Below are 49,467 nucleotides of genomic sequence, written 5' to 3' on the forward strand. Positions count from 1 at the left end.
TAGCTTATTTGCGTTTGGTGAAGTTGACCAGGAAGGGGCGTGTGTTAGCCTGCCAAGCATCGTTTAGATCAATGAGGATGGCGCCAATTAATCGCTCAGCAGAAGCGACATTAGGATAGACGCCAATGACCTTATCCCGCCGTCTGATTTCACGGTTTAAACGTTCGACAGAGTTAGTCGTCCGCAAATTGGGATGGTAAATCTCAGGCTCCATCATAAACAGGACGGCATCTTCAAAGCCCTCATCTAAAACCTTTAAGGCCTTCTGATAGCGAGGATTGTCCGCGACAGTGGCCTCAAAATCTTCCTTAAGCCGCCTTGCATGTTCGGCGGTGGGTGCCTGGAATATGGCCTTCAACTTAGCGCGTGCCTCGAAACTCCCTTTTCTAGGAATGGTCTCGACAATGTTGGACAAGAAATGAAAGACGCAACGTTGCCAAGGGACGCCGACAAAACAGTGCTGGATGGCTGCTCTGAGGCCAGAATGAGCGTCTGAAATAATCAGGGTAGGCTGGCTCAAACCACGGGCTCGCAGGGACTGAAGGAAGGTCAGCCAAGCCTCCTTGCTTTCTTCTTCTGACACCCAAAAGCCGATGATTTCGCGCTTGTTGGCCTCGTTGACGCCTTGAGCTAGGTAGACCGCCTTGGATACCACACGACCCTCTTCACGCACCTTAATGTAAAGGGCATCGAGGTAGAGATAGCGAAAGTGGCTGTGGGTCAGGGTCCGATTTTTGAAAGCTTCAATCTCAGGATCTAGCCGCTTCATAACGTCTGACACAAAGGACTTGGAAACCGTCTCGCCACACAGTTCTTGCACGATTTTAGTGACTTTGCGTGTTGAGACCCCATTGACCACCATTTCCATCATGGAAAGCAGGAAGGCCTGTTCGTTGCGCTGGTAACGTTCAAAGAGTTCGGTTTTGAACTCGCCAGAACGCGTGCGTGGGACTTGTAATTTAAGGGTGCCGATGGATAGCGTCCATTGGCGTTCATAGTAGCCGTTGCGATAATCTTGGCGCTGGTCGGAGCGTTCATGGGGTGCGGCTTGGATGAACTGGTGGCGTTCTTCTTCCATGTAGGCATTAAAGACGGTAATGGCCAGCGACTTCATGAGCGTGTTCATGTCACTGTTTAAAACTGCCTCTGTTAATTCTTCAAGTTTTAGGTTAATATTAAGGTAAGTCATGGTAATCTCCTCTTTCAATGTTTTCCGACAACTACATTGTACCAGAGATTACCTGGCTTTTTCTTTTTACACAATTATAGGGACTTAATCGATAAGTAGCCTGTTGGGTATAGACGGTCAACTCATTCTGATAGACTTCCATGGCAATCAAATCTTGACTAGCCACCATGATTGTCTTGTCATCGACTAGGAGTGGAAGCCGTGTAAGGCCAGAAGAGGCATTTTGATTTTCTTCTAAAAGCTGCAACACTTGCAGGGCCTCAGCGTTAAGCTTAGCCGCTTCCACGGTCACATTGACCGTATCTGGGGCTAGTTGGGGATTTGGCTCAAATCGTATATTCACAGGGACTTCCTCCTAAAACAGCGTCTTCCCCCCTATTATAGACTATGTAAGGCCAGTTTGCGACTGAATTTGCCTAAGATTGGCATCAGAATGAGGAAGAGGAGGCCGAAGCCTAAGAGAATGAGAACTTCCTGGCTAGCGCTAGTTAAGAAACCAACATCCAAGCCGACACCGGTGTGGCGCAAGATTTGTTGTAACATGAAGTCAGGCACTTGCCGGGTCATGGCTTCTTGCGTTGGTGCCAGGAGAATGTGACGGAAGAGGGAGGAGAAGTATGGGGCAGGTGTGACTTGAATGACCCAACGACTTACTTGTGGTAAGAGACCTAGCGGTAAGTAGACGCCAGCGAAGAAGCCAAGGGAAGTGGATAGTAATAACATGACATGGCCGAAGCTGGTCACGCTTCTGACAAAGCCAAAGAGTAAGACATTGAAGCTAGTCCAAACCAGGGCTGACAAGACCATAGAGCCCAAGAGTTGAAGTAATTGCAAACCTGATAGGGTCATGCCCGCTGTGAGGGCATAGTAGGCAAATAATAGGCCTAGGGCAAGGACTTGCATAATCAAACTGATTAGGGCACTGGCTAGGAAGTAGCCAAATTGCATTTGATTATAGCTTAAATCGCTTAAGAGGAAGTCGGCTAGGACGCCTTTTTCTTTATCTTCAACCATTGGGCTAAGACCTGCTGCGCTAGTAGTAGCCCCGACGATGGCTAAGATTCCTCCTAAGAGCCAGTAATCCAAGAAGGTATTAACGCCAGGTAATTGTGGCCATGAAGAAGCCATGTTGTCCTTGAGGAAGGCTAGGTAGAGAATGAAGGTGATGAGGGCACCCAAGAGTGAGAAGAAGACACGACTCTTTTGGATGAAGTAGAGGCGTAGGCAACGAAGTGTGAAGTGTAACATATTAGCGGATCTCCCTTCCGGTTAAATTAATAAAGAGGTCATCGACACTACCGTGATGGTATTCAAAGTGTTTAATGAGTGGGCGGTAACGATCTAAGAGGGGCCAGACGGATTGTTCAGGCTTGAGGTCAACCTTCAAGAGCGGACCATCTAGGCGGACTTGGTAGTCGGGGGCAAGTTCTTGGGCCAAGGCTTGTGGATCTTCAAGATCTAAGCTTAAGGTGTCATAGGCATATTGAGCCTTAAGCTGGCTAACCGTGTCGGCTGCAATCAAGTGACCGTGGTCAATAATGTAGACATAGTCGGCATTTTCTACTTCTTCTAAGTAGTGGGTGGTTAAGAGGATGGTCAGGCCTTGTTCTTGGCGCAGGCGCAAGAGGGCATCCCAGATGACATTCCGTGTCTGAATATCTAAGCCAGTTGAGGGCTCATCCAGAATTAGGAATTTAGGCTGGTGGACCAGGGCGCGAGCGATGTCGACACGACGGCGTTGACCACCGGATAAGGTGCCATAGCTTTGCTTCAAGATTGACTCGAGTTCAAAGACTTGGATCAGGAAGTCCAGCTGACTGGCTTCAAAGTTACGGTAGCATTTGGCCCGACTTAAGAGGTTTTGGCCAACGGTTAGATCTTGGTCTAAAATACTGTCTTGGAAGACCACGCCTAGTTGGCGTTGATAGTCTGAGCGGGAGAGTTGCTGGCCTTGGAAGATAATCGAACCCTCGCTTGGAGACAAGAGGCCTGTTAGCATCTTAATAGTGGTGGATTTACCGGCACCATTGGGACCTAAGAGGGCTACTAATTGACCTTGAGGGATGGATAGGTTGAGTTGCTGTACGACCGTTTTATCGCCGTAACGTTTGGTTAGGTTTTGGGTTTGAATTAACATGGGGGTGTCCTCCTTTACTACAGGCTTATCTTACCATGATGTTTGGTCCTTGCCTTGATAAAAAAGCTAAGTGGTCAAAATTGGGGCTTAAGTGGTAAGAGAGGGGGGCCAAAATGCAAGAAGTGGAAAATGAAGGAGTTTAGGAGGGGGCTATCTGGCAAAAAATACTTAATCAGTCGGCCATTTTTTTTGATTATCTTTTGGATGGCTTGTTTACTTAAAATGATAGCGAACAATCTAATAAAGAGAGCGCTTTTACGGGATATGTGGCTTTCTTTTAACGAGCCAAGTCCAGCCTAATATGTTATAATAGGGTCAAGAAATTTAAAAGGAAGTGCCCTAATGTCTCAATATGATGTGAAGCAAGTGGCTTGCCACCAATGTCAGGCACCAATCGACGTCAAGGTCTATGAAACAATCGATGTCACTGACCAGTCACCGGAACGTGAAGCCATTCTGTCTGGGGAATTTTTCAAAGTAAAATGCCCTGAGTGTGGCTATGAGGGCATGGCGGATTACGGCTTCCTCTATCAAGATTTACAAAAGGGCCTTGTCCTCTTCTACGAACCAGATCCTAGTTTTTTTGAAGAAGATGTGCAAGTATTGAAGGACACCTTCACCCCTGAACAGATGGCTGTCACCACTATCCGGATTGTACACGGCTTGCCTAATCTCTGGGAGAAGATTCAAATTCATGAGGCGGGACTAGATGACCGCATTGTAGAGTTACAAAAATACTTGGTCTTTGCTGGTTTCCACCAACAAATGCCGGACCAGCCTATTAAGCATATTCTTTATCAAGTGGCCAAGGAAGGTAAAGCCCAATTTCTGCTAGGGGATGACCATGAATTGGTCGCGACGGTGGCCTTTGACCAGGGCCAGTATGACCTAACCAAGGACAGTTTTGCCCAGGAGCTAGCCCGCTATGGGGGTGGCTTCTTCATCAATCAGCAATGGGCGGAATGGCTCATGGCTCAACTAGAGCAAGACCAAGACTAGGTGATGGGCATGAATCAACAAAGTTCAGAAACCATGGCGGCCATCAATCGTTTCCGCGATGAACGTCATTGGCGACCTTATCATAATGAGAAGGACTTGGCTATATCGATTGCGATCGAAGCGGCCGAATTGATGGAAATTTATCAATGGCGGACACCTGAGGAAGCTAATAGTCAAGATTTAGAACATATTAAAGAAGAAGTAGCAGATGTTTTAATCTATACTTATATGCTGGCAGATAATTTAGGCCTGGATATTAACGACATTATTGCGGACAAACTGCGTAAGAATGCCATCAAGTACCCAGCTCCGCCAACAGAATTAGATGGAGCTGCTAGTGAGTAGCTTCTTTTATATTTAAAATCACATCTTCGCAGAATGTGGTGGAGTTTTTCATATCTTTTTCATATACGTGGTGTAAACTATGAATTGTAGAAAAGTAATCACTTGTTCTAGTAGAGAACAAGGAAATGTTTGGAGTGAGTGAGTATGTTGAAATTTATGCAAGCAATCCAAGCCCATCGTAACTCACAGGTCCTGGCTTGCCAATTGAATCGTTTGAATCAGGATGCCCAAACACTCACCTATCAGGACATGTGGCTAGCTGTTGACCAATTAGCAGGCTGGTTGCATGAGACCTTGGGCCAGGACCGTTCACCCCTAGTCGTATACGGACATAAGCATCCCTACATGTTGGTTTATTTCTTGGCTTGTCTCAAGTCAGGTCATGCCTACTGTCCCATTGATTTATCCATGCCGCTGGATCGAGTGGCCGCGATTATTGAGAAGTTGGCGTCACCTTTGGTGCTTACGACCGAAGACTTGCCACTCGATTGCCGGCAAGTCACTTTAGCCCAAGCTCAAGCCCTCGTGCAGGCGGGGAGCTATGATGCGCCAGCTGATGACCTGGCGGTTAAGGGTTTTGAGACAGCCTACATTATCTATACCTCTGGCTCTACTGGCCAACCTAAAGGAGTCTGTGTCTCAGCCGAGAACCTGGACAATTTCTTGACTTGGTATCTGCCACTGATTCCAGCCCAGCCAGGAGAGCGCCCTGTATTCATCGGCCAACCACCTTACTCCTTCGACCTGTCGGTCATGAGTGTCTATCCTGCCCTCTGCATGGGTGCTACCTTATACCAATTAGACAAGGGCTTGTTAAGCAATTATGGGGCCTTATTCAATTGCCTCAAGCAGTCGGGCATTTCCACTTGGGTGTCCACACCGTCCTTTGTGGATACTTGTTTGGCCGATCCGCAATTCAATCAAGAACTGCTGCCCCAAGTCAGACGTTTCGCCTTCTGTGGTGAGAAACTTCAGGCTCGTACGGCTCAGGCCCTCTTGGATCGTTTCCCGCTGGCCAAGGTCTATAATTCCTATGGCCCAACTGAATCAACAGTTATGATGACCTGGGTGGATATCGACCAAGCCTTGATAGATGCCTATCCTGACAATTTACCGGTTGGACGTGTCCGTCCTGGTAGTCAGGTCAAATTGCTACCCCTAGAAGAGGCAGAAGAAGGCCAAGGCGAAATCCAAATCATTGGGGATACAGTCGCTCAAGGTTACTATGGTCAACCTGAATTGACCGCTCAGAAATTTGGCCAGGTCGGTGGTCAACCTGCCTATAAGACAGGGGACGTGGGTTACTTTGAAGATGACTTGCTCTTCTGTAATGGACGGATTGACTTCCAGATTAAGTGGCATGGCTACCGGATTGAACTGGAGGACATTGATGCTAACCTAATCAAGCATCCTCAGGTCAGCCAAGCCATCACCCTACCTAAGTACGAAGGCGATACGGTCAGAAGTTTAGTTAGCTTTGTGGTCTATGACCAGGTCATCCAGCAACGTTTCCAAACGGTGCGTGAACTCAAGGCGCATTTGAAGCAAACCCTGCCAGACTACATGATTCCTAAGAAAATCGTCTTTTTGGATAGCCTACCCCTTAATCAAAATGGCAAGGTCGACCGGAAGGCCTTAGGAGGGCTCTTATGACCTACTTTGGTGATGAAAAGTTTGCTCTGATAGCAGCGATTTTCTGCCTAGGCGGATTGCTAATTCGTTGGCGCCAATGGCCAATCAAATATTGGCTGGCCCTAGGCTCCTTGATTATCTATGCGGGTGTCTTCGGCGCAGATCTCCAACATTTGGCAGTCTCGCTTGGCTTTTTGGTCTTTCAGTATGGCTTGATTCAATATCAATTTCGCCACCCTAAGATCAAGTGGCCAGTCTACCTGTCCTTTTTACCTCTGGTTCTGGCCAAGTTACATGAAATTTGGCCACTCTACAGCTTTGGTTTTATCGGCATCTCCTACCTATCATTTAAGGTGGTGCAGATTCTGCTAGAGACTCAGGACGGCCTCATTAAGGAAATGTCCTTGGTCGATTACCTGAGCTTCCTGCTCTTCTTCCCAGTTGTCAGTGCCGGCCCTATTGACCGTTCTAAGCGCTTTGTGGCAGATACGGAGAAAATTCTGGACTGGAAAGACTATTGGGAACTGCTGGGGCTAGGCAGTTATCGCCTGCTACTCGGGGCTGTCTACAAATTTGTCATTGCTGCCGTCATTTTCAAGTGGCTGTCGGCTTTGCAGGTTGGCAATTATTTTTACTATTTGATTAAATACGCCTACGGCTATACCTTCTATTTATTCTTTGACTTTGCTGGATATAGCCTCATGGCAGTAGGACTCAGTAACCTGCTAGGGATTGAGACCCCAATGAACTTTAAGCAACCTTTTTTGGCCATCGATATCAAGGATTTCTGGAATCGTTGGCACATTAGCTTATCCCAATGGCTGCGGGACTTCGTCTTCTCTCGCGTCATGATGAACTTTATTCGTCATAAGCGTTTCAAGACCCGGCTTAATCGGGCCATGGCAGCCTATATGGCCAATATGCTCTTCATGGGCTTTTGGCACGGTTTCTCCTTCCATTATATCCTCTACGGTTGTTACCACGGGGTTTTAATGGCTGGCTTTGAAGCCTATCAGAAGAAATCAAAATTTTATAAGAAATACAAAAACCACTCCCTCTACAAGCTAGTAAGCTGGGCAGTGACTTTGCAATTGGTTGTCTTGGGGATGTTCATCTTCTCCAATAAATTTCCGGAAGTCGTAGGGAAGTGGCTAGGATTTGGACAAGGTTAGGAGTGAGAGTATGGAAGAACAAGTATTAAGCCTCTTAGAAGAATTGTGTGAAGATGAAGTGGTGCGTGAGGATTTGGATATCAATCTCCGTGACGAAGGACTCTTGGATTCCTTAGGTTTCGTTGAAATGCTAGTGCGGATGGAAGAAGTCTTCGGCTTCGCAACGGCACCAACGGAGGTCACCTATGAAGAGATTGATACGCCACGCCGGGTCATGGCTTACGTTAAGAAACGAGTGGCTGCTTTATGATTAAAATGAAGGCCTTAGTCTATGCCATTTGCTTAGCCATTGTCAGCATGATTGGCCTCAATGCTTCCTTGTCCGGGGCCTACCAGGTGCCAGATAACAGTATACGTTACGGCCGGCAAGTGGAGAAAAACCAGAGTAAGGATATTTTGACTCAAAATATGGACGCCCAGACCTTAACAGTCTTCGGTTCCTCGGAGTTGGTCCAAACCTTTAAGGAAAACTTCGACCCTAGCGTGGTCTTCAACTACAAGGACTTTCACCTGATGGAAATTGGCCGTGGGAATTATCGCAATCTTACCTTGGCCTCCATCTTGGGTTCTGTGGGGGATAACCTGCCCCAACAAAAAGCCGTCTTATTGGAATCCCTGCAATGGTTTACCAAAGAAGGAGTACCACCTAACGCCTTACTCTATCGTCTGTCTTTTGAGCATGTTTATAATACCTTAAGTAACCCTAAGGTAACGGAAGAACACAAACGTGCCTTTATTGATCGTTTGCTAGAAGCCTCGACTCAGCATCCCCAAGTGCACGATGCCTTGGCTCGCTATAAGAAGGCCCTGCTAGACGAGCCAGATAATTGGCTAGAGAACCAATGGGCGCGGGCTCATTACCAGCTAGATGTCTTCAAGAACAAGATTCGCTATGCCCTAGCTGACAAGGATCCTCTGCCATTGGCAGGTGATCAGACACCGGACTATGATTGGGATCAACGTTATAAGACCATTGCCCAGCAAGAAGGGGCAGCAGATAAGACCAACAATAATGAATTTCAGGTTGAAAATCATTATTACACCAATGAAATTGGTCAAGATTTAGAGAAGTTTAAGAACAGTGATGTAGGAAAATACGTCACCGATTCACCAGAAATGAAAGACTTGAACATATTCCTCGACATCGCTCAAGACCTGGGCGTGGATGTCCGTGTCGTCCTCCTACCCGTTAATGGTAAGTGGTATGACTACACCGGCTTCCCTAAGGAAGACCGCCGGGCTATCTATGAGGCAGTCAAGCAAGTGCTGGATCAACGTGGGATCAAGTATTATGATTACCAGGATGATGATTACGAGCCTTATGTCATGCAGGATATGTTGCACTTAGGATGGAAAGGATGGACTCGCCTTGAAAAAGATCTTTATGAATATGGTAAGCAAGATTAAATCCTCCAAAATTCTCCAACTCATCTTGTGGATTGCGATTTTCTATGTATTGATTATGATCCTCGTCATCTACGGATTGGCTAAGGATACTGGAGGCGTGCAGCCTTACATTTATAGTAGTTTCTAAGAATGAAGGACTAGGTCGGCTGACCTAGTCCATTTTTTTATGCCTTAATCGTTTGAGTGGTCCTGCCAAGACAAAAAGACTATAATAGAGCTAAGAAAATAAGAAAAGGGGAAGTGCTATGACACATAAAGTAGAACGTGATCTAATTAAGACAGACCTCTTCCAGGCAGTCAATGGGGCCTGGTTAGAGACGGCTGTCATCCCGGATGATAAGCCAACAACGGGCGGTTTTTCGGATTTGGCCGACAAGGTAGAAGCCGACCTGATGAAGGATTTGGCCGACTTGATTGATCAGCCTCAGTCACTGACCAAGATGCAAAAGGAAATGGTGGCTTACTATCAGTTAGCCTTGGATAAGGAAGGGCGTGCTGCTCTAGGTATGAGTCCCTTGCGTCCTTATATCGAGCGCATCCAAGCACTGACCTCAGTAGCTGACCTGACTGAGTGGGCTAAGACCGGTATTTTAGAAGGCCTACCAGGGCCCTTCGGCCTAGGCGTGGTCCAAGATATGGCTGATTCCAATCGCTATGTGGTGCATTTGGGTCGCCCAGGATTGATTTTGCCTGACCGTACCTACTATGAGCCCGACCATGCGCAAGGCCAGCAATTATTGGCAGTCTACCGCCAAGTGGCCTTAGACTTACTGACTTTATTAGGCTTGGATGCTAAGGAAGCAGTAGAACTGGTGACAGCCGGCATGGCCTTTGATGCCCGTCTAGCTCCTTATACCTTATCTAAGGAAGAAGCGGCAGAATATGTGGTCTTCCACAACCCTCGCAAGTTGGATCAAGTGGCGGCTTACTCCGACCAAATCGACTTCAAGGCAGTGCTAGAGTCCGTCTTAGGTGGCTTGCCTGAGACCCTAAACGTGGGCGAACCTAAATTCTTCGAGGCCTTCAAGGAACTAGTAGATCAAGCTGATTTGACTGAGCTTAAGGCCTGGTTGACCTTGCGTCTGGTTACGGGTGCGACCAGCTATCTGTCTGAAGAGGCGCGGGCTATCAGCCATCGTATGACCCAGGCCTTGACCGGTAACCCAGCCATGAGACCTTTTGAAAAATTGGCCTACAGCCATGTCAATCAAGCCTTCGACCAAGTCTTAGGGGACTTCTATGCCCAACGCTACTTTGGCCCTGAAGCCAAGGAAGACGTGACTCAAATGGTCAAGAACATGATTGCCATCTACCAAAAACGCCTAGAAACCAAGGAATGGCTTAGCCCTGCCACTCGCGAAAAGGCCATTCTCAAGCTACAGAAAATGGACCTCTTAGTGGGCTATCCTGACAAGATTCCGCCAGTCTATGAGGAGTTAGTTGTCGGCGACCGCAACTTCTTCCAGGCTTCTATCTTCTTCACCCAAGTAGCAACTCGCTACAACCTCAGCAAGTGGAAGAAGCCAGTAGATCGCGACCTTTGGGAAATTAGTGCCAACACAGTCAACGCTTACTATGATCCATCTAATAACTTAATCTGCTTCCCAGCGGCTATTCTGCAGGCGCCATTCTATAGCCTGCAACAATCAGCTAGCGCCAACTATGGGGGGATTGGGGCCGTGATTGCCCATGAAATTTCCCATGCCTTTGACAATAATGGCGCCCAGTTTGATGAGACCGGTAGCTTGTCTAACTGGTGGACGGAAGAGGACTTGGCTCACTTCAACAGCCTGGCCGATAAGATGATCAAGCTCTGGGATGAGATTCCGTTTGGTGACGGCAAGATTAATGGGACCTTGACCGTCTCTGAAAATATTGCGGATGCGGGCGGTCTAAGCTGTGCCCTTGAAGCAGCTCAAGCTCTGCCGGATGCTGACTTGGAAGACTTCTTCTTCAACTGGGCCCGCGTCTGGTGCCGTAAAGCACGACCAGAGTATATCAACCTGCTCCTCAATATTGACGTTCACTCGCCAGGGGAATTACGGGCCAATATGGCGCCTAAGAACTTGGCAGCCTTCTATGAAACCTTCGGGATTGAGCCCGGCGACGCCATGTATTTGGCACCTGAAGACCGGGTGACTATCTGGTAATCTCAAGCTAATAAGAAAAAGCCCTTGGCGGATGGCATTTGTCCATCAGCCAGAGGGCTTTTTTTAGCCATTAAAGGCATTAACAATAGTGTCGACGTTCTTAATCATAACGGAGATAGAACCGTCAGGATTATTAATAAACTCAATGACTTCAGGGTCATCATAGAGTTCAGTTGGCACCATGAGCTCGATGCCATTAGCCAGCTTAAATTTTTGCTTGGCGTACTTCTTCTCATACTTAGGCACGTTGTTGACTGCAATGTTGGTTGGGACTTCTCGTTTGACTAAGGCCTCACGCGCCGCATCCTGGGCGCCAAGGTTGTCCTTGAAGACCTGGTGGGTGATTTTTTCCGCATTAATGACATGGTCCTCTTCTAGCTGTTGCAGGATAACCTTCTGAGTAGTCGCCAGGGCTTGATAAGGTTCTTGGTCAAATTGCTTGGCGGTATCGGCGACTGCCTTTTTGATTTGCTTGATTTGTTGAGGTGCCGCTTGAGGTGGGACGATTTCCAGAATGCGCTCGGATAGGTAGAGGCAACGCTTGCCTTCAATGACATATTGCTTCTCTAGAATTTGGTAGTCACCAGTAGCCAGGTTAAGTAAGAAGAATTCCGATGGCGTCTGGGTCGGACTAGGGAGAATAGCGTGGTGCATGACCAGCTGATTCACTAATTGCGATTCGGCCGAGAGAAAATGGGTCACCTGACTGGAGTAGTCCAGTCGTATCAGGCCGAAATAGCGCTGTTCATGGTCATCACTAGCCTCGAAGAAGAGATAGTCGGCAGCAGCGATTTCTTCCGCTGGCCCAATCAAATCGAATAGCTTATCGGCTAGGCTAGTGGATTTGTCAATCAGGCTGGTTTGGTCATCCTTGAGACTAGCCCAGAGGGCGCTGTCCGCTTCTAGCTTAGCGCGTTTGGGTTCTGCCTTTTGGACCTTGGTCAGGAGCTTATCCAGGTAGGTCCGAATCAGGGGCGAGGATAAGTCCATGGCTTCCTGGGATAGGAAGAGATTACCAGCATCCTTATCCAGGATGTGGAGAATGGCATGGTGAATGTACATGTTGAGGAATCCTTTCTAGTGAAGAAAAAGGGGGCAGGAGCCCCCTAATATTTGAGATGCTTAGACGCGTTGGCCGACAAAACGGACCATGTCATCAACAACTTGACGGGAAGGGGTAGTCATGACATAGAGACTGTCCCCAAGTAAATCAGCGAAAGCCTGCGGAATGCGGGCGGTCATCTTGATCTGGTCAGCGTATCGCTCCAGAATGTCTTGGTGGCTGGCCACATAAGTATGCTCATCGCGACGGGCTACCGCCAGGCAGTAGCGACCATGGGCTGTCTGCTTTGGCAGTTCTTGGCCTGTCACTAGCTTAGCCCAATAATCGTAGAGGTCAATATCATGGGCATAGTTGTAGATGTCGATACAGAAGCCACCGGCTGGGCGGTTGTTATATTCAATGGCGATAAAGTCATCGTCTGGCGTCCGGAAGAATTCGATATGGAAGAAGCGCTCCTTCATACCGAAGGACTTGATGATGGCATGGCCATATTCACGCAACTTAGGATGGAGTTCCTTCTCAATATAGAAGGCATTGTCCTTACGCTCCAAGACTAATTCCAGTGGTGGATAGTAGTAGGTCAGACCGGTTTCGAAGACAATATTGCCCTCGGCATCAATCAGACCATCAAAAGTCGTCACCGTTGGATAGGAGACAAACTGCTCCAGGAAGTAAGGAGTGGACTCGCCCCAAGTAGCCTTGAATTGGGCCACATCTTCTGGCGTCATCAGTTTGTAGGTAGCGGCAGCCCCCACGCCATTATCGGGTTTAGCAATCAGCGGCAGGCCTAGGTCTTGGACGGCGGCATCGATTTCTGAAGTCTGGCTAACCACACGACCGTCCACGACCGGTACGCCGGCCTTGCGGAAGTATTCCTTCATAACAGACTTGTACTTGGTCTTGGCCAAATCTTGGGGTTTGACGCCAAAGATATTGAACTGCTGACGCAGACCAGCATCCAATTCCAGCCAGTATTCATTGTGGGACTCAATACGGTCGATCGGTCCATATTTGTGGAAGAAGAAGGCGACCGCACGAGTGACTTGGTCCAGGTCTTCCAGATTATCCACTCGGAAATATTCAGTCAGAGTCGCTTTGAGCTCATCGTTGAGTTGGTCATAAGGTTCCTGGCCAATCCCTAGGACATTGACGCCATGTTGACGTAACTTATAGGAAAAGGGCTGGAAGTTAGCAGGGTAGTAGGGAGAAATAACAATATAGTTCATAGGGAATCCATCCTTTCTGCTAGGGTCAGGGGCCTTTAGCCTACCATTCTTCACTTAGGAAACGTAGGCAATCGGGTAGATAGGTTGCCCAGGCTTCTTCACTGTGGGTGGCGTCAGCCGCAATAATCAGTTGGAGTCGGTCCTGGGGCATGCAACCAGCCAGTAATTGTTGATAGTAGCTGAGGGAGGCGTTGATGTAGATTTGTTTCATGTTACCGTGGGTCAGGTCGCGGTCGGTGTCGTCTCCTTCTTGGGTCCCCACTTGGATAAAGATGCGTTGGCTAGGGTCTAGCTTTTGGCGGCTAATGTAGCGGTTGAAGGCTTCCACGGTTAACCAGGAGGCACTAGAGAAGACCCCTAGGTTACCAATTTGGTCCGCGTATTCTAAGCCCATAAATTGGGTGATATTGCCACCCAAGGAAGAGCCGGCCATGGCAGTGTGGCGTTTGTCAGGCTTGGTCCGGTAGTGGCTATCGATAAAAGGCTTGACTACATTCATGATGAAGTCAGCATAATTAAGGCCTTTGCCCCCAAGGCGCATGCCTTCTGGAATGGGTGTATTAGTGAAAGGCCAAGGTGAATATTCGTTGAGGCGGTTTTCGTTATCATTGTCAATCCCGACCACAATCATTTGGGGGATGTCAGGATTCTTCTTGATGGCGGGAATGATTTTCCAGGAGTGGCCACTGAAGGATTCGCGGCTGTAGAAGACATTCTGGCCGTCATGGAAGTAGAGAACAGGGTAGGACTTGTTCTCGTTCTTCTGGTAATCCTTAGGTAGGAGGACCCGAATACGACGAGGCTTGTTGGTGTATGGGACAGTTAGTTCATGGGTATGCATTTCTAGATAAAAATAGGCTGCGTGATGCATGGCAGGGCTCCTTTCTTAGTCCTCCATATTTTAACATGAAGCCAGGGTCTAGGCTAGGAATTTTTGGCCGGGTCAAGCCTTGAGAATATAAAGAAAGTGTGAAGAAGGCTAGAAAGTTCTAGGACGAGGCCAAAACCTAGGCTTATAGGGACTTAATTCTATCCTAAAAGATAGTCAGTCTATGAAAAGTGCCTACTAGTTTTTACTAGGGTAAGCTTCTTATAATAGAGATGTCTTTATCTCTCTATCCCAAGGAAAGGAGTTTATGATGTATCAAGAAACATTTGATTTAGAATCTGTCACGCTCAATGTGATTAATTTGCCCTATATGGTGGCCTTCTATCAGCAGGCTTTAGGGATGGCTATCTTAGAAGAAAGTCCTGAGCGCGTAGGTTTAGGCGTCCAAGGCAGTGACCGGCCCTTGCTCTACCTAGAAGCAGTGGCCGCGCCACAGGAAAGCCAAGCCCGTTACGGACTCTACCATGTAGCCTATCTCTTACCAAGCCGAGAGGACTTAGGGACTTTCCTAGTTCATGCTATCAAGCAGGCCCTGCCACTGATTGGGGCTTCAGACCATGGCTACTCTGAGGCCATTTACCTAGAGGATCCGGAAGGCAATGGCATTGAAGTCTATCGCGATAAGCCAATCAGCCAATGGGAGATTGAGCCTGACGGTCGCATCCCAGGCGTGACCCTAGAAATGGATGGACAAGGCGTCTACGATAGTGCCAAGCCACTTGATGGGCCCTATAAAATGCCTGAAGGCTCTCGCATTGGTCATATTCACCTCAGTGTCCAAGACAGTAAGCGAGCGGCTGTCTGGTGGAACCAAGTGCTAGGCATGGAGACCAAATTCCAGATGTCTTCAGCGGCCTGGATGTCATCTGGGACCTATCACCACCAATTAGCTGCCAACCAATGGGCAGGTAGTCGTCTAGCGCCACAAGAACCAGACCAAGCAGGACTTAAGCATTTTAGTATTGTCGCTAGCTCGCCTCAAGAAGAGGCTGCAATCGTTAGCCGGGCCCAAGATTTGGGAGCCCAAGCCCAAGACCTAGCAGGGGGCTGGCAAGTAACCGATAGCAATGGGATTAGCCTAGTTTTACGGAGTTTGTAAGCTTGTCCATACCTTGGCCTTGCGCTATAATAGTGTAGCGTAAGGAGGTTATGCCATGAAATTTTATTCTTATGACTATATGAAAAGTCGAATCAACTTAACGGACTGGTTACAATTGACTATTTTCGTTGGCTTAGCTATCTTAATTGGCTTGGCCATATGGTTTTACTACCATCGCAACAAGGATTCTAAGTACCAAGAATTAGCCATCATTGGGATTCTCTGCTTCTTTATCTTAGCTGGGACTCGTTGGCAAGATGCGCAAGCCAAGCAAGCAGCCATTAGCCAATATTCAGGAGCTAGTCACTTGATGGAACAGGTGGCTGAAGATTTGGGGACTAAGCCCCAAGCGCTCTACCTCAATACGGAAGCAGCGGCCGACGGAGGTATTATCAAATCCGGTGACCGTTACTATCGGACCATCATCGATAAAGAAGGGCACTATATCCTTGAGGAAATGGCAGTTCAGATGCCTAAGATTGAATTGGTGGAGGTAAAGCCATGACATTAAATTTTTTAGATATCGCCATTAAGCTAGCCTTAGGCTTGTTGGCCCTAGTGGTTGTCATTAATTTGACTGGTAAGGGCAATTTGGCGCCGGCTTCGGCCAGTGACCAGGTCCAAAACTATGTCCTAGGGGGCATTATTGGTGGGGTCATTTATAACCCTGGTATTTCAGTCTTGCAATTTTTGATTATTCTCATGATTTGGCTAGTGTTGGTTCTGAGCTTCAAATGGCTGAAAACCCACAACCAACTTCTTAAGAAGACCATTGATGGGGAACCAACGGACTTGATTAGCCGTGGCGTCATCGATGTGGAGGCGACACGAGCAGCAGGTCTAACAGCTCAAGATTTGGCCTTCAAATTGCGTAGTCAGAATATCTACTCTATCAAGAAGGTTAAACGGGCAGTGATTGAACAAAATGGCAGCCTCAATATTGTGGTTTACGGTGAGGAAAATCCTAAGTATCCTCTAATTACAGACGGACATATTCAATATAAAACCTTGGATTCAATTGATAAGACCGAAGAATGGCTCATGCAAGCTATTGCAGAAGCAGGTCAGGAAGATGTGGCCAAGATTTTCTTGGCAGAATATATTGATGGTAACATCACCATAGTGGAATACTAGGCATGCGTCTGGATCAAGTCATGAATCAGGCGGGACTAGGTTCCCGTAATCAAGTTAAGCGACTGCTCAAGAGTTGTCAGGTACAAGTCGATGGCCAAGTGGAACGTCGCCCCAACCGTAATGTGGATCCTGGCTTGCAAGAAATCAAGGTCCAGGGGAGAATCTTGACCCAGCCGGCCGAGACCTATTGGCTATTACATAAGCCCCAGGGAGTCTTAACGGCAGTCACGGATGACCGCTTCACTACGGTCATTGACTGCCTGGCTCCTCAAGACCAGGCGCCAGGCCTTTATCCAGTAGGGCGTTTGGATCGGTCTACCACTGGCCTGGTCTTTCTGACCACCAATGGCCCTTTGGGTTATCGCATGTTGCATCCCCAATACCATGTGGAGAAGGAATACCAGGTGGTGGTCAATGGTCCGCTGACCCAGGACCATGTGGCTAGTTTTGCCCAAGGCATTCTGATTGACCAGAATCGTCCCTGTGCGCCAGCCCACTTGGTAATTGAGGCCTCTGGTCCGCAAGAAAGTCGGGCCCGCCTGACTATTCGGGAGGGCAAGTTCCACCAAGTCAAGAAGATGTTTCTGTCGGTGGGTGTCAAGGTGACGCAGCTTCACCGTCTGCGCATGGGCCATCTGGTTTTAGACCAGGACCTAGCCCCTGGTGCCTATCGGCCGCTTAAGCCAGAAGAACTGGATCAATTGAAGCACTATCTTTAAGGATAGTAATGGGAAATATTTAGCAAAAAGTCGATAATCGTTGAGAAAATAGGCTTTTAGCCGTATAATGTATAGTATCAAAAAATAGAGTGAGGAGTGTTGAGCGTGAAAGAAATCGTCATTGTCGGTGCCGGTTATGCCGGTATCTCGGCCGCCCGTAAGTTGGGCAAGACCTTCAAGAATGACGCGGATGTTAAGATTACTTTGGTAGATAAGCATGCCTACCATACCTACATGACTGAATTGCATGAGGTAGCGGGGGGACGTGTGGAAGCTAACGCGGTCAAGTATGACTTACAACGTATCTTCAACAAATACAAAAAAGTACAATTAGTAACAGACACTGTGGTCGGGATTGATGAAGCCACTAAGACAGTCCAAGGTGAAAGCTACAGCTATCATTATGATTATTTGATTTTAGCCATGGGTGGCGAAGCTAACGACTTCGGCGTCGCAGGTGTTAAGGAAAATGGCTTTACCCTCTGGTCACTGGCGGCAGCAGAGCGCATTCGAGCTCACATCAAGGAATGCTGTGCCAAGGCCGAACACGAACCTAACCAAGCTAAACGTCGTGCCTTACTCAGCTTCATCGTCTGCGGTGCAGGCTTTACTGGGGTTGAAATGGTCGGTGAGCTGATCGAATGGGTACCTCGCTTAGCTAAGGATTACCACTTAGATGAAGAAGAATTCTCTGTTCACTTGGTAGAAGCTGCGCCAAAAATCTTGGCTATGGTGACTGAAAAGGAACAAGACAAGGCCATGCGTTACATGACCAAAGTTGGTATCAAAGTCTCAACTGGTGACGGGATTCAAGCCGTTAACAAGCATAATGTAGAGTTGGCCTCAGGCAAGACCATCGACAGCTACACCACAATCTGGACTGCCGGGGTGCAAGGTAATACCGAAGCCAAGGTCTTTGGTTTAGAGACTGGCCGGGCTAACCGTCTGGTGGCTGACCAATACATGGAAGCTAAGGACCACCCAGGTATCTATGTGGTAGGGGACTTGGTTTACTATGAAGATCCAAATGAAGGCGGTCGTCCAACGCCTCAAATCGTTCAGGCAGCTGAACAAACTGGGGAAACCGCGGCCCACAACATCATTGCCGATATCAAAGGAACTGAGAAACACGCCTACAAGGGTAAATACGATGGCTTTATGGTCTCTATTGGCTCCCGTTACGGGGTGGCCTTCCTCATGGGCAAATGGCATTTGACTGGCTTCTTCGCTATGTTGATGAAGCACTTAGTCAATGTGCTCTACTTCTTCACCATTCGTTCCTTCTACTACATGTGGACCTATGTTCGTCATGAGTTCTTCAAGATTAAGGACAAACGCAACATTTTCCGCGGGCATTTAGCTGCTCACGGTAACATCCTCTGGTCCGTGCCACTGCGTTTCTTCTATGGGTCTGTTTGGCTTTTAGAAGGGCTTAAGAAGGCCTTCGGTCTCTGGGGAACCACTAACTGGTTTGGAGACAAGGTTGTCTTCCCATTTGCCTGGTTACAAGAAACTGCAAATGCTGCAGCATCAGCTGTGACTTCTGGGGCCTCTGAGGCAGCTAGCTCTGTGTCATCTGTTGTGACTTCTGGCGCCTCTGAAGCCGTTAGCTCCGTATCTTCTGCAGTGACTTCTGGTGCTTCTGAAGCAATGAGTTCTGCCGCTAGCTCTGCCGGTGGCGCTGTCGCTCAAGCTAGCCATGCGGTCTTCGGCCTCAGCTACGCTTACGGGGAAAGTCCAAAACCTGTCTTAGACGGTATGCCAGATTGGTTCGCGGCTATTATGCGCTTCTTCGTGCCTAACCGCGATATGGCCCTCTTTATGCAAAAATTCATGACCGTTATGGAAATCTTAATTGGGTTAGCCTTGATTGCAGGTCTCTTCGTCTGGTTAATCAATGCCGGGACGGTGGTCTTAGTCACCATGTTCTGCTTATCAGGTATGTTCTACTGGGTTAACATCTGGTTTATTCCAGTTGCTATCGCCCTTATGAATGGCTCTGGTCGGGCCTTTGGTCTGGACTACTGGGTAATGCCTTGGTTAGGTAAGAAGCTGGATCGTTGGCTCTATGGCCGCACCAGTCACCACTATGGTCCACCAGCCTAAAAAATCAAGTAAATAAGGAGGCCCCCGTGTGGGGCCTCGCTTTGTAAGAGGAGCTAGTCTCCTCTCACTTTCTAGAAAGGAGGCCAACCATGGTTCACCCGATATGGGAGTCTTTACCATATATTCAAGAGGAACTCGTGGCGGTCAAAGCTCTGATGAAGTCAGAGCTCCAGCTTAAAATCCCGGATGTCCGAGAGAAAATTCTGGCCTATATGGATGCCCCAGGCAAGTACCTGCGGGCCGGACTCTGTCTGGCCATGGCCCAGCTGACTCCAGAAGGCATCACCCAGTCCAAACGCTATATTGCGGCAGCCATTGAGGTCCTACATTTGGCCACGCTCATTCATGACGATGTCATTGATGAGGCGGATACTCGCAGGGGCATTGAGGCCCTCCATATTCAAAAGTCCAACCGCCTAGCCATCTATGCGGGAGACTATCTTATGACCTATGCGGCTCGCTTGATTCAAAAGAGCCAACAGGAATTTGACCGCAATCCTCTGGATGCCTGGGTGATGGAGGGGATTCTGATAGGGGAGCTTAACCAACTTGCCAACCAATACCGTCAGGGCATGACCATGTATGATTACCTACGACAGATTCGAGGCAAGACGGCCCTCTTATTTGCAGCCGCGACTTTCTTCGGCTACTATAGCCTGAGCCAGTCAGCCCTGCAGAATCGCCAGGCCTTCTACCTAGGCCAAGCCATTGGTATGGCCTTCCAGCTCCGAGATGACCTAATAGACTACCAGGTGGATGCCAAGGTCAGTGGCAAGCCTCGTATGCAGGATGTCCAAAATGGTATCTATACAGCGCCCCTAATTCTAGGCTTGCAGGCGGATCCAAGTCTGCGTCAAGAACTTAAGGAGCGGGGTCAACCTTGGAGCCAGCAAGAGCTAGATCGACTTTATCAATCCCTAGTGGACTTAGGGACTTTGACAGAGACGGAGCGCCTGGTAGACAACTATCTGGCCAAGGCTGAGAAACGACTCAGAGGACTCGGGGGCAAGCAAGAGAGCCAGGCACTAGTCAACCTGCTCAATCAAGTTATGAAGCGACACTTTTGATAGGGGCTTGTCATGGACATGAGACTCAAATTGCGTTAAACTATAGGATGTAAACATATACAGTAAAGGGGTATTTGGAATGAAAAAATCATTGTTAAAATCAACCATGCTCTTAGCAGCCGTTTTATCTTTGGGGACTAGCTTGTCTAGCGTTGTTTTAGCGGAAGATGCTAAACCAGCTGCAACCACTACTTTTGAAGTCAAAGACTTGAAAGACGGCGAATATACCGCTGTGTCTGACGCTGACGAACGTGGCTGGAAACTCCACCACACCATCGTAGTTAAAGACGGTAAAGTCGCTTCTTCTAACTACGACTATGTCAACGACAAGGGCGAGAAGAAGTCTGAAAACGCTGAGTACAACGACAAAATGAAAGAAAAAACTAAAGTTTCTGCGGCTGAAGCCATGAAGAAATTAGACGAAAGCCTGGTAAAAGACGGCAAGGCTGACGTAGTGACCGGCGCAAGCCACACTAGCGAAGTGTTCTTCTTCTCTACTAAGGTACTCTTGAAACAAGCCAAAGAAGGTAAGACTGGCGAAGTCAACATCTCTAAATTACCACTTCAAGATGGCGAATATACTTTGGAAGCACCAGCTGACCAACGTGGTTGGACTACCAAGTTCGTCCTCACTGTCAAAGACGGTAAAGTAGAAAAAGCAGACTACGACATGTACAAAGACGGCAAACGTAAGTCTGAAGATGCTGACTACAACAAGATGATGGCTGACAAGGCTAAAGTCTCTTACGCTGATGCAGTTAAGCAATTAAACGAAGCCTTAGTTAAGTCTAGCAATGCCAATGTAGATGTTGTGACTGGGGCAACCAACACAACTAACGCCTTCAAGACCTATGCTAAACAATTGTTAGAAGCAGCCGCTTTAGGTGAAAAAGAAGTCATCAAAGCTGCCGTTGTTGGCGAATAATAAGTAGTGAAGGGAGGCTGGGATTGTTCCCGGCCTCTATTTTTATGGCTCCAAGCAGAGCCTGCCTGATCTATCAGGTAAGATTAGCAGGTGGCAGACCAAATAGGCTGTCACCAAAAAGGAGTAAGTATGAAGAAAACAACTATAATGCAAGGCTTGGCTTTGGGCTTCTTAATCTTAGGCTCCTTGAGTCCCGTTTGGGTTAGTGCTGAGGAGACCAGTAGCAGCACCAGCCAGTCTGATAGCAGTGCTAGTGCTGAAGCGAGTCCAGAGCCCTTACCAGTAGTCACCACGCCCCTCATGCGGGCTGAGACCAAGCTCCATACGGCCGTCACCCTGCAAATTTTCCATGAGGGGTCAGAGGCCGAAGCGGCCATGACCGAAGCCTACGACTACATGGACCGCATGGAGCAACTGCTATCCACCAACTTGGAAGGGTCGGATGTCTACCGCATTAACCAGGCGGCAGGCCATGAGGCGGTCAAGGTTGATCCAGCCACCCTGACCATTATTAAGCAGGGCCTAGAAACAGCGGAAGTATCAGGCGGGCGCTTCGATATTTCCATTGGGGCCGTGTCCAATCTCTGGAAGATTGGGGATGTAGATGCGCGCAAGCCTAGCGATCAAGAAATTCAGGCAGCCCTGCCTAAGATTGACTACCACAAAATCACTCTAGATGAAGCAGCCCAAACGGTACGTCTGGAAGAAGAGGGCATGGCCCTAGAATTAGGTGGGATTTCCAAGGGCTATATTGCCGACGGCATCCGCAATATCTTCGCCAAACACGGCGTCAATACGGCCATTATCAACCTAGGTGGTAATGTCATTGTCATGGGCACCTCGCCATCCAGTCCTGAGGGTTGGAATGTTGGGGTCCAAGATCCTGATGAGGTGCGGGGTCAAGTCGTGGGAACCAAACGGGTCATCGACGGAACAGTCGTGACTTCTGGAATCTATGAACGTTATGTGGAAGTGGACGGGGTCCGCTATCACCACATCCTGGATCCTAAGACGGGCTACCCGGTGGATAATGACCTGTCAGGGGCGACTATTTTTACCAAAGTATCGCTCAAGGCCGATGCCCTGTCGACCACACTCTTCCTCTTGGGGACCAAGGATGGCTTGGCCTTTATTGAGAGCCTAGATGGGGTTGAAGCGGTGCTGATTGATAAAGATCACGGGGTCCACGTGACTTCTGGCCTCAAGGATAGCTTCCAACTAACGAATGAGGGGTATCATCTTGTTGAAGATTAAGCAAAAGCTAGCGATTTTCTTTGAGTTTGTTGAGCTCAGGACCAAGGTGGCCAGCGTCTTTCCCATGCTGGCGGGCTTCTTGTGGACCTATTATCGCTTGGGGCGTTTCAATTGGGTTAATGCTAGCCTCTTCGCCTTGGCGGTGCTGAGCTTCGATATGTGTACGACGGCCATTAATAATGCCGTTGATTACCACAAGGCCGTGGATCTGGATTACAAAACCAGCGAAAATGTCATTGGGGTCCATCAATTAGATTTTGGGCAAATGGTCCGGATTATTTTTGGCCTCTTGGCCTTCTCGGTTATCGTCTCCCTAGTCATTGTCAGTCGGACGGATGTCCTCCTGCTAGTGCTTGGCGGCCTCTGCTTCCTAATAGGGATTGGCTATACTTATGGACCTATGCCCTTATCACGCCTGCCCCTAGGGGAAGTCTTCTCAGGCCTTACCATGGGTTTTGGCATCTTCTTCCTAGCCGTCTATATGACCGCTTACGACCAGTTGCTTTGGAGCCAGTGGACAGGTGGGATGGTGACCATTGGCTGGAACTGGGCCCTGACCCTGGAGCTCTTCTGCTACAGCCTGCCCCTGGTCAGCTTAATTGCCGGCATTATGCTAGCCAATAATACCTGTGACTTGGAAGTGGATATCCGCAACCACCGCTTCACCCTAGTTTATTACCTAGGCAAAGCGCGAGCGCTAGCCCTCTATACTGGTTTGCAAGTTCTGCCCTGGCTAGTCTTATTGGGCCTGGCTTTGACAGGGCGCCTGCCAATCTGGGGCTTGGTGACTTTTGTTGGCCTGGCTCTCCACTGGCCTAAGGTCCTGGCCTTCCGCGCCAAACAAGTTAAGCGCGAAACCTTCGTCCTCTCGGTCCAATCCTTCGTCTTGGTTGCCAGCCTCTATTGTGCTTGGTTGCTGCTAGGCATCCTCTTGCCTTAACTAAATGAATAGCCTCCCTAGCTTGGATGACAGGTCCGAGTTAGGGAGGCCTTTTTGGGTATGAGAGCCTATGCTATAATAGGATGAAAGGGGTGATAGGATGAAAGCAGGCCGTCTTTTAGGAATTTTGCATTATTTGTTGGCTCATGGCCGGACTCCGGCCCGAGTCTTGGCCCAGCGTTTTGAGGTGACCGAGCGGACCATTTTGCGGGATATGGATGATCTATCGGAATTTGGCGTGCCGGTTTATGCCATTCAGGGCCAAGGGGGAGGCTGGGAAATTGACCGGCGCTATGTCTTGCCGGCTGGACTGCTCCAAGAGCAAGAACAGAGCCAGATTCTGGCCGCACTAGAAGCCAGTCAGGCTGATGATGGACTCTTAGATAAGTTGAAGGCCCATTTCAAAGGCAGTCAAAAAGCTGACCACTGGCTCTTGGTGGACCAAACTACTTGGCATCAAAGCCCCCATCTATCTCATGACTTTGACCTACTCAAGCAGGCTATTTTGGAGCGTCACTTGGTGACCTTTCGCTACTGTTCTAATCAGGGTATCTGGAGTCAGCGGCAGGTGGAGCCAGCTCGGCTAGTACTCAAGCACTATCGCTGGTATCTCTATGCTTGGTGCCGGGAACGGCAAGACTTTCGCTATTTTAAGTTAAGTCGTATGCAGGACCTCCAAGTCTTGACGCAAGGCTTTGAATCGGATTATAGCCACTTGGACTTGCCCCAGACCCTGTCTGAGGCAGACTTAAGTCCAGTCAGTCTACGCTTTGATGACCAGGTGGCTTATCGGGTCTATGATGATTTCGCTGGACTAGCGGTCAAAGATGACCAAGGCAGCCTCCTAGTTGAGACCCAGCTGCCAATTAGTCAGGACCTGGTGGCCTACCTCTTATCTTACGGAGCCCATGTTCAAGTCCTAGCCCCTCAGTCACTAGCCCAATCATTCCAGCATCAAATAAAAGAAATGTGGCAAAAAACTCAACCCTGACAGAAGATGTCGGGGTTAGCTTGCTATACTAGACTTATCAAAGAGTTAAAGGAGGAAGTATCATGACCTACGATGTCAAAAAAGTCGATCCCCTCTACAAGGCCAAGGAGACGCCAGCTCTAGTGACCGTGCCTAGCCAACGCTTCTTAGAGATGACGGGGCAGGGTGACCCCAATGAGGAAGGGGGTGCCTACAGTCAGGCGCTGGCCATTCTCTACGGTGTAGCTTACGCCCTCAAGATGTCCTACAAGACTGACTATGTCATTCCCAACTTCCAGCAATATGTAGTCGCGCCCCTAGAAGGCCTCTGGTGGCAAGAAGACCAGCTTCAAGGGCAAGTCGACTATAGTCACAAGGCTAATTTTCATTGGCACGCCTTAATCCGAGTACCTGACTTCATTCGGCCAGAGGATGTGGCATGGGCCAAGGCGCAAGTCAAAGACAAGAAAGGTCTGGACTGTCAGGCGCTCACACTGGTTAGCTTGGACGAAGGCCTCTGTGTGAAGTAAAAAATATTGGTATTACAGAGAAACATAAAATATGATACAATAAAAACAATTAATAGTTCGATCATTTATCAAAGAGGAGTAAGCATTATGAAAAATATTTATATGTATGTTCAAGATACTATGGCCGATTTTGAACACGGCTACTTGATGCATGCACTAAGTTTACAGGCTATGTTAGGAGAACCTAAAGTAAAATTATTAACGGTTTCTAAAGGGAAAAAGTCTATAAAAACTGCTGGAGGAATGACAATTGTTCCAGATTTTAATCTATATGATATAGATACTGCAAATACAGATGCTCTATTGCTTATCGGAGGAGATAGGTGGTTGAACAATGAGCAAGATGACGTTTTAGAACTTGCCTCTAAACTATTACAAGAAAATATCTTAGTTGGAGCTATCTGTGGAGCTACTTTGGGATTAGCCGAAAAAGGAATTTTAGATAATCGATATCATACAAGTAATGCTTCATTCTTTTTAAGCCAGATGAGCCAACATTATCGAGGACATGATTATTATAAAGATGAGATTGCAGTTCAAGACGGAAAGCTTATTACTGCGTGCTCAGCCGGGTCTTTATTATGGGCTAAGTTTATTGTCGAGGAGTTGGGACTGTATTCAAAAACTACAGTCGAAGCATGGTTTAATTATTTTTCAACGGGAGATCCTCAATATTATGTCGAAATGATGAACTCTCTAGAAAAAGATGCATTGGAAAGTTAATATGAAAAAGATTATTTTCCTTCGTGGAGTAACACCAACTGGTACCAATAGAATTCCAAAAATGTCTTATTTAGTAGAAATCCTAACAGAAGTTGGTTTTTTAAATGTTCAAACATATATTCAGAGTGGGAATATACTGTTAGAATCAGAGTTATCTGACGAAGAAATCAGAAAGTTAGTTCATGATACGATTTTGGATAAAATTGGAGCTGATTTATCAATAATTATCAAAGAAATTAATCAATTAGAGATTGCTATTCAAGAAAACCCATTTGATAATACTTATGAGAGTTCTCGTATTCATCTAGTTTTTACTAACGAAGAGATTCCCGAAAGTACTCTAACAGAACTTAGTAGAGAGAATTTTGGAGATGAAGAGTTCTATGGTGGTAACGAGTGTTGTTACCTATATTTACCACGTGATGCTCGAAAAAAACGTTTAAACACTAATTATCTTGAAAAGAAATTTGGAATTCGGATGACTATGCGAAAATTGAGTGTAGTTAACCGACTTTCAAAGTTTTAATCAGACAGAATCAGATAAAATTATATTAAAAAAACCTAGAAACACTTGAATCCTGTCAATAATTTTGTGTAAACACTCACGAATAGTTTCAGAGTGTTAATCAAATAAGCTTTAAGTGTGTTAAAACAGTAGCTAACCCCTTTTTGGATTCATTTAATTTGCTTGAAATTATAATCTTTAAACAAGATAACTACATAACGTTCCATATCCTCCTTGTTAGGGGAAAGAAGCTTCTTTTTGTTTGAGATCCTAGATATAGTTCTATTGAGTTTCTTTATTTTTGGAATTCTAAAAGACATAAAGGGTTTAAGCCAAACAAAAGGCGACTAAATATCTAGACGTAATCTAATTTGAATTATCTTTATCCGGGGAATGAGTCCGTGTCTTTAACGGGGTTACCAAAAAGTTACAAAAATTTGAAAAATGAGTCTATTTTGCAAGATTCAAAAAGCTTAAAACCCTATTAAATCAAGGTTGTAAGATTTAAATAATGTAGTTATGGAACTCTGTGTCCAGTGCCTGCACCTGGGGAGCTATGGTAAGGAGCCTGCCACCATGGCTAAGATGCATGCCTTCATTGAGGATTCTGGCTATGAGTTAGACTTCCAAGAGGGCCGGCACCACCATGAAATCTACCTGTCCGATCCCCGGCGGGTGGCGCCGGACAAGCTTAAGACGATTTTGCGGGTGCCGGTTAAATGATATTAAGAGACATCAAAAAACGAGACTGGGTCAGCGATGCAGTCTCGTTTTTTGATTAGTTGACATTATGGCTTTCATTTGGGGCGAGTTCACTGGCATCAGATTGGTCTGAGATTGGCGCCTCCTGATAGCCTTCTTTCTCCATATGACGCCGCCAGTCACTGGTTTTAACTTGCGTGATTGCCAGCAAGGTATCATCGGTCAAAGTGATGCGACCAGACGCATCGTAGTGGAAGACTAGGGTCAGAGGCCGTCTCGGTTCATAACCATCTAAGTAGGCGACACGAACTAATTGCTTACTATGCTTGATGGCGTAAGTTTTCATAAGGCTGCCTAGCAGCCAGCGATCAAAGCGATTCTTTTTCGTTTTGGTACTTAGGCTGAGACTTAGGTCATTTATAAAGGGTCTAATCTCTGATTCGAAGTTGTCCAAGGATTGCAATTCGCGATTGTAATGGTCCTCGTCTATGCTACGTACCAGCACTTGAGCAGTCACGGTATCACCCTGTATGTCTAGGGAGACAATCTCATAGGCGTTAGCGAACTGCAAGGATTTCATGGTGAGTTTCAACAAATCCTCGACAATTTTATTGGCGCTATAGGTCTCGGCGAGGAATGTCACTTGATAGTCCTCCGGAAAATCCCATGAGATGGCATCACGGTAGGCTTGAAGGGTTAAGTTTGCAATCTTTTGTTGCAGTTTGTAATCATCCATCTGAAAGAGGTCCATACGCTTGTTTGCACCATTTTCATAGTAGAAGGCCTGAAGGACAAAATTAAGATCATCGCGAACTTGTTCTTGGGAGCGCGGCGCAGGATGAAGCGTGAGAGACTTTGACTCAATGGCGTTATCTGGCTCTGAGCGATAGTAAAAGTCTCCATTATAACGATCTGGCTTATCTGTAGCCGAAACAGATAGAGTTATCAAGAAATGCGTGCTAAATAAGACTAGGGCTAAGAGGATTAATTTAAAGCGTTTCATCGAATCACTTCCTTCTATAAATAGTTGCCTTAATTACAAGATATCAAGCTAAGGCATCTATGTCGTTTTTTTGCAACGAGGCATAGGATAAAGGCTCTATTTCTATAAATCGGTTTTCTATCGACTTTCGCTTGAGCTATTTGATGAATCACTGGCTTGGTCAGAGGAATTGGACCAGGTGGCCTATCGGGTCTATGATGATTTCGCCGGACTAGCGGTCAAAGATGACCAAGGCAGCCTCCTAGTTGAGACCCAGCTGCCAATTAGTCAGGACCTGGTGGCCTACCTCTTATCTTACGGAGCCCATGTTCAAGTCCTAGCTCCTCAGTCGCTAGCCCAAGAATTCCAGCATCAAATAAAAGAAATGTGGCAAAAACTCAACCCTGACAGAAGATGTCGGGGTTAGCTTGCTATACTAGATGTATTAAAGAGTTAAAGGAGGAAGTATCATGACCTATGATGTCAAAAAAGCCGAGCCCCTCTACAAGGCCAAGGAGACGCCGGCTCTAGTGACCGTGCCCAGCCAACGCTTCTTGCAGATGACGGGGCAGGGTGACCCCAATGAGGAAGGGGGTGCCTACAGTCAGGCGCTGGCCATTCTCTACGGTGTAGCTTACGCCCTCAAGATGTCCTACAAGACTGACTATGTCATTCCCAACTTCCAGCAATATGTGGTCGCGCCCCTAGAAGGCCTCTGGTGGCAAGAAGACCAGCTTCAAGGGCAAGTCGACTATAGTCACAAGGCTAATTTTCATTGGCACGGCTTAATCCGAGTACCTGACTTCATCCGGTCAGAGGATGTGGCATGGGCCAAGGCGCAAGTTAAAGCCAAGAAAGGTCTGGACTGTCAGGCGCTCACACTGGCTAGCTTGGACGAAGGCCTCTGTGTCCAGTGCCTGCACCTGGGGAGCTATGATAAGGAGCCTGCCACCATGGCTAAGATGCATGCCTTCATTGAGGCTTCAGGCTATGAGTTAGACTTCCAAGAGGACCGACACCACCATGAAATCTACCTGTCCGATCCCCGGCGGGTGGCGCCGGACAAGCTTAAGACGATTTTGCGGGTGCCTGTTAAACCTAAGGCTACCTAGTAAGAAAGAGCCCTTATCGCTAAGATAAGGGCTCTTTTACTATAAATTAGTTTTCTATCGACTTTCGCTAGAGCTATCTGATGAATCACTGGCTTGGTCAGAGGATTGGGAGTCGGATGGTTTCTTCCAGTCGCGGTTTTTGATTTGGGTAATGGCCAGCAGGGTCTCATCGGGAAGGGTCAGGCGACCTTGAGCATCGTAGACAAAGGTTAATTTAATCTCGTGTACGCGGGTTGGATATTCTAGGGGGACCCGGTGATTGCCGTCGATATTTACCTCATTGATAGCATAATTCTTGAGCGCTCGGTTAATGAGGAGGCTAGCTGCTGGACTCTCAGGAAGGTCCTTTGTGTACTTAGCTCGCATTTTTTCAATATAGGGCATGATCTCAGATTGGAAGTTTGGTGCATGTTGTAGCATGACTTCATACTGGTATTGATCGATATAGCGAACCTCAACGGAAGCATTGACCGTGTCGCCGTCTATTTTGAGGTCTTTGATGGCAAATTTATTGGCGACCTGATGGGAGTCCACCATCACCTTAATGCTGTCACGAAGCTCCTTACCGAGGGTGACTGGTTTGCCTAGGAAGTCAACGCTATAGTCGGCACGGATAATGTCGCCGTATGGCTCTTTCAAGGCGGCAATACTAAGTTCAGTCAACTTATCATATAAGGCTTCATCATCCATTTGCACTAAATCAGCCCGTTTAGGGGCACCAGAATTATAGTAAAAGGCTTGGAGGGCGAAGGTAACATCTTCACGTACCTGGTCTTCAGTTCTTGGCGCCGGATGGAGGGTAAGGGTGGTGGCAGGAATGGCATCGAGGGGTTCTTCAATATTGGTGAAGTCTTTATCACGGATATTGATGATTCGAGGCGCTGCTTGGACCATAGGACCGGCTAGGCAGGTTAAGGCTAAGCTAGCTAGCAGGACTTTTTTGAGTGCTTTCATAGAATCACTTCCTCTGTAATAAATATATTAGGATAATGATACCATAATAGGATGGGCTTGTCTTCCTTTCAGTGCAATTTGTGGCGAAATGGTGTAAACTAGTAGGTGATAAGACAAGAATGGAAGTGACTGTATGAAAGCAATCCGTCTCATGGACGTTGTAAAATATACCAAGGCCATCGACTATACGGCCAAAGATCGTCAGATTTCAATCACCAGCGTCGAATTTGATGCCCGCAAGGTGACACCTGGCTCTCTATTCGTTCCGCTAGTAGGGGGAGCGACAGACGGCCATTCCTATATTCAACAAGCCCTCGATAATGGGGCGGTGGCCACCCTCTGGTCCGCAGACCCAGCTCAGGCGCCGAGTGATGACCTAGCAGTGGTCTTCGTTGATGATACCCTCCAGGCCTTGCAAGACTTGGCTAATTTCTACCGTCGGGACCTTAATCCTATTGTGGTAGGGGTGACGGGGTCAAACGGCAAGACCACGACCAAGGACATGACCGCTATGGTTCTCCAAGCCAAGTACCGGGTTCACAAGACTCAGGGTAACTACAACAATGAGATTGGCTTGCCTTATACCTTACTTCAGATGCCAGAAGATACCCAAGTGGCGGTCATCGAGATGGGCATGTCCGACTTCGGGGAAATTAAGCAACTGAGTGAGATTGCCCAACCTGATATTGCGGCCATTACCCTGATTGGCGAGAGCCACCTAGAGTTCTTGGGTTCCCGGGCCGGGATTGCCCAGGCTAAGTTGGAGATTCTATACGGCCTCAAGCCAAATGGCGTCTTGCTCTATCCAGCCAATGAGCCATTGATTGAATCCGAAATGCCTGAAATTGATCAGCCAATTTACCTACGTTCTTTTGGCTTCACAGACCACGCTGATGCCTTCGCCTATGACATGGTGGAGGAAGTGGACCGAACCTACTTCAAGACCAATCTGGAACCTAACGTCACTTGCACCATTCCAGTCCTAGGGGCCTACAATGTCAGCAATGCCCTGATTGCCCTCAGTGTGGCAGAGCTATTGGATGTGCCACTAGAACAGGCAATCTTCCAATTAGCCAACTTCCAGTTGACGGCTAACCGCCTAGAATGGCTGACTACCCACCAAGGGGCGCGTCTACTTAATGATGCCTACAATGCTAGCCCAACCTCCGTCTTAGCCGTGCTTAAGAGCTTGGCTGCCCTTAACTTGGCGCCTGGCCAACGCCGAATTGCTGTCTTAGGAGATGTGCGCGAACTAGGTGAAGCCAGTGCCCAACTACACCGTTCCCTTGCCCAAGGCCTAGCGCCAGAAAGCTTCGAGCGGGTTTACCTCTTTGGTCCAGAAATCGCTAGTCTCTACGAGACCTTGCAAGACCGCTATGAAGCCAGTCACCTCTTCTACGAGCCAGCTGACCACAGCCGCTTAATTGCGCAATTGCAGGCTGATTTGACAGATAAGGACCTAGTCCTAGTCAAGTCTAGCTTCGGAACAGACCTCTTGCAGGTAGTCACTGCCCTAACTGGTAAGGAGACACACTAAAAGAAAAGAAGAGCGACAAGCAGGAGATGGCTTGTCGCTTTTTTGCATAGGATGAAGGTGGATAGGGAGCAATTGGCTTAGCAATCCTATTGCATATAGTAAAGTAAGGTTGTACAATTATGGTAGCGTAACCATTTCTTTTCTCTCTTGGATTTATGGGATGTAGGTGCTATGAAAAATGAAAAATATTATCAAGTGGAATCTCCTATTATTTTTCTCAATATTAACCTGTTTTTCATCATATACAATGGTGCAGTGGGAGCAAGATGCTCACCTGCGACAACTCTTCTTGCTCCCTGATTCCTATCAACAATTCAGGGTGCCAAGCTATATCAAAGAGCCAGAAAAAAGAGCGCGACTAAAGCAAAAAATTAGTGATGCTGAGCCAAGAATTTGATGTCAATCTTGTGGTCAGAATCAGTAATTTAAGTGCTACTTCATTTCAAGAAAGTTATCAGCAAAGAGATAGCTCGCGGAAGAATTTTGATTATTTCATAACAAAATTGAATCGAAGTCAACTTTTGGACCACCTAGAAATGAAGCCTCAAGCAGATGAGAGTTCGGGTCTTATTGCGTCAAGGGTGTATAACAATGGGCATTTCTCTGTCTATCAGTTTGAGCAATTAGAAGACCATTTTTATAGTCTGTTTCTTGAGACGGATAATCCTCAAACCTATTCAGCTTTCCTCAAGCAATTTCAACTAGCCTACAATGAGGTAATGGGGACAAACTATGGCTTGCAAGCCTTCCAATATAAGGGTGCCAAAGAAAGTATCCTAGGTAGAAATTTCAAACCTGCAATCAAAAGTATGATTTATGGTGCCATTATTTGGCTCTTACTCCTGATGGTCTGGCTACTCAGTAAGTCGAAAGAATTAGCTGTACTGAGAATGCATGGTTATAGCAGTCTTCATGCTTTGTGCCATCTTTGCCTTGATCGCGTAAGCCTTGGTTTTTTACTGACCAATTTGGCAGTTAATCTCTGGTTGATAAAAGATTTGAGCCGCTTAAATTTCCTATGGATAGGGCTGATTTACCTAGCTATCGCTTTGTTAGCTTGGTTGGTTATTGGCCTGCTCTCTTGGCTACCCATAAATTCTCTCTTGGGGCAATTGAAATTTAATCACTACTTTTTAATGCCTGTCATTGCCACTAAACTATTTGGTTTCTTTATTTGCTTTAGCCTGCTATTGCCAATTACGGGTTTGATGGCGGTCTATCGGGGAGGAGAGCATGACCCGTCTCTCAATAATTATGGAGTCCTCTATCCAGGGTTTCCTGGCAAGGACTTCTTTGCTGCGCGAGACGGGGACGACATCTACCGTGGTCTTTCTTTAGTTCCTTTATTTAAATATCTGGATCGCTTTAATTTAATTATCTTTGATACCAGTCAATTGGCTAGGCCTGGTTTTAATCAAGAAAAGCCATTCGGTAATCGTGTCATGGTAAATGAATATTACCTTCATAAGTATCCTTTGCTGACGACAAAAGGTCAGCCGATAAAAGTAGATACAGAGTCGCCTAAACGTATCGTAATAGTGCCTGACACACTCTTGCCATATCTCAAAGAAATTAGGGACTATTATGCAGAAAAAAACAGGAATACGGAAGTGCTTGAACAAGATGTGGAAATCTACGTTCGCGATAGTAAGCAAGCCATTGTTGACCTCAATCATCCTGGTCGTAAGCTAGCTGAAGATGTGATTTTTCTGGTTCAGAAGTACAATGATTATGACCTCAATTGGTGGTATATAGGGGGGATTGGGCTGGAGTCTCGAGCTAAGATTGATATGACGATGATGACTGCGCAAGACTATAGGGATTTAAAGAATCTACTCAAGGACTTGGCCCAAGATGACAATTTTGCCTACCTCCTGCCTATCTCCAAGGTCAAGGAAGAACGCTATAAATTAATTATTGGGGAAAATGTGGTCTATCTAAGTCAAATTGGCTTTGCTGTCTACTTGTTGTTTGGCATTACGCTGCTAACGGTCTTGTTATACACTAAAGTCTATGCTAATAAGATTGCCGTAAAATACCTTCATGGCTATTCCTTATCCCATTCCTTTGCTTGGCTTTATCTCATTCTAACGATTCAAGCCCTCATCTACGTCTTGTATATTTGGGGGAATGGCATGGCGGGTGAGTTTTATCTGGCCCTTGCCTTAATAACTTTAGGTGAGTTAGCAATGATAGGATACAGTATTCGCTCTATTGCCAGACGTCGGATTGTCGATTACATTCAAGGAGGCGAAAATACATGATACACTTAGCCCATATTGATAAAAAATTTGGCCGACACCAAGTCCTTAAGGACGTCAATCTAGATGTTCCTGCACACTCCTTTACAGTTATTCATGGCAAAAGTGGTAGCGGCAAGTCTACGCTGCTCAATATTTTAGGTCTTTTGACTCATTATGATGCGGGCCAATACCAACTGTTTGGACAGCCCGCACCTGCACCCTACAGCAGTCAAGCCATGAAATTGCGACGGGAAGCAATTTCCTATGTTTTTCAAAATTTCGCCCTTATCGACAATGAAAGCATCGAGCAGAATCTTAAGCTAGCCAGTCACTATCTGCCTAAGTCTCAAGCTAGCCGACAGGCCATGCTAGCGGCTTTAGAGGCAGTGAATCTCGACTTGCCACTTAAGACCAAGGTCTACACCATGTCAGGCGGAGAGAAACAACGCCTAGCTTTGGCTCGACTCAAATTACGGGACAGTCGTCTCATTCTAGCCGATGAGCCAACAGGTTCCCTAGACGCCGAGAATAAGACGATTATCATCCAATTACTCAGATCATTTGCTGACCAAGGAAAGGCAGTGCTTGTCGTAACCCACGACCCAGATTTCCTCGAGGTAGCCGACTCAAGGATGGAGTTGAATTAGGCTAGATGAGCTATGGCCTCTAAAGCCACGATTTATAAGTAAGTCAGGATGTCATTTGCCTGGTCCTCTCAGTTGTGTTTCCCTCTTAGTCATGGTACACTAAGAGTTAGAGGTTACAACCATACAACGCGTTAACAAAGCAACATGTGTAACTTGACCGCTTGATGGCCGACGGATTCGGCATCGCCGGCGGTCAATTTTGATGTCTTGATGACAAGATGCCACTGGAATCAACCCCAAAATTTTAGATAGAAAAGAGACGATATACCTTTGAAATTTACAGAACTTAACCTGATTCAGCCCTTGCTCGACTCACTAGCCGATATGGGCTTTGAAGAGCCAACCCCGATCCAACAACAAGCAGTGCCTGTGGCCTTAGAAGGCCAAGACTTGATTGGTCAAGCCCAAACAGGGACCGGGAAGACGGCGGCCTTTGGCTTGCCAATGCTCAATAAATTGGACAAGAACCAATCTGCCATCCAAGGCTTGGTAGTAGCCCCAACCCGGGAATTAGCCATCCAAGTACAAGAAGAACTCTACCGCTTAGGTAAGTACCAACGTGCCCGTATTTATGTGGTCTACGGGGGTTCCTCCATCGGTAAGCAAATCGAATGGATCAAGCGTAATCAACCACAAATCGTGGTCGGGACACCAGGTCGTATTCTAGATTTGATGCGTCGTAAGGCACTTAGCCTCAAGCATCTCAAGACCTTAGTCTTAGACGAAGCCGACGAAATGCTCAACATGGGCTTTATTGAAGACGTCAAGGAAATCGTGGCGACCACGCCAGCTTCACGTCAAACCCTCTTGTTCTCAGCGACCATGCCACCTGAAATCCGCAGCTTAGCAGACCAATTCCTTAAGGAACCTGCTCACGTCAAGATTGAAGCCAAGCAAATGACCGCTGACTTGATTGAACAGTTCTTCATCAAATGCCGGGATGACGAGAAGTTTGATATCTTCACTCGCTTGTTGGATGTTCAGATGCCAACACAAGCCATCGTCTTCTGCCGTACTAAGAAGCGGGTTGACGAAGTGGCACGGGGCCTCAGCCTGCGCGGCTACAATGCTGAACTCATCCACGGTGACATCCCGCAACAGAAGCGGACTAGCGTCATCAATGCCTTCCGTCAAGGTCAAGTAGAGCTCTTGGTAGCGACTGACGTGGCGGCGCGGGGCTTGGATATTTCCGGCGTGACCCACGTCTACAACTATGATATCAGTCAGGACCCAGAATCTTACGTTCACCGTATTGGTCGTACAGGCCGTGCCGGCAACGAAGGCATGTCCATCACCTTCGTGACGCCAGCGGAAATGTCTTATCTGCGTGTGATCGAAGATTTGACCCGCAAACGTATGCAACCAATGAAGCCGCCAACCTTGAAGGAGGCGCAAGCAGGTCAGGTTCAATCATTGATTGATCAGCTTAACGAGACCTTGGAAGCCGGCGATGCTGATGAGCACCGCAACACGGCCAAACTCCTGCTCAACCACTATCAAGCTAACGACTTGGTAGCGGCTATGTTAGGGCAAATCCTGTCTAGCAACAGCCAAGTAGAAGTTCAAATTTCACCACAAAAACCATTGCCAAATGCCCACCGCAAATCCGGTGGCTACAAGACTGGCAAGGGCGGCGGCAACGGCCGTCGTGGTCATCACGGTAAGAAGCGGGACTTCCACAAGGACCGTGGCGACCGTCAAGACCAAGGTCATAAGGAACGTTTTGACCGCAAGGACAAGCGGCCACGTTCAGCTGCTAAGCCTGTAGGCAAGCCTAAGGCGGACGGCGGCAAGAAACAATATACCATTAAAAAACGAACCAACTAACCAGAGAATAAGCCCAAAGGAGCGTGGCGATCGTGCGTATTGGAACTGACATTATTGAAATCGACCGAATTCAAGAAGCAGTGGCGCGGTCGCCACGCTTTGCCTCTAAGGTCTTGACGACAGAAGAATTGGCGCGCTATGAAACTATGAAGGAGAATCGGGCCCTTGAATTCTTGGCCGGCCGTTTTGCCGCCAAGGAAGCCTATGTCAAGGCCTTGGGGACAGGCATTGGTCGGATTCGCTTCACCGATATGAGCATTGCCAACAAGCCATCGGGTGCCCCTTATTTTGCGGTGGCCCCCCTGACGGAAGGCGTCCAGCTTAGCATCAGTCATTCAGACCACTATGCTACGGCCACCGTCCTGATTGAGCAAGACGAAGCCAGCTTGCAGGCGGCTTTGGCCCAGTATTTGACTAGAGAAGATTAGAGTAAAAGGTAGGAAAGTCTTATGTCACAAGCCAGTGAACACCGCCCAACAGTGGCGATAATTAATCTCAATGCAATTCAACACAATGTGAGGGAAATGAAGCGTCATCTGGAGCCAGACCAGGCCCTCTACGCCGTTGTTAAGGCTAACGCTTACGGGCACGGGGCAGTTGCCGTCGCCAAGGCAGCCCTGGCAGCCGGCGCGCAAGGCTTGGCCGTTGCTACCGTTGACGAGGGGATTGAACTCCGTCAAGCCGGCCTCCTAGCCCAGCCTATCTTAATCTTGGGCTTGGTAGATCCTCGCGCCATCGCTGAGTTGGTCTACTATCGCCTGACCGTCATTGTCTCTGACCTAATCTGGTTCCAGGAAGCCTGGGCTCAGTTAGTGTCCAACCACCAAGAAAGCCTCTTGGATGATGCCAAGCTCAAGGTTCATCTGGCCTTGGATACGGGCATGGGGCGCATCGGCCTACGGACAGTAGAAGAAGTCCAAGCCTTCGCTGAGGGCATCCAGGTCTTTCCTTGGGTCAACTGGGAAGGGGTCGACACTCACTTCTCAACTGCCGGCGGGGGTGACCCTGCCTATGTGGAGACCCAGTGGGCTAAGTGGCAGGAGCTACTGACCGCTGTACCGGACTCGGTTACTGTGCGACACTATGCTAACTCCGCCATGGGCGTTTGGTTCAAGCGTCAGCCTGTTTCTTCCATTGAGCGTTTTGGTATCTCCATGTATGGCATGCATCCTAAGGACGAGCGTTCTAGCCTGCCCATTGATTTGCAGCCAGCCCTCCAATTGATTTCAGAAATTGTCTACGTCAAGCAAGTGGAAAAGGGCAGCAAGATTTCCTACGGGGCAAGCTATGAAGCCCAGGAAGATGAGTGGGTTGCGACCATTCCAATCGGCTATGCAGACGGGTGGTTCCGCCACTACAAGGACATTCCTGTCTTGGTGGAAGGCCATGCTTGCCCAGTCCTTGGCGTCATCAATATGGACCAACTTATGATTCGTTTGCCGCATCAAGTGCCAGTGGGAACCACCGTTACCTTGATTGGTCAGGACCACCACTTGGAGAACCATGCAGCGGATTTGGCTCGCCTGGTTGGGACCATTTCCTATGAAATCTTCTGCGGGCTCAGCGATCGCATTCCACGGATTTACCTTCAAGATGAGGAAGGGGAGGACTAAGATGCTTACTGTTCATCAGCTGACCGTCGGGTCACTCGAGGAAAATACTTATGCAGTCGTCAATGAAGCTGGCCAGGCCCTCTTAATCGATCCAGGGGCTGACGCGCCTAAGATTCTGGACTGGATTGAGTCCAGGGGTTGGGCGCCACAGGCCATCCTTCTGACCCATGCCCACCACGACCATATCGGGGCAGTGGATGCGGTGCGGGACCGTTATGGCATTCCACTCTATATGCATCCAGTGGAGTCAGGCTTCCTCAATCAACCAGAACTCAACCTGTCGGCTTACTGGGGTCAGCCTTTTACGGCGCGTCCAGCAGAAGTCCTCTGGGAGGATCTAGGGGATAAGGAAGTGGCGGGTTTCCACTTCAAAGTGGTCTTCGTGCCAGGCCATAGCCCAGGCCACGTGGCTTATATTTTTGCTGATGACCATTTCGTACTATCCGGTGATACCATCTTCGCCCAAAGCATCGGGCGGACGGACCTGCCAGGTGGCTCCTACATTGAGCTTATGCAGTCCATCCATCGGGAGTTGATTCAGTTGCCAGAAAACTATGTCCTCTATCCAGGTCACGGCCCGGCTGTGACCGTCGGCGAGTCCTTGGCGACTAATCCCTATTTTGAAGTCTTTCGCAATTTGTTTAAGCATCGGTTTGAAGAATAAAATAGTTGAAGGGGTGGTGAGGACTGACCCCAAAAAGTGAGAATTAAATAAAAACACCTCCAAGTTGGATTTGGTACAATATAATCAAATGCACACGGAGGTGTTTTTATTTAATTCTCATTTACGTGGGTCAGTGCCAAAGGTTATGAAGTTTGGGCAAGAAAACACAATATCAAAACAATGGCTGATTCAATATTAAACTTAGAGAACAAGGAATTAATTCAATTACACAACTCGATGATCTAATCAAAAAATCTGCCGATGATAGACAAGTCTTGTTAGATAAAATAAAGATAATTGAAGAAGTTAAGTGGATTAACAAGATACTAGATCATACTTCAGGAAAACTGGCCGTTATTGAATGGACAAAAGAAGATCTTTGTGGTGATAAACTTTATCAGATATAGGAGGAAAAATGAAGAAAACTAAAGTTGCCTTTGTGTGTGTTCACAATTCATGCAGAAGTCAAATCGCTGAAGCACTGACAAAGAAATTTGCAGGAGATTCTATAGAGGTATATTCTGCAGGAACAGAATTAAAGGATCAAATTAATCAGGATGCAGTAAGACTTGTCAAAGAAATATATGCAATTGATATGGAAGAGACCCAAAAGCCAAAACTTTTAGATGACATTCCTGAAGTGGATTATCTTATTACAATGGGATGTAATGTCGTTTGTCCTATTTTACCTTACACTGTTAAAAAAGATGATTGGGGACTTGAGGATCCTAGTGGAAAAAATGATCAAGAGTTTATTAAAACAATTAAGGAGATTGAAAGTAAGGTTCATAAATTAATAGAGGAAGTTGAGGCAATTTATTTTCGTGTGGAATTATAAAAAGGAGTCATCACTTGATGAACTCCTATTTTGAGGCTATATAAGTTGCAGTTTTCTTATATGTATAACGATAGATTAGTGGATTCTCATCTAAGGTGCTTATGTCGAAAATGAAGAAGTGATCAAGGTTATCTCTAGCCTTTTCCTTATTGAGGACAAAGTAATTCTTACGAGAAGTTGCCATTGTTTTGAGGATATTATCAGTCAGAAAGGTCAATGGAATATTCATGTTGGAGTAGCGGTAGAAGTCACGTTCAAAATCTTGGTGGCTCTCGCTGTAATAGTCCATTTGTAGGTGATTACGCTGAAATTCAAGCTGATTCATAGAGCACCTCCTCAACAAGTTCAATACTAATAATGTTATGTACTTAAAGTCTTATGCAGATTGGTTATTTTGTTATTAGAATTGGGTACTCCAAGTCTTTTTTTATGAATTTTTTTATTCACTCAAAAAAACACTTGAATTAATTAATGAAAAGGGCTATACTATGTTCAAGCAAATACTTGAATGGTATTGGGGTGAGAATATGATTAAAAAAGATACTTGTGAAATTTATTATTATGACGAAGAAAAGGTCAATCGAATACAAGGTAATTTACAGACAGTAGATATTTCTAGTGTTGCCCAAATGTTAAAAGCTATTGCAGATAAAAATAGAGCAAAAATTACCTATGCATTGTGTCAAGATGACGAACTGTGTGTGTGTGATATTGCAAATATTATAGGTGTTACGGTTGCAAATGCCTCTCATCACCTGCGAACGCTCCATAAGCAAGGGATTGTTAAGTTTCGAAAAGAGGGAAAACTTGCATTTTATTCATTAGATGATGAGCATATCAGACAAATTATGATGATTGCATTGGCACTTAAGAAAGAGGTGAAGATCAATGTCTAGTGGGAAAGCAAAACAGTTCGAAGAAGAAATGAAAGCCTATCGTGTTCAAGGATTTACTTGTACTAACTGTGCAGCCATTTTTGAAAATAATGTTAAAGAACTTCCCGGTGTTCAGGATGCGAAAGTAAATTTCGGAGCATCTAAAGTTTATGTTAAAGGGACGACAACCATTGAAGAATTAGAAAAAGCAGGAGCATTTGAAAATTTAAAAATTCGAGATGAAAAAGAACAAAGGGTAGAAGGAGAACCTTTTTGGAAGCAGAAAGAAAACATTAAGGTATATATATCAGCTCTTTTACTTGTAGTTAGCTGGTTCTTAGGAGAGCAGTATGGTGAAGAGCATGTTCTACCGACAATTGGTTATGCAGCGTCCATTTTAATCGGTGGATATTCGTTATTTATTAAAGGTCTCAAAAATTTAAGCAGATTAAATTTCGATATGAATACGCTTATGACTATTGCCATTATAGGAGCTGCAATTATTGGTGAATGGGGTGAAGGGGCAACCGTTGTTATCCTATTTGCGATTAGTGAAGCATTAGAGCGTTATTCAATGGATAAAGCACGTCAATCTATTGAATCTTTAATGGATATTGCCCCAAAAGAAGCGTTAATTCGACGAGGCAATGAAGAAATGATGATTCATGTTGATGAGATTCAAGTTGGAGACATCATGATAGTTAAGCCCGGTCAAAAGTTAGCAATGGATGGAATAGTGGTTAAAGGTACATCGACATTAAATCAGGCTGCGATTACAGGTGAAAGTGTTCCAGTAACGAAAATCACAAATGATGAAGTATTTGCAGGAACCTTGAATGAAGAAGGGTTACTTGAGGTTAAAGTAACAAAACGAGTTGAAGATACAACTCTTTCAAAAATCATTCACTTGGTAGAAGAAGCCCAAGCAGAACGGGCCCCCTCTCAAGCGTTTGTCGATAAATTTGCAAAATACTATACACCAGCTATTGTCATACTAGCTCTTTTAATTGCAGTAGTTCCACCATTATTTGGCGGAGACTGGAGCCAATGGATTTATCAAGGATTAGCTGTATTAGTGGTTGGTTGTCCTTGTGCCTTAGTAGTCTCAACTCCAGTTGCTGTGGTTACAGCAATAGGAAATGCAGCGAAAAATGGTGTATTAATTAAAGGTGGTATCCATTTAGAAGCAGCAGGACACTTAAAAGCGATAGCCTTTGATAAAACAGGAACATTAACCAAAGGGATTCCAGCTGTAACAGACATTGTGACATATGGTAGAAATGAAAATGAATTAATAACCATAACATCAGCCATTGAAAAAGGATCGCAGCACCCTCTTGCTTCAGCGATTATGCGAAAAGCAGAAGAAAATGGATTAAAATTCAATGAAGTAACAGTAGAGGATTTTCAATCCATTACAGGTAAAGGCGTTAAAGCCAAAATAAATAATGAAATGTATTATGTGGGAAGTCAAAATCTTTTTGAGGAATTACACGGAAGCATTTCAAGCGATAAAAAAGAAAAAATTGCCGATATGCAAACTCAAGGTAAAACGGTGATGGTGTTAGGAACAGAAAAAGAAATTCTTTCGTTTATTGCCGTAGCCGATGAAATGAGGGAATCGTCTAAAGAAGTTATCGGCAAGTTGAACAATATGGGAATCGAAACAGTGATGCTAACAGGCGATAACCAAAGAACGGCAACAGCCATCGGAAAACAAGTTGGTGTTTCGGATATTAAAGCTGACTTACTTCCAGAAGATAAGCTTAATTTTATTAAAGAACTTCGAGAAAAACATCAAAGTGTGGGGATGGTCGGAGATGGCGTGAATGATGCTCCAGCCCTTGCGGCATCTACCGTTGGTGTAGCAATGGGTGGTGCTGGAACTGATACAGCTTTAGAAACGGCTGACATCGCCTTAATGTCTGATGATTTGAGTAAATTGCCATATACAATAAAATTAAGTCGTAAGGCTTTAGCAATCATCAAGCAAAACATTACCTTCTCTTTGGCGATTAAATTAGTGGCATTACTTTTGGTCATGCCCGGTTGGTTAACACTTTGGATAGCGATATTTGCTGATATGGGAGCAACTTTACTTGTAACATTAAACAGTTTACGCTTATTGAAAATCAAAGAATAGGTTCTAAAATGGGTGTCAACAATCGGGTGCGATCATTGAAAACAATGTTATGCTTCAAAAGGGATATTAACAGGAAATATACAACTAAAGGACGCTTTAACTGAGCAACGGAAAAAGCCAAATTTCTCAATTGATGTTGAGAAATTTGGAGAATGTTTATACGATTAGTAAAGTTGGCGAAAATAATAAAGTTATTAATCTCATGGAGTATTTGAACTTGCAAAAAAATATTTATGAGTCATTGTACTGACCCCAAAAAGTTAGACAAAAAATATTATTGAAAGGATTTAGTTCTATACTGAACAGGACTAAGTCCTTTTAGTTTTGCTTTAATGCGTTTATTGTTGTAGTAAAAAATATACTCGGTAATAGCTTGCTCCAGTTGATCCAGAGACTTGAAATTTTTCTCAAATCCGTAAAACATTTCTGTTTTCAAGATACCAAAGAAGGACTCCATCATGCCATTATCTATGCTGGTTCCCTTGCGAGACATGGATGGACGTATGCCTTTACTGGCAAGAACAAATTAAATGTACCGCATATTTATCTTTCAATTCTTCCACTAACTATACAACTACTTGAGGCGACACTTCCTTTCCAATTCCTTGTATTTTTTAATATTTCTAATTCAACTTCTTTTCTTTTTAGTTCTAATTTTAATTGATCGATTTCTGAAAGTTCAGCCATTCCTTTTTCGTAAGAATATTGTTTTCCTATCTGTTGGTGGAAACGATGAGTTTCTCCATTTTTATACCATCTAAACCATGTTTCTACTTGAGTTTCATTTTTTTATGTTTAACTCCTGCATTATTTGTTTTGTACTTATATCCCTGTAATTTCATTTCTACGGCTTTATTCTTTGTATCGATAGAATAGGCCACACGTTTTTTAACCATAAAAAGACACCTCCATGTGCATTTGATTATATTGTACCTAATCCAACTTGGAGGTGTTTTTATTTAATTCTCATTTACGGGGGTCAGTGCCGTGAGCATGCCCACCCTTTTTATGAAGAAGGCCGATTGGGCTGGATTCAAACAAATAAGAGCCTCAAAAGTTGGACCTAGGATCCAGCTTTTGAGGCTCCTTTATACTTTGCAGGCCTTAATTTCTAGCCTTATTCTTCCCGATACAAATCCGCCTGTAGAGCATACAAATCAGCATAGTAGGTGTTATGCTGAAGTAACTGGTCGTGGTGATCAAAGCCGACGACTTGGCCGTCTTTTAGGACTAATACCTTATCGGCTTTTTTGACCATGGCCAAGCGGTGTGTGACAAAGAGAACAGTCTTGTTTTCCGCTAGTTCAAGAAACTTGGTGACAAGTTGATTCTCTGCGCGTGCATCTAAGGCAGCAGTTGGCTCATCGAGGATGAGAATGGGTGCTTGAGAATAGAAGGCACGTGCCAAGGCAAGTTTTTGCCATTGGCCACCCGAAAGCTCGCGGGAATCTTCAAAACGTTTGCCTAGGGTTTGGTCCAAGGTTAGCAAGTCGCCTTCTTCAATTCCGCCACGTTGCAGGCTGGCTTGCAAGGCAAGGGGGTCATCGGCTTGGTCAATTCGTGATAAGGCCACATTCTCTCGGACCGTCAGGTCAAACTTAGCGAAATCCTGGAAGACGGCGCTGAACTGTTGCCGGTAGTGGACGATATCTAAGTCCAAAATGTTATGGCCATCAAACTCTACCTGACCCTGATCCGCCAGATAGAAGCCTAATAAGAGTTTGATTAAGGTAGACTTACCGGCCCCATTTTCGCCGACCAGGGCGATTTTTTGACCACGTGCCATGTCAAAGCTGACCTGGGATAGGGTGGCTTTATCTGCGCCTGGATAAGTGAAGCTGACATTTTGAAATTCGAGTGAGTCAAATTCGCTCGGAACTTCTTGATTTCCAAAACTGGTTTCTTCCTCAAGTTCCAAGAAGTCAAAAAAATTAGACATATAGAGGAGCGTATCATAGAGCAAGCTCGAATCCTCTACCAAGCGACTGACACCTTGAATGGTGTAGGTAATGGCAGTCGCAAAAATCATAATAGCGCCCACGGCGAAGAGTCCGGACTTGACCCCTTGAACAAGATAGGCAAAGCTCAGGACGCTGACAAGGCCAGTCACTACTAGAAAGGCAGTTGAGAGCCAGAGCTGACGCCGTCGGTTGCCTTGAACTGCGGAGCGTATTTGGCTGAAAATTTGCCGATACTTATTTTGGAAGTAGCCATGCAAATGATAGAGACGGACTTCCTTAATATAGTCTGCTGTCAGTACAACACTCGCGTAGTAGCTTAGTTTGCGCGAATCCTCGCTGTTGGAAACTAGGGTTTCAAAGGCCTGTTGCTGAATCCGATAAGCCATCAGACCTTGAGGAATCAGCACCATGATTAAAATCACCGCAATCAGCCAATGGAATTGGCTGAGGAGGGCGAACATGGAAATCACCAAGAGGGTATTGCTGATGAGACTGGTCCCGAAAACTAGCAGATTGACTGGACGCCAACTGGCTTCTGAACTGATTAAATCAATTTTATTGTAGAAGTCATGGTCTTCATACCAAGCCAAGGTCTGAATAGATTCCGCTTTTTTCATTATCTGATCATTAAGGGCAAAGGTTAACTGGTCAGTCAAGCGCCCCTGTAAATAAAGGTTGAGAGGGGTCATGGCGTTGCCCAGTATGAAAGCTAGCCCCCAAGCTAATAGGAGCCAGACCCCTTCTTGGCTACCACTTGCCAGTTCGTTCATGAGCTGGTTAATCAGATAGAGCGTCAGGGAAGGCAGTAAGGCTTGTAGGGGAATAGTAATCAAAAGTCCCAGAGCTAAGCCACCCGCTGCCTGCCAGACAAAACGAAGACTGCGGTAGTAGAGCGACATATAGGATGTGAAAGTAGAAAATAGGGTCATAAATTATAGGATCAAGCAGTTGATAGCGCTTGAGTTAGGTTTCCTGAATCGTAGGAGTGATTGGGGAAAGGGTAGCTTTCAGATAGACTAGCCACATCCTTACTAGTATGAAATGCTACCTTTCCATTGTTTGTTTGAGTCACTGAATCTTTACCCCAAATCATGTTAGCCAAAGGATACTTTGAGTCGTGATTAAGGAATCCATAGAAAGCAAAATTCGACATGCATAAACCTCCGTTCATCGTGATGACTATTATAAGTGTTGATCGATGACGACTAGCATTGTAAATCGGTTTAAGGCACATCCTTTGTTTCAAGGAAGTGACCTAGTTAAATTGAGTCATGGGTATCACTTCTTTCAAATAAGACTAGGGAGTCAAATACATAGGTTTACTAGTATTATACAAGGGAAAGTTAGAAAGTCAAATTGATTTCTACTTCTAATCTAATTATATGTGTATATCATTAGATTGATAACATACCTCAAATAAGAGAGAGTGGCTGAGAAATCATTCAGGTTACAAGCTAAGCTTAAAGGTAGCCAGCTCTACGTTAGACAAAAAAGCAGTAAATCGTAAGTGATTTACTGCTGATTGCCTTTTTGGGCGCTATTTAGATTTATCAATTTCCTTGGCTATTTTGCTCTTTCTAAGTTTCCTCTTTGCCACCTTACTTAAGAAAACCAGGGGATTGAGGCTGTATGATAGTTGCCAGTGAAAGTAGTTGATCCACTCTATGAGGGCGAAGAGCCAAATGGCTACTGCTATCAGGCTAACTGGCCAGGAGCTGAACTCGATTAGGATGATTGGGATGCCGAGGGCTAATAGGATGAGGTCTACTTGTCTGAGTAGGCCATAAATTGGGCCCGTTTGCTTGATCGCAAAGCTAGGCTTGCTAAGGCGCTTGATCAGAATCCACCAATAAAGGGAACCTTGTAGCAAGATAAGGCTGACTAGCAGGAGGGGGTAAACGATGGCAATTAGGGCTTGTGGTGTGACCAAGTATTTTTTGAAGAGCAAGAAATTGAGCCAGAAGACGGCAAGGGCAACTAATTCGCCGCTGGCCAGACTATATAGTTTTTGCTTGATATGACCTTTCACAGTATGCGCCACCTCCCTTATCTTAAATTCTAAAGGGCTTAGGAGCCAAATACAAGTTTAATTTAAAAAAGGGCTTCCAAAATGCTTGGCACTGGTGTATAATGAAAAAAATATTAAAGCAAGAGGTGAATCTAATGAAAGAAACTAGGTCCCTTAACGTCAATTCCCTCAATAGCACTGGCTATTCTTGTTCTTAATTTATGGTATCTAGCGAGTTAGGAGGAAACACCATGAGTCATACGCAATATACCCTAGCAGCCAATCGTCGGTACGCAAGCAAGCGGACCTTATTTTATTCACTTCTAGCAACTTTCATGCTAGTCTTATCCCTTGTTACGCCTAGTCTAGCCCTGGCTCAATCTGATGCCTTGTCTGGTACTTACCTAGCGCAATCTACTCACCTCATTAAGAAAGTAACCGTCACGGAAACCGTTATGGAGCTTGAGATTGATGCCGAGCAACTTGCCAAGCAGGGTCAAGCCTTCCAAACTTTAATGACCGTCAACCAGCGAGCGCTAGCTAAGAAGATCAAGCCCGGCATGACCAGCCAGGAAATCGAGAAAACGCGCCAAGAACTGGGGCTGGATGTGGCCGCCTATCAGAAAGCCCTAGGCCAAGAAGTAGAACCAGATAAGATGGTAGAAGTCCTGGAGAATCAAGTGTCCGGTCTTTATGCCCATGTCAGAGAGACAGGGACCATCTATCTGCGGCTAACCAAACCTGAACTGAGCCAGTCAGAAGGCACTATTCGGGTTCGCCTACTGGGTGAAGAAGTCCTGACCTTGACCGAGGCCTCAGATCAGGGCTTTAAGTTGGATCAGGTTTCCTTTGTTAAGGAATAATCTCTTAAGCACCTTGCCTGAGGGCAGGGTGTTTTTGTATTTGGGAAGGCCTTTTGGGCTTGCAGTTGCTACTTTATCCCGCTACAATAAAATGAGAAGACATAAGGAGGCCGGTCATGACATTTCCAGCAGGATTTCAAGCAAAATATTTAGCCCTATTGGGCCCAGAGGAGGGGCAGGCCTTCCTGGATTCCTTTAAGTTAGAGGCGGAGTCCGGCTTCCGGGTCAACCCTCTCAAGGCCAGTCAGTCAGCTTTGCCTGAATCCGCTCAGCCCATGCCGGGCACCCCTTGGGGCTACTATGGCAAGGTGGCAGGCAGCTCGACCGCCCATGTGACGGGCTTGGTCTATTCTCAGGAGCCAGCCGCTCAAATGGTGGGCCAGGCAGCCGAGCCCCAGCCAGGGCTCAAGGTCCTGGACTTGGCAGCAGCTCCTGGGGGCAAGTCGACCCATTTGCTGTCATACTTAGATAACCAAGGCCTCTTAGTAGCCAACGAAATCCATCCCAAGCGCAGCAAGATTCTGGCTGAGAACCTGGAGCGCTTCGGGGCTCGCAATGTGGTGGCAACCAATGAGTCGCCAGAGCGCCTGGCCCAGGTCTTTCCGGCTTACTTTGACCTGATTGTGCTAGATGCGCCTTGCTCGGGGGAGGGCATGTTCCGTAAGCAGGCTGAGGCCATGGACTACTGGACGCCGGAATATCCTAGCCAGTGCGCGGCGCTACAGCGAGAAATTCTGGAGCAGGGGCTACTCATGCTTAAGCCGGGCGGGACCTTGGTTTATTCGACCTGCACTTGGGCGCCAGAGGAGAATGAGGATATCGTGGCTTGGTTGCTGGAACATTATCCGCTGACCTTGCTTGAGGTGCCTAAGCTCAATGGCATGGTGCCAGGCCTGTCTTATCCTGAGACGGCCCGCATGTATCCGCAACATTTCCGGGGTGAGGGGCAGTTTGTGGCCAAGTTCCGCTATGAGGGGCAGGAGACTGAAAGTAAGTCTCGTAAATTCAAGCCGCTCAAAGCCAAAGTGACGGCTGAACAGCTCAAGCTCTGGCAGGACTTTGCGGCTAGTCATCTGACTGTGACCTTGCCGGGCGTCCTCCAGACTTTTGGCGACCATCTCTATCTCTTGCCAGAGGGCCTGCCGGATTTAGGCAAATTACGCATTGCCCACAAGGGTCTGCATTTGGGCGAATTCAAGAAGAAACGCTTCGAGCCTAGCTTCGCTCTGGGCTTGGCGTTGCGGCCGGACGAGACGGTCAGCCAGGTGGCCCTGTCCGAAGAGCAAGTCACCCGCTACCTAGCCGGCGAGACGGTCGACCTGGCAGAGGACAAGCCAAATGGCTGGTACCAAGTCCTAGCGGGCGGTAACGGCCTAGGCTTCGCCAAGGTCACCGGCCGAGTACTCAAGAACTACTATCCAAAAGGCCTGCGCCTACGCCGCAACTGAGTGGAAACAGGAGAAAGGTTAGGAGCTAGTGGTCCACTCCGCCGAGTGGACCACTAGCTCGGGTCGGAATCCCGGAAAATGACGGAAACCAGGTCAAAAGCTAAGAGCCAGTGGTCCACTCCGTCGAGTGGACCACTAGCTCTGGTCGGAATCTCGGGAAAGGGCGTAAACCGGGATTAAGTCCCTATAATTGTGTAAAAAGAAAAAGCCAGGTAATCTCTGGTACAATGTAGTTGTCCGAAAACATTGAAAGAGGAGATTACCATGACTTACCTTAATATTAACCTAAAACTTGAAGAATTAACAGAGGCAGTTTTAAACAGTGACATGAACACGCTCATGAAGACGCTGGCCATTACCGTCTTTAATGCCTACATGGAAGAAGAACGCCACCAGTTCATCCAAGCCGCACCCCATGAACGCTCCGACCAGCGCCAAGATTATCGCAACGGCTACTATGAACGCCAATGGACCTTATCCATTGGCACCCTTAAATTACAAGTCCCACGCACGCGTTCTGGCGAGTTCAAAACCGAGCTCTTTGAACGTTACCAGCGCAACGAACAGGCCTTCTTGCTTTCTATGATGGAAATGGTAATCAATGGGGTCTCTACACGCAAAGTCACCAAAATCGTGCATGAATTGTGTGGCGAGACGGTTTCCAAGTCCTTTGTGTCCGATGTGATGAAGCGGCTGGATCCCGAGATTGAAGCCTTCAAAAATCGGACCCTGACCCACAGCCACTTCCGCTATCTCTACCTCGATGCCCTTTACATTAAGGTGCGCGAAGAGAACCGCGTGGTGTCCAAGGCGGTCTACCTAGCCCAAGGGATTAACGAGGCCAACAAGCGCGAAATCATCGGCTTTTG

Annotated in this window: 47 protein-coding genes and 4 pseudogenes; 37 read left to right on the plus strand and 14 right to left on the minus strand. The window is 46.6% G+C overall.

What is annotated here, in order from left to right; translation table 11 throughout:
- Window positions 1-4: 4 nt before the first annotated feature.
- From GCWU000182_RS04455 to GCWU000182_RS04470, 4 genes are read right to left on the minus strand one after another with little or no spacing between them, the layout of a single operon-like run.
- Window positions 5-1,189, minus strand: a complete 1,185-nt coding sequence (locus tag GCWU000182_RS04455; protein WP_023391579.1) for an IS256 family transposase — start codon at window positions 1,187-1,189, stop codon at window positions 5-7.
- 31 nt (window positions 1,190-1,220) lie between these two features.
- Window positions 1,221-1,532: a hypothetical protein gene (locus tag GCWU000182_RS04460; RefSeq protein ID WP_023391580.1), complete on the minus strand. Its 312-nt coding sequence runs from the start codon at window positions 1,530-1,532 to the stop codon at window positions 1,221-1,223.
- Between the two features lie 35 nt (window positions 1,533-1,567).
- On the minus strand, window positions 1,568-2,437 hold the full coding sequence (locus tag GCWU000182_RS04465) for an ABC transporter permease (protein ID WP_023391581.1): 870 nt from the start codon (window positions 2,435-2,437) through the stop codon (window positions 1,568-1,570).
- Between the two features lies 1 nt (window position 2,438).
- Window positions 2,439-3,326, minus strand: coding sequence for an ABC transporter ATP-binding protein (locus tag GCWU000182_RS04470; protein WP_023391582.1), 888 nt, complete (start codon window positions 3,324-3,326; stop codon window positions 2,439-2,441).
- Window positions 3,327-3,668: 342 nt separating this feature from the next.
- On the opposite strand from GCWU000182_RS04470, the gene GCWU000182_RS09590 reads away from it, so the two are divergent.
- The 7 genes from GCWU000182_RS09590 (at window position 3,669) to GCWU000182_RS04505 (ending at window position 11,031) form a co-directional block, all read left to right on the plus strand.
- Window positions 3,669-4,325, plus strand: coding sequence for a CpXC domain-containing protein (locus GCWU000182_RS09590; protein WP_023391584.1), 657 nt, complete (start codon window positions 3,669-3,671; stop codon window positions 4,323-4,325).
- Between the two features lie 9 nt (window positions 4,326-4,334).
- Window positions 4,335-4,670, plus strand: a complete 336-nt coding sequence (locus GCWU000182_RS04480) for a nucleotide pyrophosphohydrolase (protein WP_035364090.1) — start codon at window positions 4,335-4,337, stop codon at window positions 4,668-4,670.
- Between the two features lie 144 nt (window positions 4,671-4,814).
- Window positions 4,815-6,323, plus strand: coding sequence for a D-alanine--poly(phosphoribitol) ligase subunit DltA (gene dltA, locus GCWU000182_RS04485; protein ID WP_023391586.1), 1,509 nt, complete (start codon window positions 4,815-4,817; stop codon window positions 6,321-6,323).
- Complete coding sequence (dltB, locus tag GCWU000182_RS04490) at window positions 6,320-7,474, plus strand: D-alanyl-lipoteichoic acid biosynthesis protein DltB (protein ID WP_023391587.1); 1,155 nt, start codon at window positions 6,320-6,322, stop codon at window positions 7,472-7,474. Before dltA ends, dltB begins: the two co-directional genes overlap by 4 nt.
- Before the next feature lie 10 nt (window positions 7,475-7,484).
- Window positions 7,485-7,724, plus strand: coding sequence for a D-alanine--poly(phosphoribitol) ligase subunit 2 (gene dltC, locus GCWU000182_RS04495; RefSeq protein WP_023391588.1), 240 nt, complete (start codon window positions 7,485-7,487; stop codon window positions 7,722-7,724).
- Window positions 7,721-8,881: a D-alanyl-lipoteichoic acid biosynthesis protein DltD gene (dltD, locus tag GCWU000182_RS04500; RefSeq protein WP_023391589.1), complete on the plus strand. Its 1,161-nt coding sequence runs from the start codon at window positions 7,721-7,723 to the stop codon at window positions 8,879-8,881. Before dltC ends, dltD begins: the two co-directional genes overlap by 4 nt.
- 245 nt (window positions 8,882-9,126) lie before the next feature.
- A complete protein-coding gene (locus GCWU000182_RS04505; RefSeq protein WP_023391591.1) occupies window positions 9,127-11,031 on the plus strand; it encodes a M13 family metallopeptidase in 1,905 nt (634 codons plus the stop codon).
- Window positions 11,032-11,094: 63 nt separating this feature from the next.
- On the opposite strand, the gene GCWU000182_RS04510 is transcribed toward GCWU000182_RS04505, so the two are convergent.
- From GCWU000182_RS04510 to GCWU000182_RS04520, 3 genes are read right to left on the minus strand one after another with little or no spacing between them, the layout of a single operon-like run.
- Window positions 11,095-12,093 (minus strand): nucleoid-associated protein, encoded by a 999-nt coding sequence (locus GCWU000182_RS04510; protein ID WP_023391592.1) that lies wholly within the window; start codon window positions 12,091-12,093, stop codon window positions 11,095-11,097.
- 60 nt (window positions 12,094-12,153) lie between these two features.
- Entirely contained in the window at window positions 12,154-13,320 is a 1,167-nt protein-coding gene (locus GCWU000182_RS04515) for an ATP-grasp domain-containing protein (protein WP_035364093.1), read from the minus strand.
- 40 nt (window positions 13,321-13,360) lie between these two features.
- The gene (locus tag GCWU000182_RS04520; RefSeq protein ID WP_023391594.1) at window positions 13,361-14,191 is read right to left on the minus strand and encodes an alpha/beta hydrolase; all 831 of its coding nucleotides are present in this window, start codon (window positions 14,189-14,191) and stop codon (window positions 13,361-13,363) included.
- Between the two features lie 268 nt (window positions 14,192-14,459).
- Here GCWU000182_RS04520 and GCWU000182_RS04525 point away from each other — a divergent pair, with 268 nt between their 5' ends.
- The 14 genes and pseudogenes from GCWU000182_RS04525 to GCWU000182_RS09860 form a co-directional block, all read left to right on the plus strand.
- Window positions 14,460-15,308, plus strand: coding sequence for a VOC family protein (locus GCWU000182_RS04525; protein WP_051372924.1), 849 nt, complete (start codon window positions 14,460-14,462; stop codon window positions 15,306-15,308).
- A gap of 55 nt (window positions 15,309-15,363) precedes the next feature.
- Complete coding sequence (locus GCWU000182_RS04530) at window positions 15,364-15,813, plus strand: DUF3290 family protein (protein WP_023391596.1); 450 nt, start codon at window positions 15,364-15,366, stop codon at window positions 15,811-15,813.
- A complete protein-coding gene (locus GCWU000182_RS04535; protein ID WP_023391597.1) occupies window positions 15,810-16,442 on the plus strand; it encodes a DUF421 domain-containing protein in 633 nt (210 codons plus the stop codon). Before GCWU000182_RS04530 ends, GCWU000182_RS04535 begins: the two co-directional genes overlap by 4 nt.
- Before the next feature lie 2 nt (window positions 16,443-16,444).
- The gene (locus tag GCWU000182_RS04540; RefSeq protein ID WP_023391598.1) at window positions 16,445-17,161 is read left to right on the plus strand and encodes a pseudouridine synthase; all 717 of its coding nucleotides are present in this window, start codon (window positions 16,445-16,447) and stop codon (window positions 17,159-17,161) included.
- Window positions 17,162-17,266: 105 nt separating this feature from the next.
- Entirely contained in the window at window positions 17,267-19,267 is a 2,001-nt protein-coding gene (locus tag GCWU000182_RS04545) for an NAD(P)/FAD-dependent oxidoreductase (RefSeq protein WP_023391599.1), read from the plus strand.
- 89 nt (window positions 19,268-19,356) lie between these two features.
- Entirely contained in the window at window positions 19,357-20,334 is a 978-nt protein-coding gene (locus GCWU000182_RS04550) for a polyprenyl synthetase family protein (RefSeq protein ID WP_023391600.1), read from the plus strand.
- 79 nt (window positions 20,335-20,413) lie between these two features.
- The gene (locus GCWU000182_RS04555; RefSeq protein WP_023391601.1) at window positions 20,414-21,259 is read left to right on the plus strand and encodes an FMN-binding protein; all 846 of its coding nucleotides are present in this window, start codon (window positions 20,414-20,416) and stop codon (window positions 21,257-21,259) included.
- A gap of 129 nt (window positions 21,260-21,388) precedes the next feature.
- Complete coding sequence (locus tag GCWU000182_RS04560) at window positions 21,389-22,513, plus strand: FAD:protein FMN transferase (RefSeq protein WP_023391602.1); 1,125 nt, start codon at window positions 21,389-21,391, stop codon at window positions 22,511-22,513.
- Window positions 22,485-23,453 (plus strand): UbiA family prenyltransferase, encoded by a 969-nt coding sequence (locus tag GCWU000182_RS04565; protein WP_023391603.1) that lies wholly within the window; start codon window positions 22,485-22,487, stop codon window positions 23,451-23,453. The genes GCWU000182_RS04560 and GCWU000182_RS04565 overlap by 29 nt, the downstream gene beginning before the upstream one ends.
- 100 nt (window positions 23,454-23,553) lie before the next feature.
- A complete protein-coding gene (locus GCWU000182_RS04570) occupies window positions 23,554-24,444 on the plus strand; it encodes a helix-turn-helix transcriptional regulator (protein ID WP_023391604.1) in 891 nt (296 codons plus the stop codon).
- 62 nt (window positions 24,445-24,506) lie between these two features.
- Entirely contained in the window at window positions 24,507-24,953 is a 447-nt protein-coding gene (locus GCWU000182_RS04575; protein WP_023391605.1) for a GyrI-like domain-containing protein, read from the plus strand.
- Between the two features lie 87 nt (window positions 24,954-25,040).
- The gene (locus tag GCWU000182_RS04580) at window positions 25,041-25,676 is read left to right on the plus strand and encodes a DJ-1/PfpI family protein (RefSeq protein WP_023391606.1); all 636 of its coding nucleotides are present in this window, start codon (window positions 25,041-25,043) and stop codon (window positions 25,674-25,676) included.
- Window position 25,677: 1 nt separating this feature from the next.
- Window positions 25,678-26,202: a DUF1697 domain-containing protein gene (locus tag GCWU000182_RS04585; protein ID WP_035364099.1), complete on the plus strand. Its 525-nt coding sequence runs from the start codon at window positions 25,678-25,680 to the stop codon at window positions 26,200-26,202.
- 504 nt (window positions 26,203-26,706) lie between these two features.
- Window positions 26,707-26,904, plus strand: a pseudogene (locus GCWU000182_RS09860) (GyrI-like domain-containing protein); the annotation flags it as partial.
- Between the two features lie 55 nt (window positions 26,905-26,959).
- On the opposite strand, the gene GCWU000182_RS04595 reads toward GCWU000182_RS09860, so the two are convergent.
- Window positions 26,960-27,886 (minus strand): hypothetical protein, encoded by a 927-nt coding sequence (locus GCWU000182_RS04595; protein WP_023391610.1) that lies wholly within the window; start codon window positions 27,884-27,886, stop codon window positions 26,960-26,962.
- Between the two features lie 178 nt (window positions 27,887-28,064).
- Here GCWU000182_RS04595 and GCWU000182_RS04600 point away from each other — a divergent pair, with 178 nt between their 5' ends.
- Window positions 28,065-28,292: a WYL domain-containing protein gene (locus tag GCWU000182_RS04600; protein WP_035364102.1), complete on the plus strand. Its 228-nt coding sequence runs from the start codon at window positions 28,065-28,067 to the stop codon at window positions 28,290-28,292.
- Window positions 28,293-28,335: 43 nt separating this feature from the next.
- Complete coding sequence (locus tag GCWU000182_RS04605; protein WP_023391612.1) at window positions 28,336-28,977, plus strand: GyrI-like domain-containing protein; 642 nt, start codon at window positions 28,336-28,338, stop codon at window positions 28,975-28,977.
- Between the two features lie 54 nt (window positions 28,978-29,031).
- On the opposite strand, the gene GCWU000182_RS04610 is transcribed toward GCWU000182_RS04605, so the two are convergent.
- Window positions 29,032-29,931, minus strand: a complete 900-nt coding sequence (locus tag GCWU000182_RS04610; protein ID WP_023391613.1) for a hypothetical protein — start codon at window positions 29,929-29,931, stop codon at window positions 29,032-29,034.
- A gap of 133 nt (window positions 29,932-30,064) precedes the next feature.
- Between GCWU000182_RS04610 and GCWU000182_RS04615 the strand changes: the two genes are divergently transcribed.
- From GCWU000182_RS04615 to GCWU000182_RS04655, 9 genes and pseudogenes are all read left to right on the plus strand, one after another.
- The gene (locus GCWU000182_RS04615) at window positions 30,065-31,468 is read left to right on the plus strand and encodes a UDP-N-acetylmuramoyl-tripeptide--D-alanyl-D-alanine ligase (RefSeq protein WP_023391614.1); all 1,404 of its coding nucleotides are present in this window, start codon (window positions 30,065-30,067) and stop codon (window positions 31,466-31,468) included.
- Between the two features lie 377 nt (window positions 31,469-31,845).
- Window positions 31,846-33,732 (plus strand): hypothetical protein, encoded by a 1,887-nt coding sequence (locus GCWU000182_RS04625; protein ID WP_023391616.1) that lies wholly within the window; start codon window positions 31,846-31,848, stop codon window positions 33,730-33,732.
- Window positions 33,729-34,358, plus strand: a complete 630-nt coding sequence (locus GCWU000182_RS04630) for an ATP-binding cassette domain-containing protein (protein ID WP_023391617.1) — start codon at window positions 33,729-33,731, stop codon at window positions 34,356-34,358. The genes GCWU000182_RS04625 and GCWU000182_RS04630 overlap by 4 nt, the downstream gene beginning before the upstream one ends.
- A 270-nt stretch (window positions 34,359-34,628) precedes the next feature.
- Window positions 34,629-36,185: a DEAD/DEAH box helicase gene (locus tag GCWU000182_RS04635; RefSeq protein WP_023391618.1), complete on the plus strand. Its 1,557-nt coding sequence runs from the start codon at window positions 34,629-34,631 to the stop codon at window positions 36,183-36,185.
- A 32-nt stretch (window positions 36,186-36,217) separates the two neighbouring features.
- Entirely contained in the window at window positions 36,218-36,613 is a 396-nt protein-coding gene (acpS, locus tag GCWU000182_RS04640; RefSeq protein ID WP_246269771.1) for a holo-ACP synthase, read from the plus strand.
- A gap of 21 nt (window positions 36,614-36,634) precedes the next feature.
- On the plus strand, window positions 36,635-37,798 hold the full coding sequence (gene alr, locus GCWU000182_RS04645; RefSeq protein WP_023391620.1) for an alanine racemase: 1,164 nt from the start codon (window positions 36,635-36,637) through the stop codon (window positions 37,796-37,798).
- Window position 37,799: 1 nt separating this feature from the next.
- Window positions 37,800-38,462, plus strand: a complete 663-nt coding sequence (locus tag GCWU000182_RS04650) for an MBL fold metallo-hydrolase (protein ID WP_051372925.1) — start codon at window positions 37,800-37,802, stop codon at window positions 38,460-38,462.
- 132 nt (window positions 38,463-38,594) lie between these two features.
- Window positions 38,595-38,869: pseudogene (locus tag GCWU000182_RS10315) on the plus strand (hypothetical protein); the annotation flags it as partial.
- Between the two features lie 8 nt (window positions 38,870-38,877).
- Complete coding sequence (locus GCWU000182_RS04655; RefSeq protein ID WP_023391623.1) at window positions 38,878-39,300, plus strand: arsenate reductase ArsC; 423 nt, start codon at window positions 38,878-38,880, stop codon at window positions 39,298-39,300.
- Between the two features lie 25 nt (window positions 39,301-39,325).
- Here GCWU000182_RS04655 and GCWU000182_RS04660 read toward each other — a convergent pair whose 3' ends face one another.
- A complete protein-coding gene (locus GCWU000182_RS04660) occupies window positions 39,326-39,625 on the minus strand; it encodes a DUF5960 family protein (RefSeq protein WP_023391624.1) in 300 nt (99 codons plus the stop codon).
- A gap of 202 nt (window positions 39,626-39,827) precedes the next feature.
- Between GCWU000182_RS04660 and GCWU000182_RS04665 the strand changes: the two genes are divergently transcribed.
- Window positions 39,828-40,196 carry an ArsR/SmtB family transcription factor gene (locus GCWU000182_RS04665; protein ID WP_003783707.1) on the plus strand — a complete coding sequence of 123 codons (369 nt, stop codon included), beginning with the start codon at window positions 39,828-39,830 and terminating at the stop codon, window positions 40,194-40,196.
- Window positions 40,189-42,318 (plus strand): heavy metal translocating P-type ATPase, encoded by a 2,130-nt coding sequence (locus tag GCWU000182_RS04670; protein ID WP_003783705.1) that lies wholly within the window; start codon window positions 40,189-40,191, stop codon window positions 42,316-42,318. Before GCWU000182_RS04665 ends, GCWU000182_RS04670 begins: the two co-directional genes overlap by 8 nt.
- Window positions 42,319-42,592: 274 nt before the next feature.
- Here the strand turns inward: GCWU000182_RS04670 and GCWU000182_RS04675 are convergent.
- The 4 genes and pseudogenes from GCWU000182_RS04675 to GCWU000182_RS04695 form a co-directional block, all read right to left on the minus strand.
- A pseudogene (locus GCWU000182_RS04675) lies at window positions 42,593-42,838 on the minus strand (transposase); the annotation flags it as partial.
- Between the two features lie 49 nt (window positions 42,839-42,887).
- Window positions 42,888-43,214, minus strand: a pseudogene (locus tag GCWU000182_RS10320) (transposase); the annotation flags it as partial.
- Between the two features lie 221 nt (window positions 43,215-43,435).
- Window positions 43,436-45,208, minus strand: coding sequence for an ABC transporter ATP-binding protein (locus tag GCWU000182_RS04685; RefSeq protein ID WP_035364108.1), 1,773 nt, complete (start codon window positions 45,206-45,208; stop codon window positions 43,436-43,438).
- Window positions 45,209-45,816: 608 nt separating this feature from the next.
- Window positions 45,817-46,308, minus strand: coding sequence for a hypothetical protein (locus GCWU000182_RS04695; protein WP_035364111.1), 492 nt, complete (start codon window positions 46,306-46,308; stop codon window positions 45,817-45,819).
- 230 nt (window positions 46,309-46,538) lie between these two features.
- On the opposite strand from GCWU000182_RS04695, the gene GCWU000182_RS04700 reads away from it, so the two are divergent.
- The 3 genes from GCWU000182_RS04700 to GCWU000182_RS04710 all read left to right on the plus strand — a co-directional run.
- A complete protein-coding gene (locus GCWU000182_RS04700) occupies window positions 46,539-47,150 on the plus strand; it encodes a hypothetical protein (RefSeq protein WP_035364113.1) in 612 nt (203 codons plus the stop codon).
- Window positions 47,151-47,266: 116 nt separating this feature from the next.
- Window positions 47,267-48,598 carry an RsmB/NOP family class I SAM-dependent RNA methyltransferase gene (locus GCWU000182_RS04705; RefSeq protein WP_023391630.1) on the plus strand — a complete coding sequence of 444 codons (1,332 nt, stop codon included), beginning with the start codon at window positions 47,267-47,269 and terminating at the stop codon, window positions 48,596-48,598.
- Between the two features lie 264 nt (window positions 48,599-48,862).
- A partial coding sequence (locus tag GCWU000182_RS04710; protein WP_023391631.1) for an IS256 family transposase occupies window positions 48,863-49,467 on the plus strand: 605 nt, incomplete at its 3' end.

The sequence above is a fragment of the Abiotrophia defectiva ATCC 49176 genome (assembly GCF_000160075.2).
Classification (GTDB): Bacteria; Bacillota; Bacilli; order Lactobacillales; family Aerococcaceae; genus Abiotrophia; species Abiotrophia defectiva.

Coding starts and splice junctions, on each gene's coding strand:
- GCWU000182_RS04455 (WP_023391579.1), bottom strand. CDS start 1,189: ATGACTTACCTTAATATTAACCTAAAACTTGAAGAATTAACAGAGGCA.
- GCWU000182_RS04465 (WP_023391581.1), bottom strand. CDS start 2,437: ATGTTACACTTCACACTTCGTTGCCTACGCCTCTACTTCATCCAAAAG.
- GCWU000182_RS04470 (WP_023391582.1), bottom strand. CDS start 3,326: ATGTTAATTCAAACCCAAAACCTAACCAAACGTTACGGCGATAAAACG.
- GCWU000182_RS09590 (WP_023391584.1), top strand. CDS start 3,669: ATGTCTCAATATGATGTGAAGCAAGTGGCTTGCCACCAATGTCAGGCA.
- GCWU000182_RS04480 (WP_035364090.1), top strand. CDS start 4,335: ATGAATCAACAAAGTTCAGAAACCATGGCGGCCATCAATCGTTTCCGC.
- dltA (WP_023391586.1), top strand. CDS start 4,815: ATGTTGAAATTTATGCAAGCAATCCAAGCCCATCGTAACTCACAGGTC.
- dltB (WP_023391587.1), top strand. CDS start 6,320: ATGACCTACTTTGGTGATGAAAAGTTTGCTCTGATAGCAGCGATTTTC.
- dltC (WP_023391588.1), top strand. CDS start 7,485: ATGGAAGAACAAGTATTAAGCCTCTTAGAAGAATTGTGTGAAGATGAA.
- dltD (WP_023391589.1), top strand. CDS start 7,721: ATGATTAAAATGAAGGCCTTAGTCTATGCCATTTGCTTAGCCATTGTC.
- GCWU000182_RS04505 (WP_023391591.1), top strand. CDS start 9,127: ATGACACATAAAGTAGAACGTGATCTAATTAAGACAGACCTCTTCCAG.
- GCWU000182_RS04510 (WP_023391592.1), bottom strand. CDS start 12,093: ATGTACATTCACCATGCCATTCTCCACATCCTGGATAAGGATGCTGGT.
- GCWU000182_RS04515 (WP_035364093.1), bottom strand. CDS start 13,320: ATGAACTATATTGTTATTTCTCCCTACTACCCTGCTAACTTCCAGCCC.
- GCWU000182_RS04520 (WP_023391594.1), bottom strand. CDS start 14,191: ATGCATCACGCAGCCTATTTTTATCTAGAAATGCATACCCATGAACTA.
- GCWU000182_RS04525 (WP_051372924.1), top strand. CDS start 14,460: ATGTATCAAGAAACATTTGATTTAGAATCTGTCACGCTCAATGTGATT.
- GCWU000182_RS04530 (WP_023391596.1), top strand. CDS start 15,364: ATGAAATTTTATTCTTATGACTATATGAAAAGTCGAATCAACTTAACG.
- GCWU000182_RS04535 (WP_023391597.1), top strand. CDS start 15,810: ATGACATTAAATTTTTTAGATATCGCCATTAAGCTAGCCTTAGGCTTG.
- GCWU000182_RS04540 (WP_023391598.1), top strand. CDS start 16,445: ATGCGTCTGGATCAAGTCATGAATCAGGCGGGACTAGGTTCCCGTAAT.
- GCWU000182_RS04550 (WP_023391600.1), top strand. CDS start 19,357: ATGGTTCACCCGATATGGGAGTCTTTACCATATATTCAAGAGGAACTC.
- GCWU000182_RS04555 (WP_023391601.1), top strand. CDS start 20,414: ATGAAAAAATCATTGTTAAAATCAACCATGCTCTTAGCAGCCGTTTTA.
- GCWU000182_RS04560 (WP_023391602.1), top strand. CDS start 21,389: ATGAAGAAAACAACTATAATGCAAGGCTTGGCTTTGGGCTTCTTAATC.
- GCWU000182_RS04565 (WP_023391603.1), top strand. CDS start 22,485: ATGAGGGGTATCATCTTGTTGAAGATTAAGCAAAAGCTAGCGATTTTC.
- GCWU000182_RS04570 (WP_023391604.1), top strand. CDS start 23,554: ATGAAAGCAGGCCGTCTTTTAGGAATTTTGCATTATTTGTTGGCTCAT.
- GCWU000182_RS04575 (WP_023391605.1), top strand. CDS start 24,507: ATGACCTACGATGTCAAAAAAGTCGATCCCCTCTACAAGGCCAAGGAG.
- GCWU000182_RS04580 (WP_023391606.1), top strand. CDS start 25,041: ATGAAAAATATTTATATGTATGTTCAAGATACTATGGCCGATTTTGAA.
- GCWU000182_RS04585 (WP_035364099.1), top strand. CDS start 25,678: ATGAAAAAGATTATTTTCCTTCGTGGAGTAACACCAACTGGTACCAAT.
- GCWU000182_RS04595 (WP_023391610.1), bottom strand. CDS start 27,886: ATGAAACGCTTTAAATTAATCCTCTTAGCCCTAGTCTTATTTAGCACG.
- GCWU000182_RS04605 (WP_023391612.1), top strand. CDS start 28,336: ATGACCTATGATGTCAAAAAAGCCGAGCCCCTCTACAAGGCCAAGGAG.
- GCWU000182_RS04610 (WP_023391613.1), bottom strand. CDS start 29,931: ATGAAAGCACTCAAAAAAGTCCTGCTAGCTAGCTTAGCCTTAACCTGC.
- GCWU000182_RS04615 (WP_023391614.1), top strand. CDS start 30,065: ATGAAAGCAATCCGTCTCATGGACGTTGTAAAATATACCAAGGCCATC.
- GCWU000182_RS04625 (WP_023391616.1), top strand. CDS start 31,846: ATGCTGAGCCAAGAATTTGATGTCAATCTTGTGGTCAGAATCAGTAAT.
- GCWU000182_RS04630 (WP_023391617.1), top strand. CDS start 33,729: ATGATACACTTAGCCCATATTGATAAAAAATTTGGCCGACACCAAGTC.
- alr (WP_023391620.1), top strand. CDS start 36,635: ATGTCACAAGCCAGTGAACACCGCCCAACAGTGGCGATAATTAATCTC.
- GCWU000182_RS04650 (WP_051372925.1), top strand. CDS start 37,800: ATGCTTACTGTTCATCAGCTGACCGTCGGGTCACTCGAGGAAAATACT.
- GCWU000182_RS04655 (WP_023391623.1), top strand. CDS start 38,878: ATGAAGAAAACTAAAGTTGCCTTTGTGTGTGTTCACAATTCATGCAGA.
- GCWU000182_RS04660 (WP_023391624.1), bottom strand. CDS start 39,625: ATGAATCAGCTTGAATTTCAGCGTAATCACCTACAAATGGACTATTAC.
- GCWU000182_RS04665 (WP_003783707.1), top strand. CDS start 39,828: ATGATTAAAAAAGATACTTGTGAAATTTATTATTATGACGAAGAAAAG.
- GCWU000182_RS04670 (WP_003783705.1), top strand. CDS start 40,189: ATGTCTAGTGGGAAAGCAAAACAGTTCGAAGAAGAAATGAAAGCCTAT.
- GCWU000182_RS04685 (WP_035364108.1), bottom strand. CDS start 45,208: ATGACCCTATTTTCTACTTTCACATCCTATATGTCGCTCTACTACCGC.
- GCWU000182_RS04700 (WP_035364113.1), top strand. CDS start 46,539: ATGAGTCATACGCAATATACCCTAGCAGCCAATCGTCGGTACGCAAGC.
- GCWU000182_RS04705 (WP_023391630.1), top strand. CDS start 47,267: ATGACATTTCCAGCAGGATTTCAAGCAAAATATTTAGCCCTATTGGGC.